This is a genomic window from Streptomyces aureus (assembly GCF_001418135.1).
Taxonomy (GTDB): Bacteria; Actinomycetota; Actinomycetes; order Streptomycetales; family Streptomycetaceae; genus Streptomyces; species Streptomyces aureus_A.
Window position 1 is genome coordinate 1 of sequence record NZ_LIPQ01000024.1, and the last position, 56503, is coordinate 56503.

Here is a 56503-nt window from a genome sequence, read left to right on the forward strand (position 1 = left end):
GGTGTATAGGAGACAGTCCTGAGGCAGGGGCCGGTACACCGCGGCGGGCCCGCGGGCGTACCGGCCCCGGGACCCGCGGCGCGCGCGGACGGGCCGCGCGCGCCCCACTATCGCGGCTGCCACCACGCCTCCGCCAGCACTTCGCCCCGCGTCGCCGCACCAATATTGGTCTCTACCACTGACGGCGGTACCTCCCTGACCTGCGACGGTCCCCCACTCCCCTACCCTGGGCCCATGAACGACCTCGATCGCGCGGCCCACGCGCTGCTCCGGCTGCCGCCCTCCTGCGGACCGGTCCGGCTGATCGCGGTCGACGGCCACGCGGGATCCGGCAAGTCCACGCTCGCCGCCCGCCTCTCCACCGCCCTGGGCGACGCCCCCGTCCTCCACCTCGACGACCTCGCCACGCACGAGGAGCTCTTCGCGTGGACCGAGCGGCTGCGGGAACAGGTCCTCGACCCCCTCGCGCGCGGCGAGAGCGCGTCGTACCGCCCGTACGACTGGAACCTCCGCCGCTTCGGCGAGGCGCGTGAGCTCCCGCCGGCCCCGGTCGTCCTCGTCGAGGGGGTCGGCGCGGGCCGGGCGGTGGTGCGGCCGTTCCTCGCGTGGCTGCTGTGGATGGAGCGCGGTGCCGAGGAGTCGTGGGCGCGGGGCCGCCATCGGGACGGCCCGGACCAGGCCGCTTTCTGGGACGGCTGGACCGTGGCGGAGACTCGCCATTTCGCCGGGGACCCCTCCCGGCCCTTCGCCGACACCCTGGTACGCGAGTGCCGCGAGGGGTACGACTGGCTCCCCGGGCCGGGCGTGACAGCGGGCGCGGACCAGATCATCACGTACCGTGACGGCTTCATGTCCGTGAACTGAGGGGCTGAAAGTCCGCTTTCGCAAGTGCCTCAACTCCGCTTGACCCAAGGGGCGTACAGGTCTTACGTTCTGAATGTGCGGCTTTTCGGAGCCGCCGCGGACGCGAAGCCCCCGGTTGTTCCCCCGTGATCGGGGGCTTCGTTCTGCCTCTGACGGCCCTCTCAAGGGCCCTTCGCGGCCCCTGATGCTCACCCAGGGTCACCGCTTCCGGATCATGCGCTTCTCCTTAAGTACGCACCCCCTGCGCAGGTACGATGCCCCCAGGTGCGGTCAAATCCCGTCCATGCGAAGACGGTTGTGGGGGACCCGATGGACATCGGCACGCAGGGCGCGCAGGCCCCGGCCGAGCTCGCCTGGCTGCGCGGAATCGACGCCTACACGATGGGCGCGTATCCGCAGGCGGAGGACGAGTTCCGGACGGCGGTAAGGATCGACCCCGGGATGGCGGACGCCTGGCTCGGGCTGCACGCGCTCCGGGTCGACACCACGACCGCGCTGCTGCGCATGTACCGCAACCGCGACCGCTTCGGCGAGCAGCGGACCCGGTACCGGCGCACCCTCAACTCCTGGTACTGGCTGGGCTGGTGGGTGCAGCCGGTCCTGGAGCGCCCGCGCGACCTGCTGCTCGCGCACGCCTCCCACTGGCTCGACGGGCGCCACGTACCGGAGCTGGACCGGGCGCTCGCGGGGCTCCCCCCGGTCGACACGGACCCCCAGGTCCGCTTTCTGCACGCCTGCCGGGCCTATCTCGTGAAGGACTGGGACCAGCTCGTCCGGCACACCGAGACCCTCGTCGACGACCCGCTGCTCGGCATCGAGGCCGGGCTCTTCGGCGGCATGGCCCGGGTGCGCCTGGAGATGTACGGGCAGGCCGAGCCGCTGCTGGCGGCCTCGCTGATGCGCTGCCGCAGCGAGCAGCCCCAGCGCAAGGAGCTGCGGTACTGGCTGGCCCGCGCCCACGAGGGGACCGGGCGCAGCGCCGCGGCGCTGCCCCTCTACCGGGCCGTGCACCGGATCGACCCCACCTTCATGGACACGGCCGCCCGGCTCGCGGCGATCGCCGAATACGACGGCTTCGAGGGGTACGACGACCCGGCCGGGCTCGCGACGGTCGCCCTCGGCAGCGCTGGCGGCGGTCTCGGCCAGGACGCCGTGGACACCGCGCCGGGCGCCGAGCCCGACGCGGCCGGCCCGCTGGGCGACGGCGTGCGGCTCGCGCCCGATCCCGTACCGCCGGTGGCACCGGTGACGCCGCCGGAGACCGTACGCCAGAAGGCCCCGCTGCCGTCCCAGCCGGCGCCACCGCGTTTCCCGGCGGGTCCCACCGATCCGGTGCTGCTCGCGGAGGCGCTCGCCGAACTGGAGGGCATGGTCGGCCTGGAACCGGTGAAGCGGCAGGTCAAGGCGTTGTCGGCGCAGCTGGAGATGGCGCGGCTCCGCGCCGGCGAGGGCCTTCCGGTCCAGCCGCCCAAACGCCACTTCGTCTTCTCCGGCCCCTCGGGCACCGGGAAGACCACCGTCGCGCGGATCCTCGGCCGGGTCTTCTACGCCCTCGGACTGCTCGGCGGCGACCATCTCGTGGAGGCCCAACGGGCCGATCTGGTGGGCGAGTTCCTCGGGCAGACCGCGGTCAAGGCCAATGAGCTGATCGACTCGGCCGTCGGCGGGGTGCTCTTCGTGGACGAGGCGTACGCCCTCTCCAACACCGGCTACAGCAAGGGCGACGCCTACGGGGACGAGGCCCTCCAGGTGCTCCTCAAGCGGGCCGAGGACAACCGCGACCATCTCGTGGTCATCCTGGCCGGCTACCCGGAGGGCATGGACCGGCTGCTCAACACCAACCCCGGTCTCTCCTCCCGGTTCACCACCCGGGTGGACTTCCCCTCGTACCAGCCGCTGGAACTCACCGCCATCGGTGAGGTCCTCGCGGCGGCCAACGGCGACGGCTGGGACGACGAGGCCCGCGAGGAGCTGCGTTCGATCAGCGGGCACGTCGTCGAGCAGGGCTGGATCGACGAGCTGGGCAACGGCCGCTTCCTGCGCACCCTGTACGAGAAGTCCTGCGCCTACCGCGATCTGCGGCTCTCCGGCTACGCCAGCACCCCGACCCGGGAGGATCTGGCGACCCTCCGGCTCGCCGACCTGATGCAGGCCTACGGCGAGGTCCTGTCGGGCCGCGGCCCGATCGACCGCGGCCCCCAGCAGGAGCCCCCGGGCTACTAGGGAGTGTCTTGTCGATCGCTCCCTGATCCGGCCTGATCGGCAAGGCGCCCCCTGGGCCCGCTGCCGGAACGAGGGGACGCGGCGACCGGCGGGGCGGGCCCCGGAAGGCCCGCCCCGCCGTGCGCCCCGCTCCTACGCGGTGGGCACCCAGTCCGACGCGACCCGGTGGGCGGGGTCGCGGACCTCGCCCACCAGCATCTCCAGGACGTCCTCCAGGGCGACCAGGCCGAGCACCCGGCCCGAGCCGTCAGCGACCTGCGCCAGATGGGTCGCGGCGCGGCGCATCACGGTGAGGGCGTCGTCGAGGGGCAGTTCGGCGCGGAGCGTGGCCATCGGCCGCCACAGCCGCTGGGGCACCGCCCGCTCCCGTTCGTCCAGGTCGAGGACGTCCTTCACGTGCACGAAGCCCAGGAAGGCCGTGCCCGTCCCGGCGCGGACCGGGAAGCGCGAGTACCCGGTGCGCACGGTCAGCTCCTCGATCTCGCGGGGGGTGACCGTCGGCGGGACCGTGACCACGGAGGTCGATGCGATGAGGACGTCCGTCACCGGGCGGGTGCCCAGTTCGAGGGCGTCCTCCAGGCGCTCCTGCTCGGCCGGGTCGAGCAGTCCGGCCTGGCCGGCGTCCTCGACGAGGCGGCCGAGCTGGGCGCTGGTGAAGACCGCCTCCACCTCGTCCTTCGGCTCGACCTTGAACGCCCGCAGGACGAGCCGGGCGCAGGCGCCGAGCGCGGCCGTCACGGGCCGGCAGAGCCGGGCGAAGCCGACCAGTCCGGGGGCGAGCCAGAGCGCGGTCCGCTCGGGCGCGGCCATCGCCAGGTTCTTCGGGACCATCTCGCCGATGACGAGGTGGAGGAAGACGACCGCGGCGAGGGCGATGACATAGCCGAGCGGATGGATGAGCCCCTCCGGGACCCCGGCCGCGTGGAAGACGGGTTCGAGGAGACGGGCCACGGTCGGCTCGGCGACGGCACCGAGCGTCAGCGAGCAGACGGTGATGCCGAACTGCGCGGCCGCCATCATCTGCGGCAGATTCTCCAGACCGTGCAGGACCTGCTTGGCACGGGCGCCGCCGAGCGGCTCGATCTGACTGCGGCGCACGGAGACGAGCGCGAACTCCGCGCCGACGAAGAAGCCGTTGGCCAGGACGAGGAGGACGGCGAAGAGAAGCGGAAGGGTACTCATCGGACCGCCTCCGCCACGACGGGAACCGGCCCGTCCAGGTGGCCGGCAGCCGGATCCGGCTCGGACGCCGGGCCGGACAGCGGTTCCGACGCCGGACCGGGCACGGGGTCGGACTCCGGGTCCGTCCGCACGATCCGTACGCGCTCGGCGCGGTAGCGGTCGACCTGGCGCACCGAGAGCCGCCAGCCGGGCAGTTCGGCCCGGTCGCCGGCGGCGGGGATGCGCCCCAGGAGATCGGCGACGAGCCCGGCGACGGTCTCGTACGGCCCGTCGGGCACGTCGAGGCCTATCCGGCGCAGGATGTGGACCCGGCAGGAGCCGTCGGCCTCCCAGGCGGGCCGGCCGTCCTCGGCGGGAGCGGCGGCCAGCTCGGGCCGTCCGTCGGCCACCGTGTCGTGCTCGTCGCGGACCTCGCCGACGAGCTCCTCGACGATGTCCTCCAGGGTGACGACGCCGGCCGTGCCGCCGTACTCGTCGACGACCACCGCGATCGGCTGCTCCCGGCGCAGCCGCTCCAGAAGGGTCTGGGCGGGCAGCGTCTCGGGCACGAGGAGCGGCGGGACCGCGATCCGGCCGACGGGGGTGCGCAGCCGGGCGTGCGGTGCGACGGCGAGCGCGTCCTTGAGGTGGACCATGCCGACGATCTCGTCGATGCGGTCGCGGTAGACGGGGAAGCGCGAGAGGCCGGTGGCCCGGGTGAGGTTGACGACGTCGGCCGCGGTGGCGTCCCACTGGAGGGCGCTCACCTTCACGCGCGGGGTCATGACCTGCTCGGCGGTGAGGCCGCCGAGGGACAGGGTCCGTACGAAGAGGTCGGCGGTGTCCTGTTCGAGGGCGCCGGCCAGGGCGGAGTGCCGGGCCAGGGAGACCAGCTCGCCGGGGGTGCGGACGGAGTCCAGCTCCTCGGTGGGCTCGACGCCCAGGAGGCGTACGAGCCGGTTCGCGACCCGGTTGAGCAGCGAGATCACCGGCCGGAAGAGGGCGGAGAAGTACCGCTGCGGGGTGGCGACGAAGCGGGCCACCTGGAGCGGCCGGGAGACCGCCCAGTTCTTCGGTACGAGCTCGCCGACCACCATCTGGACGGCGGAGGCGAGCAGCATCCCGATCACCACCGCGATCCCGGAGACGGCCCCGGCGGGCAGTCCGGTCGCGGTGAGCGGTCCGTGCAGCAGTCCGGCGAGCGCGGGCTCGGCGAGCATGCCGACGACCAGGGAGGTGATGGTGATGCCCAGCTGCGTGCCGGAGAGCTGGAAGGACAGCTCGCGCAGGGCGGTGACGACGGTGCGGGCGCGCCGGTCGCCGGCGGCCGCGGCCCGCTCGGCCTCGGCGCGTTCGACGGTCACGAGTCCGAACTCGGCGGCCACGAAGAAGCCGTTGGCGAGGATCAGGACGAAGGCCGCGACGAGCAGCAGAAGGGAGATGATCATGCCGCCGCCTCCTGGGAGGGGGCGGCGCAGGTACTACCGGACGATCCGTCCATTGCTGGAGGGAGTCACTCCTCGGGTCGAAGGGTGGCCTCGCGGGCCGCGGGAGCGCGGCCCTGCACACGCGAGGCGGTGGTGCCGCTCGGCACCACCGCCTCCAGAGTAGTCACGCGAAGGCCCCGAGGGGCAGGGGGCCGGCCCCGGATGGGGGACATCACGCGCCCGGCCGCCGGACCGCCCCGCTCAGCCCTGGCCGTCAGGCCGCCGGCTCAGCAACCCGGCCGTCGGACCGCCTGCTCAGCCACCGGCTCAGCCACCCGGCCGTCGGGCCGACCGCTCAGCCCTGGCCGTCAGGCCGTCTGCTCCGCGCCCGTGCCGCGGCTGTCGGCCAGGGCCCGCAGGGCGCGGGCGTCCCGGATGGCCGCCTCCTTGGCGATACCGGGCTGGATGCCCAGCGCCGGCAGGCTGGTGCCGTCACTCAGGTCGAGGAAGACCCAGGGGTCGCCGGGGCGCAGGTTGACCTTGAGGATCTCCGCCCAGGCCAGCCGCCGGGTCCGGGTGATGTTGACGACCGTGACGCCCTCGTCGTCGGCGACGACCCTGGGACGGCTCAGCAGCAGCAGGCCTCCGGAGATCAGCGCCGCGGTGAAGAAGAAGCTGGCGCGCTCCCCGGGGCCGAGCCGCTCCAGCATCACCGCCACGACGCTGATGACAGCGAAGATCGCGACGCTCATCGCGATCAGGACGACCCGGGTGCGCCCGGGGCGGAACGTGACCGGCAGGACGGGCGTCTGTGCTTCGGACATCGGTGGTTCCTCGGGGCCTTCGGTGCGGGCGGTCCGTGCCGTCAGAGGCGGCAGGCGTGGATGGCGGTGGTGAGGATGGCGCGGGCACCGATCTCGTACAGGTCGTCCATGATCCGCTGCGCCTCCTTGGCGGGGACCATCGCGCGGACGGCGACCCAGCCCTCGTTGTGCAGCGGGGAGACGGTCGGCGACTCCAGGCCCGGGGTGAGGGCGACGGCCTGCTCCAGGTGCTCGGCGCGGCAGTCGTAGTCCATCATCACGTACGAGCGGGCGACGAGGACGCCCTGGAGGCGGCGCAGGAACTGCTGGACCTGCGGGTTGTCGTCGGTGGCGCCGTGGCGGCGGACCACGACGGCCTCGGAGGTGAGGATCGGCTCGCCGATGACCTCCAGTCCGGCGTTGCGCAGGCTGGTGCCGGTCTCGACGACGTCCGCGATGATCTGGGCGACGCCCAGCTGGATCGCGGTCTCGACGGCGCCGTCCAGGTGCACGACGGAGGCGTCGATGCCCTGGTCGGCGAGGTGCTTGGCGACGATGCCCTCGTAGGAGGTGGCGATCGTCATGCCGCCGAAGTCCTCGGGACCGTTCGCGGTGCCCGGACGGGTGGCGTACCGGAAGGTGGAGCGGCCGAAGTTCAGCGCGAGGATCTCCTCGGCGCTGGCGCCGGAGTCCAGGAGCAGGTCACGGCCGGTGATGCCGATGTCCAGCTTCCCGGAGGCGACGTAGATCGCGATGTCCTTCGGGCGCAGGTAGAAGAACTCGACCTCGTTGTCGGGGTCGATGACGACGAGCTCCTTGGACTCCTTGCGCTGGCGGTAGCCGGCCTCATGGAGCATTGCCGACGCAGGTCCGGAGAGGGAACCCTTGTTGGGAACGGCGATGCGCAGCATGGGGTGAGCTTCCTTTGCCTGGGAGTGGTGGGGAGTCCGGGGCGGCACGCGCCCGGAGGGGTGTGCTCAGAGGTGGGCGTAGACGTCGTCGAGCGAGATCCCGCGGGCGACCATCATCACCTGGACGTGGTACAGCAGCTGCGAGATCTCCTCGGCGGCGGCTTCCTTGCCCTCGTGCTCGGCGGCCATCCAGACCTCGGCGGCCTCTTCGACGACCTTCTTGCCGATGGCATGGACGCCCTTGTCCACCAGTTCCGCGGTGCGGGAGGTGGCCGGGTCGCCGGTCTCGGCCTTGAGCTTGAGCTCGGCGAAGAGCTCTTCGAAGGTTTTACGGGTTCCGTTCGCCATGATGGTCCTAAGAGTACGGGGTAAGGGTCGCGTCATCAGCGCCAGGGTTCGCTCACCGTGCGCAGCGTGGTCGCGGTCGCGACGGCGGCGGTGACGGCCTCGTGGCCCTTGTCCTCGCTGGATCCTTCGAGGCCGGCCCGGTCGAGGGCCTGCTCTTCGGTGTCGACGGTGAGGACACCGAATCCGACGGGTACGCCGGTGTCGATCGAGACCTGGGTGAGGCCGTGGGTGACGCCCTGGCACACGTACTCGAAGTGCGGCGTTCCGCCGCGGATGACGACGCCGAGCGCCACGATGGCATCGTAGCCGCGCCCCGCGAGGACCTTCGCCACGACCGGGAGCTCGAAGCTGCCGGGGACGCGGAGGAGGGTCGGCTCCTCGATGCCCAGCTCGCTCAGGGCGCGCAGGGCGCCGTCGACGAGACCGTCCATGATCTTCTCGTGCCACTGCGCCGCGATGACCGCGACCCGCAGGTCGCCGCAGTTCTTCACGCTGAGGACGGGTGCGCCCTTGCCGCTCATGATTCTCCTTGCAGGTGGATACGTACGTGATTACTGGTTGGCGCAGGTGGAGGCCGAGGAGCCGTCGAGCCAGGGCAGGTCGTGGCCCATCCGGTCCCGCTTGGTGCGCAGGTAGCGGAGGTTGTGCTCGCCGGCCGTGACGGGCATGGGCTCGCGGCCCTCGACCGTGAGGCCGTGCCGGGTCAGGGCGTCGATCTTCTCGGGGTTGTTGGTCATCAGACGCAGGCTCCGGACGCCGAGGTCGACGAGGATCTGCGCGCCGGCCGCGTAGTCGCGGGCGTCGGCGGGCAGTCCGAGTTCCAGGTTGGCGTCGAGGGTGTCGCGGCCGCGCTCCTGGAGCTCGTACGCGCGGAGCTTGGACAGCAGGCCGATGCCGCGTCCCTCGTGGCCCCGGAGGTAGACGACGACCCCGCGGCCGGCCTCCTGGATCCGGTCCATGGACGCCTGGAGCTGGGGGCCGCAGTCGCAGCGCAGGGAGTGGAAGATGTCGCCGGTGAGGCACTCGGAGTGGACCCGGACCAGGACGTCCTCGCCGTCGCCGAGTTCGCCGTGGACGAGGGCGACGTGCTCGACGCCGTCGACGGTGGAGCGGTAGCCGTACGCGGTGAAGTCGCCGTGCGCGGTGGGGAGCCGGACCTCGGCCTCGCGGCGGACGGTCGGCTCGGCGGAGCGGCGGTAGGCGATCAGGTCCTCGATGGAGATGATCGTCAGGCCGTGCTTGCGGGCGAAGGGGACCAGCTCGGGCAGGCGCAGCATGACGCCGTCCTCGCCGGCGATCTCGACGATCGCGCCGGCCGGGCGGAGGCCCGCGAGGCGGGCGAGGTCGACGGCGGCCTCGGTGTGGCCGTTGCGGGCCAGGACGCCGCCGGGCTTGGCGCGGAGCGGGAAGACGTGGCCGGGCCGTACGAAGTCGGAGGGCTCGTGGTTGCCGCTCGCGAGCATCCGCAGGGTGGTGGCGCGGTCGGCGGCGGAGATGCCCGTGGTGACGCCGTGGGAGGGGGCCGCGTCGACGGAGACGGTGAAGGCCGTGCGCATCGACTCGGTGTTGTGCTCGACCATCTGCGGGAGCTGGAGGCGCTCCAGTTCGTCGTTCTCCATGGGCGCGCAGATCAGTCCGCGGCACTCGCTCATCATGAAGGCGACGACCTCGGGGGTGGCCTTCTCGGCGGCGATGACGAGGTCGCCCTCGTTCTCGCGGTCCTCGTCGTCGACGACGACGACGGGGCGGCCGGCGGCGATGTCGCGGATGGCCTGCTCGACCGGGTCGAGGGCGAGGTCGGTGGCGTCCCAGAGGGGAAGGGCGGCGCTCATGCGTGGGCTCCTTCCAGAGCGGTGGCGGAGGTCGTGCGCGTCCGGAGCCACCAGTCGCGCATGCCCCAGACGACGAGGGCGAAGTAGATGACGTAGACCAGGCCGGAGAAGGCGAGGCCGCTGTTGAAGGCGAGCGGGACGCCGACGAGGTCGACGAGGAGCCAGGCGAACCAGAACTCGACCAGGCCGCGGGCCTGGGCGATCATCGCGACGAGGGTGCCGACGAAGATGTACGCGTCGGCCCACGGGCTCCAGGAGAGCGACGGGTAGAGGGTGAAGAGGCCGCCGACGGCGAGGGTGCCGGCGGTCGCGCCGGCGAGGAGCAGTCCGCGCTCCTTCCAGGTGGCGAAGCGGACGGCGATGGAGCCGTCCTGGGCCTGCTGCCTGCCCCGGTTCCACTGCCACCAGCCCCAGGCGGCGACGCCGATGACGAGGAGCTGCTTGCCGACGCCGCCGGAGAGGTGGGCGGAGGCGTAGGCGCCGACGAGGATCAGGCCGGAGAGCAGCTGGGCGGGCCAGGTGAGGATGGAGCGGCGCCAGCCGAGCGCGAGGGCTATGAGTCCGATCGTGTTGCCGATCATGTCGGACCACATGATGTGCTGACCGAAGGCGCTGAAGGCTTCGGAGTTGAGCCAGCTCACTTGTCGCTCTCCTTGGCGTTCGGGCCGAGCAGCCGCTCGACGTACTTGGCGATGACGTCCACTTCGAGGTTGACCGGGTCGCCGGACCGCTTGATGCCGAGCGTGGTCAGGTCGAGGGTGGTGGGGATGAGGCTGATGGTGAACCAGTCGTCGGTGACCTCGACGACGGTGAGGCTGACGCCGTCGACCGTGATCGAGCCCTTCTCGACGACGTACCGGGAGAGGTGGGCGGGCAGGCCGACCTTGACGAGTTCCCAGTGCTCGGACGGGGTGCGCTCCAGGATGGTGCCGGTGCCGTCCACGTGGCCCTGGACGATGTGACCGCCGAGGCGGCCGCCGACGGCCATGGGCCGCTCCAGGTTGACGCGGGAGCCGACCTCCAGGGCGCCGAGACTGGACCGCTTGAGGGTCTCGGCCATGACGTCGGCGGTGAACTCGCCGTCGCCGAACTCGACGACCGTGAGACAGACACCGTTGACGGCGATGGAGTCGCCGTGCTGGGCGCCTTCCGTGACCAGGGGACCGCGCAGACGGAAGCGGGAGGCGTCCTCCAGCTGCTCGACGGCGGTGACCTCGCCCAGTTCTTCGACGATTCCGGTGAACACGGTCAGGCTCCCTTGAGGGTGGCGGTGATGCGGAGGTCGGGTCCGACGCGCACGGTCTCGGTGACGTCGAGCCGCAACGCTTCGGTGATGGTGCTGATTCCTGCGTCGGCGAGCGCGTTCGGGCCGGCGCCGAGGAGGACGGGGGCGAGGTAGCCGACGACCTGGTCGACGGCGCCCGCGGCGACGAAGGCACCCGCGAGGGTGGGGCCGCCTTCGAGGAGGACGGAGCGGACGCCGCGCGCGTGGAGGGCGTCCAGGAGGGCGGGTACGGACAGGCCGCGCTCGGCCCTGGGGAGGCGTACGGACTCGGCGCCGTCGGGGGAGGTCCCGGCGTCCTCCGCGATCGCGATCAGGGTGGGGGCGGCGTCGTCCAGGACCCGGGCGCCGGGCTTCACGGCGGTCGCCTCGGTGTCGACGACGACCCGGAGCGGCTGGACGGCGCCCTCGACGCCGCGTACGGCCAGATGGGGGTCGTCCGCGCGGGCGGTGCCGGAGCCGACCACGACGGCGTCGGCCTCGGCGCGCAGCCGGTGGACGTCGGTGCGGGACTCGGCGGAGGTGATCCAGCGGGAGGTGCCGTCGGCGGCGGCGATCCGGCCGTCGAGGGTGGCGGCGTACTTCCAGCGGACGAAGGGGCGGCCGTGGCGTACGGAGGTGAGCCAGGCGATGTTGCCCGCCTCGGCCTCGGCCTCCAGGAGGCCCTGCTCGACCTCGGCCCCGGCGGCGCGCAGGGTGTCGGCCCCGCCGGTGGCCTGCGGGTTCGGGTCGCCGACCGCGTACACGACCCGGCTGACCCCGGCCTCGATCAGAGCCTGGGCGCAGGGGCCGGTGCGGCCGGTGTGGTTGCAGGGTTCGAGGGTGACGTAGGCGGTTCCGCCGCGGGCGAGGACGCCCGCCTCGCGCAGGGCGTGGACCTCGGCGTGGGGGCCGCCGGCGCGCTGGTGGAACCCTTCGCCGACCACGTGTCCGGAGGCGTCGGTGATGACGCATCCGACGACCGGGTTGGGGCTGGTGGCGCCGAGACCGCGTGCGGCGAGCTCGACGGCGCGTCGCATGGTGGTGATGTCGGCCTGCTGGGCCACCGGGTCCTCCTGCCTCTTCGGGCACGGACTCCGGGGCCTGTCGATGACGACAGAGAGCGGAACGACGCCTCGCGCAGGGTGCACCGAGGCCGAGTCCTGCAGGTACGCCGATCGGTGTCGATACGGCGACCAGCGGACGTACGGCCGACACACCCCTGACAGGGGTCGCCCGCCGCGCACTGCCTCCCATCCGGACTTTCACCGTCGGTCCAGGAATTTCACCTGGTCAACCGGCCGCTGGCTGCGGACGGGTCGCGGACTATACCGCCGGTTCGGAATTACACCGACCCCGGAGTGCGCTGCTGCTGATACAGGGCCAGTCTGCCACGACCCGCGGGGGGCGATGCGGTCGGGTTCCTGTGGTCTGGCTCACAGACTCCCACGGGACTCTTCTTTGGTCCAGACCTATTGACGCACTGGTCTAGTCCTCTTAATCTCCGTGTCACCTCCGAGGAACGGTCCGGCGGGGTGCGCACTCCACGGGCCCAACACGACCCACCCCCTTGTTCGTTGTGTTTACCCACCTCCCCAGGAGGAATCGATCGTGTTGTCCCCCACCGCGAAAAGAGCCTCGCTGCTCTCCTCCGGCGCGGCCGTCGCCGGGCTGCTGCTCAGCTCGCTCTCCGGCGGCGTCTCGTACGCGGCCGACAACGAGTCCTGTCGCCCCGACGGGCTCTACAAGACCCCGGGCGTCGACGTCCCGTACTGCTCGGTCTACGACACCGAGGGCCGCGAGAAGATGGGCGCGGACCACCAGCGCCGGGTCATCGGCTACTTCACCGGCTGGCGCGACGGCAAGAACGGCCAGCCCGCCTACCTGGCCAAGGACATCCCGTGGGAGAAGATCACCCACATCAACTACGCCTTCGGCCACATCGGCGGGGACAACAAGCTCTCCGTCGGCACGGACGGTCCGAACAACGCGGCCACCGGGATGACCTGGCCCGGTGTCGCGGGCGCCGAGATGGACCCCGCGTACGCCTACAAGGGCCACTTCAACCTGCTGAACAAGTTCAAGAAGCAGCACCCGAACGTGAAGACGCTGATCTCCGTCGGCGGCTGGGCCGAGACCGGCGGCTACTTCGCCGACAACGGTGACCGGGTCGGCTCCGGCGGCTTCTACTCGATGGCCACCAACGCCGACGGTTCGGTCAACCAGGCCGGGATCAACACCTTCGCCGCCTCGTCCGTCGACTTCATCCGCAAGTACGGCTTCAACGGCGTCGACATCGACTACGAGTACCCGACGACCATGAAGGACGCCGGAAACCCGCTCGACTGGCAGCTCGCCAACGCGCGCCGCGCCGGACTCGTGCAGGGCTACGCGGCCCTCATGAAGACCCTGCGCGAGAAGCTCGACGCGGCCGGCGCCGCCGACGGCAAGCACTACCTGCTGACCGTCGCCGCCCCCTCCTCCGGCTACCTGCTGAGGGGCATGGAGACCTTCCAGATGCAGAAGTATCTGGACTACGTCAACATCATGTCCTACGACCTGCACGGCGCCTGGAACGAGTACGTCGGGCCCAACGCCTCCCTCTTCGACGACGGCAAGGACGGCGAGCTCGCCGCCGCCAACGTCTACGGCTCGGCGCAGTACGGCAACATCGGGTACCTCAACACCGACTGGGCGTACCACTACTTCCGCGGCTCGATGCCGGCCGGCCGGATCAACATCGGCCTGCCCTACTACACCCGCGGCCACAAGAACGTGCAGGGCGGCACCGACGGCCTGTGGGGCAAGGCCTCCGCGACCACCTGCCCGGCCGGCGCCGGTCTGACCAAGTGCGGTGACGGCGCCACCGGCATCGACAACCTGTGGCACGACAAGGACACCAACGGTGTCGAGTCGCCCGCGGGCTCCAACCCGATGTGGCACGCCAAGAACCTCGAGAAGGGGATCGTCGGCGACTACGTCACGCAGTACGGCTTCCCGGCGAACACCACCCTGACCGGCACCTACGCCCGCAAGTACGACTCGACCCTGGTCGCGCCGTGGCTGTGGAACGCGCAGAAGAAGGTCTTCCTCTCCACCGAGGACGAGCAGTCGGTGGCCGCCAAGGCCGACTACGTGGTCAGCAAGGGCATCGGCGGAACGATGGTCTGGGAGATGGCCGGCGACTACGCCTGGAACGCCGCCAAGGGCCAGTACGAGATGGGCTCGACCCTCACCTCGCTGATGTACGACAAGTTCAAGGCGGCCACCCCGTACGGCGCGAAGAAGTCCAACGCGACCCTGCCGACGCAGGCCGTGAAGATCGACGCTCAGTTCACCGAGTTCAAGCTCGGTGACTCGAACTACCCGATCACCCCGAAGATCAAGATCACCAACAACACGGCGGCCACCCTCCCGGGCGGCACGGAGTTCCAGTTCGACTACGGGACCTCGGCCCCGGCCAACGCCTCCGACCAGTCGGGCTTCGGCACGAAGGTGATCAGCAGCGACCACACGGGCGGCAACGTGGGCGGCCTGAAGGGCGACTTCCACCGCGTCTCCCTGAAGCTCCCGGCCTGGCAGTCGCTGGCCCCGGGCGCCACGGTCGACCTGGCGTTCAACTACTACCTGCCGGTGTCCACCCCGTCCAACTGGACGGTGAACATCAACGGCACGACGTACGCCCTCGCCGGTGACCTGGCGCGCGGCACGACGGTCGTGGAGCCGGGCACGACGACCCCTCCGACCACCCCGCCGACGACGCCGCCCACCACGCCGCCGACGACCCCGCCCACGACTCCCCCGACCACGCCTCCGACGACGCCGCCCACCGGCTGCGGCACGGTCCCGGCGTACGTGGCCGGCACGGTCTACAACGCGGGCAACGAGGTCTCCCACAACGGCCGCAAGTACAGGGCCCAGTGGTGGACCCAGAACGAGACGCCGGGCACGACCGGCGACTGGGGCGTCTGGAAGGACCTGGGTCCCTGCTGACGCACCCCCTCTGAACCCCCGGCGGCGGAACATCACGGCCCTTGCCGCCGCCGGGCCCCCAGCGCCGCGCCCCCCTGTCCGGGGCGCGGCGCCTCCGCGTGTGCGGAGGAGGCCCTGGGCGGTCAGTCTTGAGACATGAGCACGATCCTGGTGACCGGTGGCACGGGGACCCTCGGCCGGCCCGTCTGTGAGCGGCTGCGCGCGGACGGCCACGGCGTAAGGGTCCTCAGCAGGCACTCACCGCCCTACGCGGTCGATCTCCGGCAGGGCGGGCCGCTGCTCGACCGGGCCGTCGACGGGGTCGACGCGATCGTCCACTGCAGCAACATCCTGCGCGGCGACAAGGACGCCGCCCGCATCCTGATCGAGGCGGCCCGGCGCGCCGGAGTGCCCCATCTGCTCTACATCTCGATCATCGGCGTCGACCGGGTGCCGCTCGGCTACTACCGCACCAAGTACGCGGTGGAACGCATGGTCCAGGGCTCGGGCATCGGCTGGACGCTGCTGCGCACCACCCAGTTCCACGACCTGGTCCTCCAGCTGCTCCAGGGATTGGCCAAGCCGCCCGTGATGCTGCTGCCCAAGGAGGTACGGGACCAGCCCCTGGAGGTGACGGAGGCGGCCGCGCGACTAGCCGAACTGGCCGCCGGGCGGCCGGCGGGCCGGGTGGAGGACATGGCCGGTCCCGAGATCCGGACCTTCGTCGAGCTGGCCCGCTCCTATCTGCGGGCGAGCGGCCGGCGGCGCCGCCTCGTCGAGGTGCCGCTGCCGGGCAGGGCCTACCGGGGGCTGCGGCGCGGCGATCACCTGGCACCGGATCGCGCGGTGGGGCAGGTGACGTTCGACGAGTTCCTGGCGCGGCGGTTCGGCGCGGCGGGTGGGCCGGCGACGGGCGCCTGAAGCCCGGTGCTGCCTGAAGCCCTGATCCGCCCGAAGCCTTGGTCCGGAGTCCCGCCGTTTCCGGAGTCCCGCCCTTCTAGAGCCCCGCCGTCGGCGCCCCGAAGAGCGCGTCCTGCGCCGCGTCCCGGGCCAGGAGCAGGGCGCCGCGCAGCACCGCCGCGTCCCCCAGGGCCGTCGCGCGGACCTGCGTACGGAGCGGGGAGAGGGCGGCGAGTTCGGCCTCCACGCGCGCGGCGAGCGCGGCGCCGCCCTGGTGTCCGGTCTCCCCGGCGAGGACCACGCAGCCGGGGTCGAGGACCGAGACGACGGCGGCGGCTCCGATGGCGAGGCGGCGGGCCAGGGGGTCGAGGAAGGCGGCGTGGCCCGAGTCGAGCGCCGCCCCCGTGGCGGGGCCCGCCCCGGCCAGCGCCTCCGACGCCGCGAGGCCGTGCGCGGCGGCGAGGGACTCGACGGCCGCGGCGCAGGCCAGCTCGTGGAAGCCGCCGTCGCAGCCGGTGGCCGACGGAAGCCCCGAGGTGCCGGGCACGGGCAGGAAGCCGATCTCGCCCGCACCGCCCGAGGCCCCGCGGCGCAGCCGCCCGCCGAGGACGACGGCCGCGCCGACGCCCTGGCCGAGCCAGAGCAGGACGAAGTCGTCGCGGTCGCGGGCGGCGCCCTCGCGCAGTTCGGCGACGGCGGCGAGGTTGGTCTCGTTCTCGACGAGGACGTGTGCGGGCAGCCGTTCCTGGAGGTCGCCGACGAGCCGCCGGTGCCAGGCGGGCAGTCCCGAGGAGTCGCGGAGTTCGCCGGTGGCCGGGTCGACGAGGCCGGGGGCGCCGACGGTCACGCTGTGCAGCCGGTCGGCGCCCGCCTCCTTCACGGTCCGTTCCAGGAGTGCGACCGCCTTCTCGACGGCGGGTCCGGTGTCGCTGTCGTCACCGACGCGCACGGAGGCCTCGGCGAGGGTGGCGCCGAGCAGGTCGGCGACGGTGACGGAGACCGAGCGGGTCCGTACGTCGAGGGCGGCGAGGTGCGCGCGGTCGGCGACGAGCCCGTACAGCTTGGCGTTGGGTCCCCGGCGCTCGGCTCCGGACTCCCCGACGACGTGGACGAGCCCGGAGCCCTGGAGCCGCTCGACGAGGTCGGCGACGGTGGGCCGGGAGAGCCCGGTGAGGGTCTTGAGCTGAGTGGCCGTCAACGGGCCCTCGTCCTGGAGCAGTCGCAGGGCGAACCGGTCGTTGATGGCTCGTGCGGTGCTCGGGGATGCGGCCATGCGGCGATCCTCTCAGACGCGCCCGGGTGCGGATGCCGTACCGCGGTCTATTTATCAGGCAGGGTTCCTGATAGTTTACGGCCGCACCACCCGACAACGCCACGACACCACCCAGGGAGGGCCCATGGCGGCGGAGACCGTCACCAGCACCGAACGCCTGCGGCGGGCGCGCTTCGCCGTCGCCGCCGTCTTCTGCGTCCACGGCTCCGTCACCGGCAGTTTCGCGACCCGCATCCCCTGGATCCAGGAGCACGCGGGCGTGAGCGCGGGGCAGCTGGGGCTCGCGCTCGCCTTTCCGGCCCTCGGCGCCTCCGTCGCGATGCCGCTGGCCGGGGCCGTGTCCCACCGGTTCGGCGCCCGCACGGCGCTGCGCGGTCTGCTCACCCTCTGGACGCTCGCCCTGACGCTGCCCTCGCTCGCCCCGAACGTCTGGGGCCTGTGCGCCGCGCTGTTCGTGTTCGGCGCGACCGCCGGCATGTCCGACGTGGCGATGAACGCGCTCGGGGTCGAGACCGAGAACCGGCTCGGCAAGTCCATCATGTCGAGCCTGCACGGCATGTGGAGCGCGGGCGCCCTCATCGGCTCCGCCGCCGGTACGGTCGCCGCCCACCTCGGCGGCGACGCCCGGCTCCACCACCTGATCGCGGCCCTGGCCCTCACCGCCCTCGGCCTGGTCTTCTGCCAGGGCGTCCTGGACATGCGGAGCACGCCGGACGAGGAGCCGCCCCCGCGCTTCTCGCTGCCGCCGAAGTCCGCGCTGGTCATCGGCGCGATCGGCTTCTGCGCGGTGTTCGCGGAGGGCGCCAGCCTCGACTGGTCGGCCGTCTACCTCCGGGACGAACTGGGCAGCTCCGCCGGGCTCGCGGCCGCGTCGACGACCGCCTTCGCGCTGACGATGACCGTCGCACGCCTGGCCGGCGACCGCGTCGTGGACCGCTTCGGGGCGGTCCGTACGGTACGGGTCGGCGGCGCCGTCGCCACCCTCGGCGGGGCCCTGGTCGTCGTCGCCCCGCACGCCGCCGTCGCCATGGCGGGATTCGGCCTCATCGGGCTCGGGGTCGCGGTCGTCGTCCCGCTCGCCTTCGCCGCGGCCGGGCGCAGCGGGCCGAACCCGAGCCAGGCCATCGCGGGCGTCGCCACCATCACGTACACCTCGGGGCTCATCGCCCCCTCGGCGATCGGCGGCATCGCCGACGCGACCTCGCTGGTCTTCTCGTTCGGCCTGGTCACCCTGCTCGCCCTGGGGCTCGTCGTGGGCGCGGGCGTCCTGAGGTCCGCCGAGCGGGATGCCACACCGACGAAGCCCGCTCCGGAGAAGGCCCCGGGCCCCGTCGGGTAGCGGTCCCGGGCCCGGGCGGACAGCGGGACCCGCACCCCGGCGACCGTCCCGTGCCCCCGGCGGCGCATACCATGTGGCTGATCTTTTGCGGTTACGACACGACCGCCGGAACCGGAGAACGGGAGCCACCTCATGAACCTCGGCGTGCGCTGGACCTTGCACGGCGACGGGAAGACACCCGCTCCCGGAGCCGTCGTCCGCCCGGACGAACGGCTCTCCTGGCCCCGTACGGTCGGCCTCGGCGCCCAGCACGTGGTCGCCATGTTCGGGGCGTCTTTCGTCGCCCCGGTACTCATGGGCCTCGACCCGAACCTCGCGATCATGATGTCCGGTTTCGCGACCGCGATCTTCCTGCTCGCGACCCGCGGCACCGTGCCCTCCTACCTGGGCTGCTCGCTCTCGTTCGTCGGTGTCGCCGCCGCGATCCGGGCCTCCGGCGGCACCAGCGCCACCGTGACCGGCGCGGTCCTCGTCGTCGGCGCGGTACTCCTCCTCGCCGGTCTCGCGGTCAGGAGGTTCGGCGCGCGGATCATCCACGCGGCGATGCCGCCGATCGTGACCGGCGCCGTCGTCATGCTGATCGGCTTCAACCTGGCCCCGGTCACCGCGGCGACGTACTGGCCGCAGGACCAGTGGACGGCCCTCCTCGTGATGCTGTTCACCGGCCTCGCCGTCGTCTGTCTGCGCGGCTTCTGGTCCCGGATCGCGATCTTCCTCGGCCTGATCTTCGGCTACGGCATCTCGTGGATCTTCGACCTGGTCTTCGGCAAGATCCACTCGATGTCCGCGAGCGGCCAGGTCACCGACCACTGGCGGCTCGACCTCTCCGGGGTCTCCCAGGCCGACTGGATCGGTCTGCCCTCGTTCCACGGCCCGAGCTTCGAGACGTCCGCGATCCTGGTCGCGCTGCCCGTCGTCATCGCCCTGATCGCCGAGAACGCCGGACACGTCAAGGCGGTCGGCGAGATGACCGGCAAGCCGCTGGACGACCAGCTCGGCACCGCGATCGCCGCCGACGGCGCCGCATCGATGCTGTCGACGGCCGTGGGCGGCCCGCCGAACACCACGTACTCCGAGAACATCGGTGTCATGGCCGCCACCCGGGTCTACTCGACGGCCGCCTACTGGGCCGCCGCCGGATTCGCCCTGCTCTTCGGTCTCTGCCCGAAGTTCGGCGCGGTCGTCGCCGCCATCCCCGGTGGGGTCCTCGGCGGCATCACCGTGATCCTGTACGGCATGATCGGCCTGCTCGGCGCCCAGATCTGGATCAACGCCGAGGTCGACCTGCGCAACCCGCTCAACCTGGTCCCGGCCGCCGCGGGCATCATCATCGGCGTCGGCGGGGTGAAGCTGACCTTCACGGACACCTTCGAGCTGGGCGGCATCGCGCTCGGCACGATCGTCGTCATCACCGGCTACCACGTGCTGCGGGCCTTCGCGCCGGCCCACCTCAAGCGGCAGGAGCCGCTGCTCGACTCCGGCACCAGCTCGTACGAGAGCACGTCCGGCGACGAGAGCACGTCCGGCGACGCACCGCTGTCGAAGAACTGAGTGATTCGCCCGTTCTGGGGAAGCCGGGCCGGAGGAGTTCCCTCCCGGGCCCGGCGACTGGGAGCCTGCCCGCATGGCGCAGACCCAGCAGATCGGGCAGAGCGAACAGACACAGCGGGTCGGGCGGCAGCCCGGCCCGTTCCTCGCGGTCGACCCCGTGGTGGACCGGATGCGGGCGTTCCGCTCGGCCTGGCATCCGGCCGACGGGGTCGCCGTCTTCAACCGGGTCTATCTGACCGTCACGGAGGAGCTCGGCCATGCCATCGAGGCGGGCGGCTTCGCCGACCGGCGTGCCGCGGCCACCCTCGACGTGCGGTTCGCCGAGCGGTACCTGACCGCGGTCGACGCGGCCGCGACCGGCCGCCCCTCCCCCGCCTGCTGGCGGCCGCTGTTCCGCTACCGCCGCCATCCCGGCGTACGGCCGCTGCAGTTCGCGCTGGCCGGGATCAACGCCCACATCGGCCACGACCTGGCCCTCGCGGTGGTCGACACCTGCCGGGTCCTGGAGTGCGCGCCCGCCGACCTGGAGGACGAGTTCGACCGGGTCGGCGACGTCCTGGTCCTCCTGGAGGAGCGCATCCGGGAGGAACTGATGCCGGGCCCGGACCTCCTGGAGATCGCGGACCCGCTGACACATCTGCTCGGCTGCTGGAGCCTCGACCGGGCCCGCGACGGGGCCTGGCTGGCGGCGCGCTCGCTGTGGCAGCTGCGCGGCCTGCCCGAGCTGGCCGAGGAGTTCACGGAACGCCTCGACCGCTCGGTGGGCCTGGTGGGACGGATGCTCCTCACGCCCCTGACCAGGCCCTGATCCGTACGGGGATCAGTCCTCCGGCAGCTCGACCGGCGCGATCTCGTCGTACACGTCGCCCGGACCCGGGTTGGTGGCGTCGGTGCCGCCGCCGAAGTGGTGCATCACGCCCCACACCGCGTTGAGCGCCGTCTGCACCGCGCCCTCGGCCCAGCCGGCCGTCCAGGAGATGTCGTCGCCCGCGAGGAAGATGCCCCGCTTGTCCTCGGGCAGCCGGTCCTGCATGAAGTGGGTGAACAGGCGCCGCTGGTAGCGGTAGTGACCGGGCAGGTTCGCCTTGAACGCGCCCATGAAGTACGGCTCGTTCTCCCAGGAGACCGTCACCGGGTTGCCGATGATGTGCTTCCGGATGTCGACCTTGGGGTAGATCTCGCCGAGCGACTTCAGCATGACCTCCATCCGCTCGTTCGCGGACAGCGGCAGCCACTTCAGGCTGTCGTCGCACCAGGTGTACGACAGGCAGATGGTGGCCGGCTTGTCCGGGCCGTCGTCCAGGAGGTACGTGCCGCGGGTCATCCGGTCGGTCAGCGTCATCGACATGACGTCACGGCCGGTCTCCTCGTCCTTGTCCAGCCAGAACGGCCGGTCGACCGGGACGAAGAGCTTCGACGACTCCATGTAGTGGGTGCGCTCGATCGCCGTCCAGTGGTCGATCGGGAAGAGCGAGTCGTCACAGGCGATCTTGGAGAGCAGCATCCAGGACTGGGCGGTGAAGATCGCCGCCTGGAAGGTACGGATGTCGCCGGAGGCGTCGGTGACGGTGATCCGGTTGCCGGCGGTCCGGTTCAGCCGGGTCACGGCCGGCTTCGGGGTGCCCTCGTGCAGGGAGCTGAGCGAGGTGCCCTGCGCCCAGTGGACGATCTTCTCCGGCTCGCGCTCCCACAGGCGCAGCGGCAGCTGCTGCGAGCCGCCGACGATGCCGCGGTGGTGGTCGTCGGCCTCGGTGTAGACGACGCGGAGGATCTCCAGGATGGAGTTGGGGAAGTCGGTGTCCCAGCCGCCGGTGCCGAAGCCGACCTGGCCGAAGATCTCGCGGTGCCGGAAGGACTTGAAGGACTCCGACTCGCAGAGGAAACCGTAGAAGGTCTGGTTGTCGAGCTTCTCGACGAGCTTCGACCAGATCTCGCGGATGCGCGGGACGTCGCGCTCGCGCATGGCCTGGTTCATGTCGGAGAAGTCGGCGCCCTCGTCGAGGCAGGCGTTCCACGCGTTCATCACGTCGCGGTAGACCTGCGGGAGGTCGTCGACGGTGGTGGCGTAGTGCGACTCGCCCTTGAGGTCGACGACGGTCGAGGGGGTCGCCTCGGCCAGCGGGTTCGGGAAGGGCGTGGTCTCCAGGCCGACCAGGTCGATGTAGTGCTGGAGCGCGGTCGAGGAGGGCGGGAAGCGCATGGCGCCCATCTCGGCGGTGAGGCCCTCGGTCGCGGTGCCCTCGAAGCCGACGGTACGCAGCCGGCCGCCGATCTGGTCGGCCTCGTAGACGACGGGCTTGAGGCCCATCTTCATGAGCTCGTACGCGGCGATGATGCCGGAGAGTCCGCCGCCGATGACGGCGACCTCGGTGCCGTGCTCGGTCGCCGGTATCTGGCCGAGCCCGGCCGGGTGGGCCAGGAAGTCGTCGTAGGCGTACGGGAAGTCCGGACCGAACATGGTGATCGGCGGCTGGCCGTCGCTGTGGGGGACGGCGGTCGTGGGCACCGTGGACGTCATGGGGTACGGACTCCTTGCACGGAAAGATGAGGCAGGTCGGGAAGGCGGGGAGGGGGCCGCTCAGACGAGGGGGCCGTAGAGACCCGGGCGCCGGTCGCGGAGGTAGGGGTTCTCCGCGCGGGAGGCCGCCAGGAAGCCGGGGTCGACGTCGCCGACGACGAGGTCCTCGCCCCGCCCGGCCCGGGCGCGGGCGGTGCCGTCGGGGCCCGCGAGGGTGGAGAGCCCGACGAACTCGAACTCGGCCTCCGGGCCGGTCCGGTTGGCGTACGCGATGTAGAGCTGGTTCTCGAAGGCGCGGACCGGCACCACGGACAGGGGCACGACCTCTGCGGGGTGCATGAGCGCGGTCGGTACGAGGAGGAGGTCCGTGCCGGCCAGCGCGTGCGCCCGTACGTTCTCGGGGAACTCGACGTCGTAGCAGATCATCATGCCGACGGTCAGTCCGTCGAGCTCCGCCTGGACGACGGCCCGGTCACCGGGGGTGAACCACTTCAGCTCGAAGTCTCCGAAGAGATGGGTCTTCCGGTACCGCGCGAGCGGGACGCCGTCGGCGCCGATGAGCTGCGCGGAGTTGTACAGGACCCCGTGCTGCTCGGTGTCCCGCTCCGGGTAGCCGTAGCCGACGGCCAGGCCGTGGCGCACGGCGATCGCCGCGACGGCGCGGGCCGAGGGGCCGTCGTCCGGCTCGGCCAGGCGCGCGATGTCGGCGCCGATGGCGTATCCGGTGAGGAAGAGCTCGGGGGCGAGCAGCAGTCCCGCTCCGGCGGCGGCGGCGCGGCCGGCGGCCTCGTCGAGGATCTTGAGGTTGGCGGCCACGTCACCGAGCTCGCCGGAGCTCTGGAGCAGGGCGGTGCGCAGCGCGGGCATGCGTGATCCTCGGAGGTCGGAGTACAGGGGGAAGACGTCAAAAACGGTACGGTTTCACGCTCGGTCGGGACAAGACGGCAGCGTTGCGGACCGACCGTCGAACCGTTGCGCGATCGACCGGTGGGACGGCGATTCGTTGCGTACGGCTCCGCCCGGGGTCGCGGTCCGTCTCCGCCGCGCGGCGGAGACGGAACCGTCCTGCGGCTCGACGCCGTCCGGCGGGCGCCGCGGAAGAGTGGTGGTCGTCCGGAGGAACCCCGGACGACCTGCCGAAAGGACCGCGTAGTCATGAACCGCCGTACGAAGATCGTCGCCGTCTCCGCTGCCGTTCTGCTGACCCTGGGGGCCGGGGGCATGGCCGCCGCCTCGGCGGACGACAGCCACCGCCCCGCCGCGGCCCCGGCCGCCGTCTCGGAGGCCGCCGCGCTGACCGGTACGGCCAAGCTGTACCGCCCGGCCGGGGACGACATCACGTTCTCCTTCGACGCGCACCTGGCGGAGAAGGACCGGCAGGATCCGATGAAGGCCACCGGCACCTTCCGCTTCAGCCACTACAAGGGCGACTGGGGCGGGTACGCCAAGGTGAAGGTCGACTGCCTCACCACGGGCGGCAAGGTGGCCGTCGTGTCCGGTGTCGTCGTCGAGACGGATGTGAAGGAGTTCCGGAAGGCGCGGGTGGGCGTCACGGTGCACGACGTCCCCGGCGGCGACCGGCTCGGCTACACCTGGATGACCGCCGACCCTCAGAAGGACAAGGTGCCGCCGTGCGTCAGCGGCGCGCCGTTCGAGAAGGTCGAGAAGGGCACGGGCGACTTCGAGGTCGTGCCCTGGGAGTTCGTCTACCCGACCGAGTAGGCCGCCCCACGGGGGTGGGCGGGCGAAGGGCGGTGCGGGAACCACGGCCCGCACCGCCCCGACGGCCGACCGCCCCGCAGGGCTACGCGGGCGATCCCGAGGAGAAGCGTCGCAGCAGCGGCGACAGCACCAGGACGGACTTGGTGCGCTCCACGAAGGGCTCGCCCGCGATCCGCTCCAGGACCCGCTCGAAGTGGCGCATGTCCGAGGCGAAGACCTGGACGACGGCGTCCGCGTCACCGGTGACGGTCGACGCGGACACCACCTCGGGATACCGCTCGAGACCTCGCCGGATGTCGTCCGGCGAGGTGTTGTGGCGACAGTAGATCTCGACGAAGCCCTCGGTCTCCCAGCCGAGCGCCGCCGGGTCCACCCGTACGGTGAATCCGGTGATGGCGCCCTCGGCCCTGAGCCGGTCCACGCGCCGCTTCACGGCGGGGGCGGAGAGTCCGACGAGCGAGCCGATGTCGGCGTAGCTGCGGCGGGCGTCTTCCGCGAGGGCGTGGACGATGCGTTCGTCGAGGTCGTTGAGTCGCACTACGGGTGGATCACTTCTCTGCTGAGGTCTCTGCCACGGTCGGCGCGGAGGCCAGTCGGGAGCGGCGCATGCCGTACAGGAAGTAGAACACGAGGCCCGCGGCCATCCAGCAACCGAAGACCGTCCAGGTGATCGAGTCCAGGCTGAACATGTTGTACACGCAGAACAGGAAGCCCAGGATCGGGAAGGTCCAGCCGAGCGGCACACGGAAGGTGCGGTCCATGGTCGGCCGGGTGCGGCGCAGCACGATCACCGCGATGTTGACCAGGCCGAAGGCGAACAGGGTGCCGATGCTGGTGGCGTCGACGAGCTTGCCCAGCGGGATGACGGAGGCGAGGGCGCCGCAGAACAGCGACACGATCACGGTGTTGACGCGGGGGGTGCCGGTCTTGCCGTTGACCTTGCCGAAGACCTTGGGCACGAGGCCGTCGCGGGACATCGCGAAGAGCACGCGGGTCTGGCCGTAGAGGACGGTGAGCACGACGCTGGCGATCGAGATGACGGCGCCGGCGGCGAGCAGGGTGCCCCAGAACTTCTGACCGCTCACGTCGTTCATGATCGCCGCGAGCGAGGCCTCGGAGCCCTCGAAGTCCTTCCAGTTCCACGCGCCGACGGCGACGGCCGCGACCAGGACGTAGAGCACGGTGACGATGAGCAGCGAGAGCATGATCGCGCGGGGCAGATCACGCTTCGGGTCCTTCGCCTCCTCACCGGCGGTGGAGGCGGCGTCGAAGCCGATGTAGGAGAAGAAGAGGCTGGCTCCGGCGGCGCTGACGCCGGCCATGCCGAGCGGCATGAAGTCGGCGTAGTTGCCGGACTTGAAGCCCATGAAGCCGATGGCGCAGAAGAGCACCAGCGCGGCGATCTTCACGAAGACCATGATGGTGTTGACGACGGCGGACTCACGGGCGCCGCCGAGCAGGAAGACCATCGCGAGCAGGACGACGATCAGGCCCGGCAGGTTGATGAAACCGCCCTCGCCGGGGGCCGAGGAGAGCGCCGCGGGAAGCGTGACGCCGATCGTGCCGTCGAGCAGCTCGTTGAGGTACTCGCCCCAGCCGACGGCCACGGCGGCGACCGAGACGCCGTACTCCAGGACCAGGCACCAGCCGCAGACCCAGGCGACGAGTTCACCCATCGTTGCGTAAGCGTACGAGTAGGAGGAACCCGCGACCGGTATGGAGCCGGCCAGCTCGGCGTACGAGAGGGCGGAGAAGAGCGCCGTGAGGCCGGCGATGACGAAGGCGATGGTGACCGCCGGGCCGGCCTTCGGAACGGCGTCACCGAGGACGACGAAGATGCCGGTGCCGAGCGTGGCACCGATGCTGATCATGGTCAGCTGCCACATGGAGAGCGAGCGGCGGAGATTGCCACCCTCGCCCTGCCCACCCTCTGCGACCAGCTGTTCCACCGGCTTGCGCCGGGTCAGTGCGCCGAGAGCGGAGGTCTTGCGGGTGGTCGATTCCTCGGCCGGTGGGGCTGCGCCATGGTCCAGCACTGCGGAGGCTCCTTATCGCTGCCTGTCGTCGTGACGTGGGACCGCAGCGGTACGCGGGCATGACGAAAGAAGCCCACGGGGGAGGGGAACCGCCGAGCAGACGGTCCCCGCCACTCCTGGTACGAGGCATGAGCCTAAGGGGCGGAGGTTCGCACTCGTAATGCAGGGTTGTTGCGCACTGCCGGATGATCATTGCGCACTTGGGTCGCAGACGGGGAAACATTGCGCTCCCCCGCATGAATCCACACATTGGGGGTGTGAACCGGTCTCCTCCGAGCATTGACTCCTCATGCCCCATGACCCACGCTGCGAGGCCACGACGACCCCCCGATCGGAGGCACAGGTGGGCTGGCTCGACCCGGCGCCGTTCCTGCGCGGTACGGCCTGGCTGGACGGGAACCGGCCGGTACGCGCCGATCCCGACGACCTGGAACGGCTGCCGTGGGACATCGCCGAGCGGGCCGCGCTGCCCATCGGCGTACGGATGGAGTTCACGGCCGCCCCCGGCACGCGCGCGGTGCGGCTGCGCTACCGGGCGGCCGTCCCGCCGTCCGGCGACCCGCTCGCCGGACTCCGCCACTGCTTCAGCCTCTGGAGCGGTACGCGGTTCGTCGGCGAGGCCTGTGCCGCGCCGGCCCCCGAGGCCACCGTGACGATCCCGCTGCCCCCGGGCGGCGGCGTGTTCGCCGTCCACCTCCCGGAGGACCAGGCGCCGGTGCCGCTCGCCCTGCGGGCCCTCGGCGGGGCCCTCTCCCCCGCCCCCGCGCAGCCCCGCTGGCTGGTCCACGGCGACTCGATCACCGAGGGCTGGTGGTCGACCCGCCCGGCCCACTCCTGGCCCGCCACGGCGGGACGCCTCCTCGGCCTCGACGCGGTGAACCTCGGGTACGCGGGCGGGGCACGCGGCGAACTCCCGCTCGCCGAACACCTGGCGCGGCTCCCCGGCGAGGTCATCACCCTCGCGTTCGGCACCAACTGCTGGTCCACGGTGCCCGCGACGGCCGACTGGCTCTACGCCACCGTCAGGGCCTTCGTGGGCCTGGTCCGCCAAGGCCACCCGGACACCCCGCTGCTGATCGTCTCGCCCGTGCTGCGCCCGGCGGCCGAGCACACCCGCAACGTCCTCGGAGCGACCCTCACGGAGCTGCGCAGGGCCATGGAGCGGGCCGGCCGGGACCTGGCGGCCGAGGGCGACACACGGCTCCTGGTGCTCCCGGGACGGCCCCTGCTCGGCCCGGAGCACCTGGCGGACGGACTGCACCCGGACGACAGGGGCCACGCCAGGATCGCGGCGGCGGTCGCGGAGGCCCTCGGCGGCGTCCTGGAACCCCCGCTCAGGCGTCCGGAGCCGCGAGATCCCTGACCAGGAAGGTGCAGGGATCGGCCTCGTCGTGCGTGCGTCCGTCCGGGTCCGTCCAGCTCCAGCGGTCGGTGTAGGCGACGACGGGCCCGTAGCCGAGCCGCCGGTACAGCGCCGCCGCCCGTGGGTTGTCGTGCCCCACACCGAGCCCCAGGACGGCCCCGCCGCGCTCCCGCGCCAGCTCTTCGGCCGCGTGGATCAGGGCCGTACCGATGCCTTGTCCCCGGAGCTCCGCCCGTACGTCGAGGCCGTTGAACTCCGGGCACTCCCCGACCGCGGCCCGCACCTCGGGGGCCGCGCAGCCGTCCCAGCGGACCTGTCCGTGGCCGACGGGCACCCCGTCCCGCCAGGCGAGGAGGTACGTGCCCGTCCCGGCCTCCTGGCGCGCGAACCGGTCCGCGTGGCGCGTCGGCGCCCCGGGCGCGGGAAGGTGCCGGTCGAGCAGGGGCAGGTCGGCGGCGCGGCAGGGCCGGATCTCCGTACGGTCCACATGATCCATGCGGCGACCGTACGGGACGACGACGGGCCCCCGGGAAGGTTTTCCCGGGGGCCCGCTCACGTCACGACGTGACGGTACTAGCTCCAGCTGGCGTGCAGCGGCTTGCCCTCGGCGTAGCCCGCGGCGGACTGGATGCCGATCACGGCCTTCTCCTCGAACTCGGCGAGCGAGCCGGCACCGGCGTAGGTGCAGGAGGAGCGGACACCCGCGATGATCGAGTCGATCAGGTCCTCGACGCCCGGGCGGTCCGGGTCGAGGAACATGCGCGAGGTGGAGATGCCCTCCTCGAAGAGACCCTTGCGGGCGCGGTCGTAGGCCGACTCCTCGCTCGTGCGGTTCTGCACGGCGCGGGCCGAGGCCATGCCGAAGGACTCCTTGTACGGGCGGCCGTCGGCGGTGTGCTGGAGGTCGCCCGGGGACTCGTACGTCCCGGCGAACCAGGAGCCGATCATCACGTTGGACGCGCCGGCGGCGAGCGCCATGGCGACATCGCGCGGGTGCCGGACGCCACCGTCGGCCCAGACGTGCTTGCCGAACTTCTTGGCCTCGGCGGCGCACTCCAGGACGGCGGAGAACTGCGGGCGGCCGACGCCGGTCATCATGCGCGTGGTGCACATGGCGCCGGGGCCCACGCCGACCTTGATGATGTCCGCGCCGGCCTCGATGAGGTCGCGCACGCCCTCGGCGGCGACGATGTTGCCGGCGACGATCGGGACCTGCGGGTCGAGGGCGCGCACGGCCTTGATCGCGGCGATCATCGACTCCTGGTGGCCGTGCGCCGTGTCGATGACGAGCGTGTCGACGCCGGCGTCGAGCAGCTGCTTGGCCTTGCCCACGAAGTCGCCGTTGATGCCGACGGCGGCGGCGATGCGCAGCTTGCCGCCGGCGTCGGTGGCCGGGGTGTACAGGGTCGCGCGGAGCGCGCCCTTGCGGGTCAGGATGCCGACCAGACGGCCGTCCTTGTCCACGGCCGGCGCGTAGCGGCGGTTGGCGTGGTCGAGCGTGTTGAACGCGTCGCGCGGCTCGATGTCGGCGTCGAGGAGCAGCAGGTCCTTCGACATGACCTCGGAGAGCTGCGTGAAGCGGTCCACCCCGGACAGGTCGGCGTCGGTGACGACACCGACCGGACGACGGTCCTCGTCGACGACGACGGCGGCGTCGTGCGCCCGCTTGGGCAGCAGCGAGAGCGCGTCGGCGACGGTCTGGTGGGGGGTGAGGACGATCGGGGTGTCGAGCACGTGGTGACGGCTCTTGACCCACGAGATGACGTCGGTGACGACCTCGATCGGGATGTCCTGCGGGATGACGACCAGTCCGCCCCGGCGGGCGACGGTCTCGGCCATACGGCGGCCGGCGATGGCGGTCATGTTGGCCACGACCAGCGGGATCGTGGTCCCGGTTCCGTCCGGCGAGGAGAGGTCCACCGCCTGGCGGGAACCGACGGCCGAGCGGCTCGGCACCATGAACACATCGTCGTACGTCAGGTCGTAGGGCGGCTTGACGTCATTGAGGAAACGCACGTGCTGACATCCCAGTCGTTCGGATCGGCCCCTAGGCATTTCAGCCAGGGGAAAAAGCACGTAGTTCATTGTCCCACGCCAGTACGAATACCAGCCCCGGGCGATTCATCCGAGGCTTGCGGCAGGGGCTTCGTCGGATCCTCCGAAGGCCGCCCCCAGGGCGACGAGGACCGTGAGGTGGGTGGGGCGCTGAACGACGGCGGTGGCGAAGACGTCCTGGGCGGTCCGCCACTCGCGCGGGCGCGTCCTGGCGTACTCCTGCCAGCCGGTGACGACGAGGGTGACCGGCTCGGGCAGATCGGTGAGGCAGTCGGCGAGGGCGTCCCAGTTCCGGCCGAACCAGTCGGGCAGGTCGAGGACGGTGGCGCACCGGTCCATGAGTCCGGCCTTGTCCGTGACGCCGGCCAGATCGAGGACGACGGGATCGTCAATCCTCATCCGTGATCACCTCCCGGAAGGTCTCGTAGTGGTCGTCGGTCCAGTAGATCTCGCCGTCCCGCCCGGTCACGATCCGGCGCGCTCCGCGGTCGCGTTCGCCGGGGGTCTTCACGGTGTACTCGCGGTAGTAGCCGCGTTGTTCGCGGGGCAGGATGCGCTCGAAGTTGGAGAAGACGGCGCCGTCCCTGGCGTACGGGTACGGGCCGCCGCGCGCGATGAGGACGAGCGTCTCGCGCGCCTCGGGCGGCAGGTCGGCGGCCCGCACGGTGGGCAGTCCGGAGGTTCCGGTGGGCGCGGCGGCCTCGGTGGCGACGGCGGTCGTGCGGGCGGTGGCGACCGGTCCGGCACCGCCGCTCGACGAGGAGCACCCGGCCAGGAGGACACAGAGGACGAGCGCGAGGAACACGCGCGAGGGCCGGAGCGACATGTCCCGAACATACCGTTGCGGGATGGCTCCGGCCCTCGATCGACTCGGCCGACGGGGTCCTCGATCGACTCGGCCGACGGGATCCTCGTTCAGACGCCGTCCGGGTCCGTCCGGTCGAGCGCCGGGTGGGTACCCGGGCTGGACTCGGTGAGCAGGTAGTCCGCCGCGGCGCGGTCGGTGACCAGGCTGGTGACGAGGCCGGAGCGGAGCACCGCGCCGATCGCCGCCGCCTTGCGCTGGCCGCCCGCGATGGCCACGACCTCGGGGATCCGGCGCAGCCGGTCCGCCTCGACGGTGATGCAGCGCTCGCCCAGGTCGCGGCCGACCCGGCGCCCCTCGGCGTCGAAGAGGTGCGCGGACATCTCGGCGGCGACGCCGAGCGAGGCGTAGTGGGCGCGTTCCTCGTCCGAGAGCATGTCGTGGACGGTCGAGATGCCCGGCTCCCAGGAGCCGATGGAGACGCAGGCGACGGTCACCTTGTCGAAGTACTCGAAGGCCCGCGCGATGCCGGTCTGGCTGCGCAGCGCCGCCGCGGTCGCCGGGTCCGGCAGCAGCATGGGAGCGTAGATCGGGTGCGCCTCGCCGCCGGACACCTGGGCGGCACGGCGGACGGCCTCGACGGATCCGCGCTCGGCGGTGCCGGCGTCGTACACACCGGTGAGCTGGACGACGGTGCACGGAGGCAGCCGGTCGAGCGCCGCCGCCATGTGGATGGTGGAGCGACCCCAGGCGAGGCCCAGGACGTCGCCCTCGGTCACCAGCTCGCCGAGCAGGTCGGCCGCGACCTCGCCGAGGTTCTCGGGGTCGGGCGACTCGTCCTCGCCCTCCGCCGGGGATTCGACGACGACGGCGTGGCGGAGCCCGTAGCGGGCACGGAGCGCGTCGGAGCGCTCGGCGTCCAGCTCGGCCGGTACGCGGATCTCGATGCGTACGAGATCGCGCTCCAGGGCGGTCTCCAGGACCCTGGCCACCTTGAAGCGGCTCACGCCGAACTCCTCGGCGATCTGGATCTTGGACTTGCCCTCGAGGTAGAAGCGACGGGCCATGGCCGCCGCCTGCACCAGCTCCGCGGGGCCCATCCGCAGGGCTGACCGTCCCGCCGACATACCCGCCACCGCGATCTCCTCACCTGTTCACGTACCGCTGTTCACGTACCGACGTTCATGTACCGCTGTTCGCGTACCGCTGTCGTTCACACTCTGGACTCGCCGTCCATCCTGTCAGATACGGCGGGCCTTGATCAGTCCTGTCGGCTGCCCGACGGACCGCGTTCATCGGCCGGAGGCTCAGTGGCCACACGCCCACGGGGCGGCGGCCGTCACGGCCTCCGCGCGGGCCCGCAGCGAGGCGACGGCGGCGGCCGGGTCGGCCGCGCCGTAGACCGCGGAACCCGCCACGAAGACATCGGCGCCGGCCTCCGCGCACCGCTCGATCGTCGACTCGGCGACCCCGCCGTCGACCTGGAGCCACAGCTCCAGACCGTGCTTGGAGATCAGCTCACGGGTACGACGGATCTTGGGCAGCATGATGTCGAGGAAGGCCTGACCGCCGAAGCCGGGCTCGACGGTCATGATCAGCAGCATGTCGAGCTCGGGGAGCAGGTCCTCGTACGGCTCGATGGGCGTGGCCGGCTTGAGCGCCATCGAGGCGCGCGCGCCCTTGGCCCGGATCTCGCGCGCGAGCCGGACGGGCGCCGCCGCCGCCTCGACGTGGAAGGTCACCGAACCGGCGCCCGCCTCGACGTACTGGGGCGCCCAGCGGTCGGGGTCCTCGATCATCAGGTGGCAGTCGAGGGGAGTGTCGGTCGCGCGGGCGAGCGACTCCACGATCGGCACACCCAGGGTCAGGTTGGGCACGAAGTGGTTGTCCATCACATCGACGTGGAGCCAGTCCGCCCCGTCGACGGCCTTCGCCTCATCGGCGAGCCGGGCGAAGTCCGCGGACAGGATGCTGGGGTTGATCTGCGCCATGAGCCAAGCCTCCCACGTTCTTGGGCACTTCTTTGCCGCCGAGCGGTTTCGGATGCGGTCCAGACCACTTTCGGTGCGAAGCGACGAGCCGGGACCGGCGCAGACCGGGAGATTACGGTCAGGTGATCGAAGGGTCGGAGGACCGCGGGGTCACGCCGTGCGGCGGATGAGCGCCAGATACATGGCGTCCGTGCCGTGCAGATGCGGCCAGAGCTGGAGATCCGGACCGTCGCCGAGGGCCGGAACGCCCGGCAGCAGCGGGCGGGCGTCGATCAGCTCGCCGCCGCCGACCTTCTTCAGGACGTCGTCGACGACCACCCGGGTCTCGGCGAGGTGCGGCGAGCAGGTCGCGTACCCCACGACACCGCCGACCCGGACGGCGCCGAGCGCCTCGGTGAGCAGGGCGCGCTGGAGCGGCGCGAAGCCGTCCAGGTCCTCGGGACGACGCCGCCAGCGGGCCTCGGGGCGACGGCGCAGGGCGCCGAGGCCCGAGCAGGGCACGTCCATGAGGACCCGGTCGAAGGAGCCGGGGCGCCACGGCGGGCGGGTGCCGTCGGCGGCGATCACCTGGTACGGGCCCGGGTTGCCGGCGAGGGCGCGCTCGACGAGGCGCGCGCGGTGCGGCTGCTTCTCGGAGGCGAGCAGGGCGGCGCCCCGCTCGGAGGCGAGGGCCGCCAGGAGCGCGGCCTTGCCGCCGGGGCCCGCGCAGCCGTCGAGCCAGCGGGCGTCGGGGCCGTCGAGCGGCGCGTTGGCGAGGGCGATCGCGACGAGCTGGCTGCCCTCGTCCTGGACGCCGGCCCGGCCGTCCTTGACCGCCTCGATGGCGCCGGGCTCGCCGCCCTCGGCCATGCGCACGGCGTACGGCGACCAGCGTCCCGGCAGGGTCTCGGTGGCCTCGGCGAGCTCGTCGGTGGTGGACCGTCCTGGACGGGCGACGAGGGTGACCTCGGGGCGCTCGTTGTCGGCCTCCAGGAGGTCCTCGATCCCGGCGCGGCCGCCGCCGAGGGAGTCCCAGAGCGCCGAGACGACCCAGCGGGGGTGCGAGTGGACGACGGCGAGGTGGTCCTCGGGGTCGGCGTCGTACGGCGGGGCGACCTGCGCCACCCAGGCGTCGAGGTCCTGCTGCGAGATCTTCCGCAGCACGGCGTTCACGAACTTGGCCCGCCCGTCGCCGAGCACGACCCGCGCCAGCTCGACGCTGGCGGAGACGGCGGCGTGGGTCGGGATCCGGGTGCCGAGCAGCTGGTGGGCGCCGAGCGCGAGCACGTCGAGCACCGGCGGGTCGACCTCGCGCAGCGGCCGGTCGATGCAGGCGGCGATGATCGCGTCGTACGTGCCCTGGCGGCGCAGCGTCCCGTAGACCAGCTCGGTCGCGAGCGCCGCGTCCCGGCCGTCGAAGTCGCCGCCCTCGCGTGCCTTCTTGAGGAGCGGCGGCAGCACGAGGTTCGCGTAGGCGTCCCGCTCGTCCACCGCCCTCAGCGCCTCGAAGGCGAGCATCCGGACGGGGTCCTTCTGGGGCCGCCGGTAGGGCTTGTGGGGACGGCGACGTGCCTGCTCGCTCAAAGGTGCTCCGCGTGACGAAATGACGAGGTCGAACCCCCCAAGCCTACGTCCGCCGCGCCCCCACCCGCTCCCGGGCCCGAAGGGGGCCTCGCCTCCCGTCAATCCACGGGGCTCCGGGGGTCCTGCCCCGCGCCGGCCCCCGGCGGCTCCGAGAGCCTCGCTCCCGCCGGCCCCGAGGCTTCGGGAGCCTCGCCTCGCGTCGGTCCGCGGGTCCGCGGGGGCCTCAGACGCCGAGGACCTCGCCCGGCGCGATGCGCACGCCGCGCGCCCAGTCGGCGGCCTTCATCGGCTTCTTGCCCTGGGGCTGCACCCAGAGGAGCTCGACGGCGTACGAGCCGGTGCCCGCGTACACGTTGTTCTTGCCCGCGGCGAGCTGCCCCGGGGTCAGGTCGGTGCGGTCGGGCAGCGGGGTGACCTGGATCAGCTTGAGGCGCTCGCCCCGGAAGACCGTCCAGGCGCCGGGGGCCGGGGTGCAGCCGCGGACCACCCGGTCCACCCGCAGCGCGGGGGCGGCGAAGTCGACGTGGGCGTCCTCGACCTGGATCTTCGGGGCGAGGGTGATCCCCTCGACCGGCTGCGGAACGGCCTGGAGCGCACCGTCCTCGATGCCGTCCATGGTGGCGGCGAGCAGCCCGGCACCGGCGAACGCGAGCCGGGTGAGGAGGTCGCCGCTGGTGTCGGTGGGCCGGATGTCCTCGGTGACGACGCCGTAGACCGGGCCGGAGTCCAGGCCCTCCTCGATCAGGAAGGTGGACGCGCCCGTCACCTCGTCGCCCGCCATCAGCGAGTGCTGCACGGGTGCCGCGCCCCGCCAGGCCGGCAGGAGCGAGAAGTGCAGGTTGACCCAGCCGCGCGCGGGGATGTCGAGGGCGACCTTGGGCAGCAGCGCGCCGTAGGCGACGACGGGGCAGCAGTCCGGGGCGATCTCCCGCAGCCGGGCGAGGAAGTCCTCGTCGCGGGGCCTGGCCGGCTTCAGGACCTCGATCCCGGCCTCCTCCGCCCGCTGGGCCACCGGGCTGGCGACGAGCCGCCGACCGCGGCCGGCCGGGGCGTCCGGCCGGGTGACGACAGCGGCCACCTCGTGCCGGCCGGAGGCGAGCAGGGCGTCCAGGGCGGGAACGGCGACCTCGGGGGTGCCTGCGAAGACGAGCTTCATGAGTGTCGACTGCCTGTCTCTCCGGGGGCTTTACGGGCAGCGCACCAGTCTAGGGGCCCCTGATGGAGGGGGCGTACGGAAGGACGAGCGCCCCGCGCATATGCGTGTACGCCCCCGCAGCGTGACCCAACCCCGGGTAGCGCGTTGGTCAAGAGAGATTGACCGAATCGGGTCGCCGTTCCCCCCTGCGGCCCTTCCCCTTACATGCCGGTTCGAGAGGCTTTCACATGGCCGACCACGCAACCCACGACGCCCAGGCTCGGGCGAGTCTGCACCTGCTGGTGCGGGACATCGAGCGGGTACGGCGGCAGGTGGACGCACTGCGCACGCTCACGGCCCAGCTGGGCAATGTCTACCGCCCTCGCCGCTCCGGCCCGTCCACGGGCTTCGTCGTCTACGGGCGGGCCCCCGCCCCCACCGTTCGTCTCGCCCAGGAGCTGCGGGACAGTGTCGAGACCCTGGTGACCGCCGCGGTCGACTTCGACCGCTCGCTCGGGTTCTCCTGGGACGCGGTGGGCTCCGCGCTCGGAGTCACCAAGCAGGCCGTCCACCGCCGTTACGGTGCCCGGCGCGCACCCCAGCCGGGCGTCGGCATCGACCAGGACCCGATCGTGGAGCCGAGCGCGACCCGCACGCTCCCCTCGGTCCCCGCCGCCCGCTCGATGCCCCCGCAGCCGACCTCGGGCAGCGCCTCCCTCCGCGAGGAGCCGCGGACGTCGGCCTTCCCCAGCCCTCGCAACGGCTGACCCGCGAGCGCCCCACGGCCGCCCGCCCCCACGGGGGCGGGCGGCCGTCGCACGTGCCGGGCGCTCGACGCCGTGCCGGCGGCCGCCCCGCGCGCCGCCCGCCCGCTCCACGCCCCGCGGCCCGTCAGCCGATGTCCGGCGGGTCCACCCGGATCCGCACCGGGTCCCCGCCGCCCCGCGTCATCCGCGCCGCCCTGGCCTGTTTGAGCGCGGTCGCCAAGGCCGCGCCGCTGCCCGGCGGGACCCGGACCAGGGCGCGCTCCCACTGCTCGCCCGGCGGCGGGTCGCCCGGTCTCCGGGGCCCCCCGGGGCGGACCACCGGCAACGGCACCGGGCCGAGCACCTCGGCGTCGGCGGGCAGCCCCGCCGCCGCGAGCAGACCTTCGACCGCCTCCGGCGGACCCGTGACCGCCGCCATCCGGGAGACCGGCGGGAAGCCCAGCTCGGCCCGTTCGGCCAGCTCGCGCTGGGCGTGCCCGACCGGGTCCCAGCGGACGAGCGCCTGGACGGGCCGGAGCGTCGGCTCGGCGATCACCACCACGGTGCCGCCGTCGGGCTGGCCCCGGACCAGCGAGGCCGCGTCGATCCAGCGGCGCAGGGCCTCCTCGCCCGCCCGCAGGTCGGGCCGGCCGAGCATCGCCCAGCCGTCGAGGAGCAGCGCGGCCGCGTAGCCGCCCTCGGCGACCGGCTCGGCGCCGGGGGTGGAGACGACGAGCGCCGGGCGGCCGGGCACGGTGTCCAGGATGTGATCCCGGCCCGAGGTCCTCACCGGCACCGCGGGGAACGCCCGGCCGAGCTCCTCCGCCGTCCGGCGCGCGCCGACGACCTGGGCCCGCAGCCGGGTCGAGCCGCACTCCACGCAGTGCCAGTCGGAGGCCCCGCGCCCGCACCAGCCGCAGTGCAGCTCCTGCTGTTCGGGGGCCTCCAGTGGCCCGGCGCAGTGGCGGCAGCGGGCGGGCGTGCGGCACCGCTCGCAGGCGAGCCTCGGTACGTACCCCCGGCGGGGCACCTGGACCAGGACCGGCCCGGTCTTCAGCCCTTCGCGCACGGTCTGCCAGGCCAGCGAGGGCAGCCGGGCGGCGCGCGCGGCCTCGTCGCGGGCCAGTTCGCCGTCGCCCACGGTCCGGATCAGCGGGGCGGCCCTGCGGACCTGCTCGCGTCCGGCGAGGAGCGCCTTGGCCCAGCCGGACTCGACGAGCTGGGCCGCCTCGACGGTGCAGCCGGTGCTGCCGAGGAGGAAGGCGCAGCGGTCGTGGGCGGCGCGGAGCAGCAGGACCTCGCGCGCGTGGGGCTGCGGGGCGTGCTGCTCGCTGTGGCTGCCGTCGCCGTCGTCCCAGATGACGACGAGCCCGAGGTCCCGGACGGGGGCGAACATCGCGGCCCGGGTGCCGACGACGGCCCGTACCGCGCCGCGCCGCACGGCGAGCCACTGCGCGTACCGCTTCTCGGGGCCCGCCTCGGCGGTGAGCAGGGCGTGCCGCCCCTCCCCCAGGACGGTGGTGAGCGCCGCGTCGACCCGCCCCGCCGCACGGCCGTCGGGTACGACGACGAGGGCGCCCCGGCCGGAGGCGAGGGTGGCGCCGACGGCGCGGGCGATCTCCTCGGCCCAGTGCGGCCCCGGGAGCGCGTTCCAGACGGCCCGGGGTGCCCCACCGCGCGCGAGCGAGTCGAGGAATGCGGGCCCCCGTTCGTACCGCGTCCAGCTGCCCGGTTCCGGAGCGGCGGGCGGCGGCAGCGGCTCCGGCGAGGGGCGCCCCTCGGCGCGGGCGCTGCGCGGCGGTACGGCGAGCTGGAGCACGTCCGCGAGGCTTCCGGCGTACCGGTCGGCGACGGCACGGGCGAGCCCGAGCAGTTCGGGGCCGAGGACCGGTTCCGGGGAGACGACGTCGGCGAGGGCGGCCAGGGGTCCGGAGTAGTCGGAGCCGGCCCGGCGCTCGACGAGGAAGCCGTCGATGAGCCGTCCGCCCTCCCGGCGTCCGTTCTTGACCTGGTGCGCCCCCGCGCCGAACCGCACCCGGACCCGCACTCCGGGCTGTGCGGCCTCGTCCAGTTCCTCGGGGACCGCGTAGTCGAAGAACTGGTCGAGATGGAGCGACCCCTTGTTCACCACGACCCGGGCGACGGGCAGCTCCTTGGCCAGCGCGGCCCCGCGCCAGGTCCGCGGCTTGGCGCGCGGCACCTTCGCCTGCCGCACGGTCTCCCGAATGAGCGCGAGCTGCTCGGGTTCAGCGGTCTCGCCGGGATTCTCTTTCTCGCTGCTCACAGCCCCATACCTACCAGACGTCACCGACAGCCGGGCATGCCGAAGCCCGGCACCCCGAGGGGTGCCGGGCTTCGGTCACGTGCGTCCGGGGACCTACAGGCCGGCGGCCTGCTTCAGCGCGTCCACGCGGTCCGTGCGCTCCCAGGTGAAGTCCGGCAGCTCACGGCCGAAGTGGCCGTACGCGGCGGTCTGGGAGTAGATCGGGCGGAGCAGGTCGAGGTCGCGGATGATCGCGGCCGGGCGGAGGTCGAAGACCTCGGCGATGGCGTTCTCGATCTTCTCGTTGTCGACGGTGTTGGTGCCGAAGGTCTCGACGAAGAGACCGACGGGCTCGGCCTTGCCGATCGCGTAGGCGACCTGGACCTCGCAGCGCGCGGCGAGGCCGGCGGCGACGACGTTCTTGGCGACCCAGCGCATGGCGTAGGCGGCCGAGCGGTCGACCTTGGACGGGTCCTTGCCGGAGAAGGCGCCGCCACCGTGGCGGGCCATGCCGCCGTAGGTGTCGATGATGATCTTGCGGCCGGTGAGGCCGGCGTCGCCCATCGGGCCGCCGATCTCGAAGCGGCCGGTCGGGTTCACCAGGAGGCGGTAGCCGTCGGTGTCGAGCTTGATGCCGTCCTCGACGAGCTGCTTGAGCACGTGCTCGACGACGAACTCGCGGATGTCGGGCGCGAGCAGCGACTCCAGGTCGATGTCGGACGCGTGCTGCGAGGAGACGACGACCGTGTCGAGGCGGACGGCCTTGTCGCCGTCGTACTCGATGGTGACCTGGGTCTTGCCGTCGGGGCGCAGGTACGGGATGGTGCCGTTCTTGCGGACCTCGGTCAGCCGGCGGGAGAGCCGGTGCGCGATGTGGATCGGCAGCGGCATCAGCTCGGGGGTCTCGTCCGACGCGTAGCCGAACATCAGGCCCTGGTCGCCGGCGCCCTGCTTGTCCAGCTCGTCCTCGTCGCCCTCGACCCGCTGCTCGTACGCGGTGTCCACGCCCTGGGCGATGTCCGGGGACTGAGACCCGATGGACACCGACACGCCGCAGGAAGCGCCGTCGAAGCCCTTCTTCGAGGAGTCGTAACCGATCTCGAGGATCTTGTTCCGGACGAGGGTCGGGATGTCCGCCCACGCCTTGGTGGTCACCTCACCGGCGACGTGCACGAGACCGGTGGTGATCAGCGTCTCGACGGCGACGCGCGAGGTGGGGTCCTCTCGCAGCAGTGCGTCGAGGATGGTGTCGCTGATCTGGTCAGCGATCTTGTCGGGGTGTCCCTCGGTGACGGACTCCGAGGTGAACAGACGACGGGACACAACGCTCCCTGGGGTTGCAGCGGCTGCTGGCTCTTCTTTGACGGACCGGCAGGGGGCTGCGCCCCAAGACGTTCCGCGGACAGTCTATCGGTCGTGGTCGCGGGATGGACCAGGTGTCTCGCCTGGCGAATGCCCTGACCGGGTGAATCCGGCCGCTGCGCGGCGGGTGAACCCCCTGATGGGGCGTACATCACACGCGCCCCGCTGGATCCGTGGTCCTCCCGGGACGAGATGCGTCAGGTCGTGGCGCGCAGCCGCGGCAGCACCAGGTCCCAGACGGTCTCGGCGAGCGCTTCCTTCGGGCCGTGCGGTACGGGGGTCTCGGCGCCGTCCGAGGCGAGCACGACGGCCTCGTTCTCCTCGGAGCCGAAGGTCTTGCGCTCCCCCACCTCGTTGACGACGAGGAGGTCGCAGCCCTTGCGGCGGAGCTTCTCGCGGCCGTTGGCGAGGACGTCGTCGGTCTCGGCGGCGAATCCGACGACCACCTGACCCGGCAGGGCCCGGTCGGCGGAGATCTCGGCGAGGATGTCGGGGTTGCGGACGAGCTCGACGGTGGGCGCTCCCCCGTCGTCCTGCTTCTTGATCTTGCCGGTGGCGTAGACGGCCGGGCGGAAGTCGGCGACGGCTGCCGCCATGACCACGGCGTCGGCGTCGGCGACGGCCTTGAGCACGGCCTCGCGCAGCTGGAGGGCGGTGCCGACGTGCACGACGTCGACGCCGGCCGGGTCGGGGATGCCGGTGTTGGCTTCGACGAGGGTGACCCTGGCCCCCCGGGCGGCGGCGGCCCGCGCGAGCGCGTATCCCTGCTTCCCGGAGGAGCGGTTGCCCAGGTAGCGGACGGGGTCGAGGGGCTCCCGGGTGCCGCCGGCGCTGACGACGACGTGCCGGCCGGCGAGGTCGGGGGTCGCGGTGCCGCGGGCGGGACTGTGCCAGTTCAAGACGTGCCGGCAGATCTCGAAGATCTCCGCGGGGTCGGGCAGCCGGCCCTTGCCGGTGTCGACGCCGGTGAGGCGGCCGACGGCCGGCTCGACGACGACGGCGCCGCGGCGGCGCAGGGTCGCCACGTTCTCCTGGGTCGCCGGGTGCTCCCACATCTCGGTGTGCATGGCGGGGGCGAAGACGACGGGACAGCGCGCGGTGAGCAGCGTGTTGGTGAGCAGGTCGTCCGCGAGTCCGTGGGCGGCCTTGGCGAGCATGTCGGCGGTGGCGGGGGCGACGACGACGAGATCGGCGGCCTGGCCGATCCGGACGTGCGGCACCTCGTGGACGCTCTCCCACACCTCGGTCGAGACGGGGTTGCCGGAGAGTGCGGACCAGGTGGCGGCGCCGACGAAGTGGAGGGCGGAGTCGGTGGGGACGACGCGGACGTCGTGGCCCGACTCGGTGAGCCGCCGGAGCAGCTCGCACGCCTTGTAGGCGGCGATGCCGCCGCTGACCCCCAGAACGACCTTCGGCTTGCTCACCACTGCCACTCCCCGCACTCGGATGCCTACGACTCCATGAGACACCACAGGCCCGGCGGATGTTCCGCCGGGCCTGTGGTGAATGAACGTGACGCGCTTACGTGGCCGGGCCCTCGATGGCCTCGGACGTCAGCAGACCCGCGTTGATCTCGCGCAGGGCGATCGAGAGCGGCTTCTCGTGGACGTGGGTGTCGACCAGCGGACCCACGTACTCCAGCAGGCCCTCGCCGAGCTGGGAGTAGTACGCATTGATCTGACGCGCGCGCTTGGCCGCGTAGATCACGAGGCTGTACTTCGAGTCCGTGGCCTCGAGCAGCTCGTCGATCGGCGGGTTGATGATGCCCTCGGGCGCGGTGATGGAAGAGGACACGCTCTACCTTCCGAAGATGGAAAAAGGATCGGACAGCCGTTGGGTGTCCGGGGGAACAAGTGGATCATTCCCCAGAAGTCAACAGCATCAACGTTAGCAGCTCGCGCGCAACGTCCTCGACGGAGGTGTTGACGAGCGTGGTGTCGAACTCCGACTCGGCAGCCAGCTCGACCTTCGCGGCGGCGAGACGGCGCTCGATGACCTCGGGCGACTCGGTGCCGCGGCCTGTGAGGCGGCGGACCAGCTCCTCCCAGCTCGGCGGGGCCAGGAAGACCAGCTGGGACTCGGCCATCGAGTCCTTCACCTGGCGGGCGCCCTGGAGGTCGATCTCCAGGAGCACGGGCTCGCCGGCGTCGAGGCGGTCGAGGACCGCGCGGCGCGGGGTGCCGTACCGGTTGCCCGCGAACTCGGCCCATTCGAGGAGCTCACCGTTGGCGATCAGCTTGTCGAACTCGTCGTCCGTCACGAAGAAGTAGTGGACGCCGTGCTTCTCGCCGGGGCGGGGCTTCCGTGTCGTCGCCGACACCGAGAGCCAGACCTCGGGGTGGACCTTGCGCATATGAGCGACGACCGTGCTCTTGCCGACCCCTGAGGGGCCGGAGAGCACGGTCAGCCGCGGACGTACCTCTGCTGCCATGCAGCGATTATTCCAGCTTTACCGGGGTGCCCGAGACGCGTGTCCCGGATCGGTGGCCGGACCGGTCGCCGGATCAGGCGCCGGTGCTGCCGAACTCGCGCTCCAGGGAGGCGATCTGGTTGGAGCCGAGACCGCGCACCCGGCGGCTCTCGGAGATGCCGAGCCGCTCCATGATCTGCTTGGCGCGGACCTTGCCCACGCCGGGCAGGGACTCGAGCAGCGCGGAGACCTTCATCTTGCCGATGACGTCGTTCTCCTGGCCGGTCTTGATGACCTCGTGGAGGGAAGCGCCGGAGTGCTTGAGTCGATTCTTGACCTCGGCCCGCTCCCGGCGAGCCGCGGCGGCCTTTTCGAGCGCGGCTGCGCGCTGTTCAGGGGTAAGGGGCGGAAGAGCCACGCCTACGTCACCTCGGATGTCGATCTGTCGGATACGGACCGGTGAGGAACCTCGCGCCCCACACCAGTGGAGCAACGCTCAACGGAGTGGTCGTTGAACGCCTGCTCTGCCCCGGAGACTAGCGGCCGAGGCCGCTCCAGTCAGCGAGAACGAAGGAAAAGTCCTGGTCAGCATCGACCGACCGGGACTTTTCCGGCAAAACGACCCGGTTTTGAGCCAAGTTTTCGTCAAGTAGTGAGACGGCCCGGCGGGACGGGTCGTCCCACCGGGCCGAAACAGTGCCGAAATCCGGGTCGATCCGCTCCGACCTGCGGAGAGACCGTGACGCTCGTTACCCGCCGACGGCCGCGCGGATCTCGTCCGCGTACCGGTGCGCCGAGTCCCGCAGGGCGGCCGCGTCCGGTCCGTGCCGCAGGACCCCGCGGCTGACGTTCGGGACGACGTTGCCGACGGCCGCGCCGAAGACGGCCGGGAGGTCGGCCGGGGTCGCGCCCTGGGCGCCGATGCCGGGGGCGAGGAGCGGGCCGTTGATGTCCAGGTCGAACGAGGACAGGTCGCCGAGGGTGGCACCGACGACCGCGCCGAAGGAGCCCATCGGGGTCTCCCCCGCGTTCTCCGCGGCGAGGTGGCCCAGCATGGTGGCGCCGATCGTGCGGCCGTCCTCACGGACGGCCCGCTGGACCTCCGCGCCCTCCGGGTTGGACGTCAGCGCCAGGACGAAGAGACCGGCGCCGGACTCGCGGGCCAGGTCGACGGCCGGCTTCAGGGAGCCGTAGCCGAGGTACGGGGAGACCGTGAGCGCGTCGGAGAAGAGCGGGGAGTCCTTCCGCAGGTAGGTCTCGGCGTACGCGGCCATGGTCGAGCCGATGTCGCCGCGCTTGGCGTCCATGACGACCAGGCCGCCCGCCGCGCGCAGATCGGCGACGGCGCGCTCCAGGACGGCGACACCGCGCGAGCCGAAGCGCTCGAAGAAGGCGGACTGCGGCTTGAAGACGGCCACGGTGTCCGCGAGCGCCTCGACGACGGTGAAGGTGAACCGCTCCAGACCGGCGATGTCGTCGGTCAGGCCCCAGGAGTCGAGGAGCGCGGCGTGCGGGTCGATGCCGACGCAGAGCGGGCCGCGCTCGTCCATGGCGGAGCGCAGACGGGTGCCGAAGGAGAGGGTCACTTGGCGGCCTTTCGGGAGTCGGCGCCGACGGCCTCGGCGAGGGTGGCGTACGGGGAGGCCGCGAGGCGCGCGGCGAGGCCCTTGTGGATCGCGCGGGCGTAGAACGGGCCCTCGTAGACGAAGGCGCTGTAGCCCTGGATCAGGGTGGCGCCGGCGAGGATGCGCTGCCAGGCGTCCTCGGCGTTCTCGATGCCGCCGACGCCCACGAGGACCAGACGGTCGCCCACGCGCGCGTGGAGGCGCCTGAGGACCGCGAGGGAGCGCTCCTTGACGGGCGCGCCGGACAGACCGCCGGTCTCCTTGACCAGCGCGGGGTCGGACAGCAGGCCGAGGCCCTCGCGCGCGATGGTGGTGTTGGTGGCGATGATGCCGTCGAGGCCGAGCTCCAGGGCGAGGTCGGCGACCGCGTCGACGTCCTCGTCGGCCAGGTCGGGGGCGATCTTGACCAGGAGCGGGACCCGGCGGTCGGTGACCGTGCGGTCGGCGGCTTCCCGTACGGCCGTGAGGAGCGGCCGCAGGGACTCGGTGGCCTGGAGGTTGCGCAGGCCGGGGGTGTTCGGCGAGGAGACGTTCACGACGAGGTAGTCGGCGTGCGCGGCGAGGCGCTCGGTGGACTTCACGTAGTCGGCGGCGGCCTCGGCCTCGGGGACGACCTTCGTCTTGCCGATGTTGACGCCGACGACGGTCCTGAAGACCGGTACGCGCGCGTGGAGGCGTTCGGCGACGGCGGCGGAGCCCTCGTTGTTGAAGCCCATCCGGTTGATGAGCGCGCGGTCCGGGATCAGCCGGAAGAGGCGCTTCTTCGGGTTGCCGGGCTGGGGCTCGCCGGTGACGGTGCCGATCTCGACGTGGTCGAAGCCGAGCATCGACATGCCGTCGATGGCGACGGCGTTCTTGTCGAAGCCGGCGGCGAGCCCGAAGGGGCCGTGCATCCGCAGGCCGAGGGCCTCGGTGCGCAGCTCCTTGTAGCGGGGCGCGAGGACGGCGGCGGCGAAGGTCCGCAGGACGGGGACGCGGGCGGCGAGGCGGATCCAGCGGAAGGCCAGGTAGTGGGCCTTCTCCGGGTCCATGCGCTTGAAGACGAGGTTGAAGAAGAACTTGTACATGTGGGTGTCCTCAGCAAGAGGGGGACACCGTTTCCGGTGTCCCCCTCGTGGGTTGCTAGTCGCGGGCCGCGGTCAGGTGTTCCGCGTGTTCCTGGAGCGAGCGGACCCCGACATCGCCCCGGTTGAGCGCGTCGATGCCCTGGACGGCCGCGGCGAGCGCCTGGACCGTGGTGAGGCACGGGACGCTGCGCGCCACCGCGGCCGTACGGATCTCGTAGCCGTCGAGCCGGCCACCGGTGCCGTACGGGGTGTTGACGATCAGGTCGACCTGGCCGTCGTGGATGAGCTGGACGATCGTCTTCTCGCCGTTCGGGCCCTCGCCCTCGCTGAGCTTGCGCACGACCGTGGCGTTGAGGCCGTTGCGCTTGAGGACCTCGGCGGTGCCGGAGGTGGCGAGCAGCTCGAAGCCGTGGGCGACGAGCTCGCGCGCCGGGAAGATCATCGAGCGCTTGTCGCGGTTGGCGACCGAGATGAACGCGCGGCCCTTGGTGGGCAGCGGGCCGTAGGCGCCGGCCTGCGACTTGGCGTACGCCGTGCCGAAGACCGCGTCGATGCCCATGACCTCGCCGGTGGAGCGCATCTCCGGGCCGAGGACCGTGTCGACGCCGCGGCCGTGCACGTCGCGGAAGCGCGACCACGGCATCACGGCCTCCTTGACGGAGATCGGCGCGTCGAGCGGCAGGGTGCCGCCGTCGCCGGTCTTCGGCAGCAGGCCCTCGGTGCGCAGCTCGGCGATGGTGGCGCCGAGCGAGATGCGGGCGGCGGCCTTCGCGAGCGGGACGGCGGTCGCCTTCGAGGTGAAGGGGACGGTCCGGGAGGCCCGCGGGTTCGCCTCGAGGACGTAGAGGATGTCGCCGGCCATGGCGAACTGGATGTTGATCAGGCCGCGCACGCCGACGCCCTTGGCGATGGCCTCGGTGGAGGCGCGCAGGCGCTTGATGTCGAAGCCGCCGAGGGTGATCGGGGGCAGGGCGCAGGCCGAGTCGCCGGAGTGGATGCCGGCTTCCTCGATGTGCTCCATGACGCCGCCGAGGTAGAGCTCGTGGCCGTCGTAGAGGGCGTCGACGTCGATCTCGATGGCGTCGTCGAGGAAGCGGTCGACCAGGACCGGCCGGGTGGGGCTGATCTCGGTGGACTCGGCGATGTACGACTCCAGGCGGGCCTCGTCGTACACGATCTCCATGCCGCGGCCGCCGAGCACGTACGAGGGGCGCACGAGGACGGGGTAGCCGATCTCGTCGGCGATGGCCTTGGCGCCGGCGAAGGTGGTCGCGGTGCCGTGCTTGGGCGCGGGGAGGCCCGCGTCGGCGAGGACCTGGCCGAAGGCGCCGCGGTCCTCGGCCGCGTGGATGGCCTCCGGGGAGGTGCCGACGACCGGCACGCCGTTGTCCTTGAGCGCCTGCGAGAGGCCCAGCGGGGTCTGGCCGCCGAGCTGGACGACGACACCGGCGACGGGGCCGGCGAGCGTCTCCGCGTGGACGATCTCCAGGACGTCTTCGAGCGTGAGCGGCTCGAAGTACAGGCGGTCGGAGGTGTCGTAGTCCGTGGAGACGGTCTCCGGGTTGCAGTTGACCATCACGGTCTCGTAGCCGGCGTCGCTCAGGGCGAAGGAGGCGTGGACACAGGAGTAGTCGAACTCGATGCCCTGGCCGATGCGGTTCGGGCCGGAGCCCAGGATGATCACCGCGGGCTTGGTGCGGGGCGCGACCTCGGTCTCCTCGTCGTACGAGGAGTAGAAGTACGGGGTCTTGGCGGCGAACTCGGCGGCGCAGGTGTCGACCGTCTTGTAGACCGGTCGGACGCCGAGGGCGTGCCGGACCTCGCGGACGACGTCCTCGCGCAGACCGCGGATCTCGGCGATCTGGGCGTCGGAGAAGCCGTGGCGCTTGGCCTCGGCGAGGATCTCCGGTTCGAGCTTGTCGGCGGCGCCCAGCTCGTCGGCGATCTCCTTGATCAGGAAGAGCTGGTCGACGAACCACGGGTCGATCTTCGTGGCGTCGAAGACCTCCTCCGGGGTGGCTCCGGCGCGGATGGCCTGCATGACGGTGTTGATGCGGCCGTCGGTCGGGCGGACCGCGTCGCGGAGCAGCTCGGCCTTGTCGCCGGGCTCACCGACGAAGGTGAACTGCGAGCCCTTCTTCTCCAGGGAGCGCAGGGCCTTCTGGAGCGCCTCGGTGAAGTTGCGGCCGATCGCCATGGCCTCGCCGACCGACTTCATGGTCGTGGTCAGCGTGGAGTCGGCGGAGGGGAACTTCTCGAAGGCGAACCGCGGGGCCTTGACGACGACGTAGTCGAGGGTGGGCTCGAAGGACGCCGGGGTCTTCTCCGTGATGTCGTTCGGGATCTCGTCCAGCGTGTAGCCGACGGCGAGCCTGGCCGCGATCTTGGCGATCGGGAAGCCGGTCGCCTTGGAGGCGAGCGCCGAGGAGCGGGAGACGCGCGGGTTCATCTCGATGACGATGATCCGGCCGTCGACCGGGTCGATCGCGAACTGGATGTTGCAGCCGCCGGTGTCGACGCCGACCTCGCGGATGATCGCGATGCCGATGTCGCGGAGCCGCTGGTACTCGCGGTCGGTGAGGGTCATCGCCGGGGCGACGGTGATCGAGTCACCGGTGTGGACGCCCATCGGGTCGAAGTTCTCGATGGAGCAGACGACCACGACGTTGTCGTTCTTGTCGCGCATCAGCTCCAGCTCGTACTCCTTCCAGCCGAGGATGGACTCCTCCAGGAGCACCTCGGTGGTCGGGGAGAGCGTCAGGCCCTGGCCGGCGATGCGGCGCAGCTCGTCCTCGTCGTGGGCGAAGCCGGAGCCGGCGCCGCCCATGGTGAAGGAGGGGCGGACGACGACGGGGTAGCCGCCGAGGGTGTCGACGCCCTGGATGACGTCGTCCATCGAGTGGCAGATGACCGAGCGGGCGGACTCGCCGTAGCCGATCTTGGCCTTGACGGCCTCGACGACGCCCTTGAAGAGGTCGCGGTCCTCGCCCTTGTTGATGGCCTCGACGTTGGCGCCGATGAGCTCGACGCCGTACTTCTCCAGGACGCCCTGCTCGTGCATGGAGATCGCGGTGTTGAGCGCGGTCTGGCCGCCGAGGGTGGGCAGGAGGGCGTCGGGGCGCTCCTTGGCGATGATCTTCTCGACGAACTCGGGGGTGATCGGCTCGACGTACGTGGCGTCGGCGATCTCCGGGTCGGTCATGATCGTGGCCGGGTTGGAGTTGACCAGGATCACCCGCAGGCCCTCGGCCTTGAGGATGCGGCAGGCCTGGGTGCCGGAGTAGTCGAACTCGGCGGCCTGGCCGATGACGATCGGGCCGGAGCCGATGACCAGGACGGACTGGATATCGGTGCGCTTAGGCACGCTCGGCCTCCATCAGGGCTGTGTTCATCAAAGACGTGAAGCGGTCGAAGAGGTACGCGGCGTCGTGCGGGCCCGCGGCGGCCTCGGGGTGGTACTGGACGGAGAAGGCCGGCTGGTCGAGCAGCTGGAGGCCTTCCACGACGTTGTCGTTCAGGCAGACGTGCGAGACCTCGGCACGCCCGAAGGGGGTGTCGGAGACCTTGTCGAGGGGCGCGTCGACGGCGAAGCCGTGGTTGTGCGCGGTGATCTCGACCTTGCCGGTCGTACGGTCCTGGACCGGCTGGTTGATGCCCCGGTGGCCGTACTTCAGCTTGTAGGTGCCGAAGCCGAGCGCGCGGCCGAGGATCTGGTTGCCGAAGCAGATGCCGAACAGCGGCGTCCTGCGCTCCAGGACGGCCTGCATGAGGGCGACGGGGCCGTCCGCGGTGGCCGGGTCGCCCGGCCCGTTGGAGAAGAACACGCCGTCCGGGGAGACCGCGTACACGTCCTCGACGGTCGCGGTGGCGGGCAGTACGTGGACCTCGATGCCGCGCTCGGCCATGCGGTGCGGGGTCATGCCCTTGATGCCGAGGTCGATCGCGGCGACGGTGAACTTCTTGGGGCCGATCGCGGGGACGACGTACGTCTCCTTGGTGGCGACCTCGGCGGAGAGGTCCGCGCCCTTCATCTCGGGCTGCTGGCGGACCTCGGCGAGCATGGTGCCCTCGTCGGGCAGCGCGCTGCCGGAGAAGATGCCGACGCGCATGGCGCCGCTCTCGCGCAGGTGGCGGGTGAGGGCGCGGGTGTCGACGCCGGAGATGCCGACGACGCCCTGGTCGCGGAGCTCCTCGTCCAGCGAGCGCCGGGCGCGCCAGTTGGAGGAGACGCGGGCGGGGTCGCGGACGACGTAGCCGGAGACCCAGATGCGGCCGGACTCGGGGTCCTCGTCGTTGACGCCCGTGTTGCCGACGTGCGGGGCGGTCATGACGACGACCTGGCGGTGGTACGACGGGTCGGTGAGGGTCTCCTGGTAGCCGGTCATGCCGGTGGAGAACACGGCCTCGCCGAAGGTCTCCCCCACGGCCCCGTAGGCGCGGCCGCGGAAGATGCGGCCGTCCTCCAGGACGAGTACGGCGGGAACCCTGCTGGTTCCCCGGGTGGAGGTCGTCATCGTGCGATGCCTTCCGTCGTGGTGGTCATGGAGTTGATGGCCTCGACCCAGGCGGTGTGCTCGACCGCCCGGTCGGACCGGAAGCCTGAGTCGAGCAGCTCGCCGCCGTGCGTCCAGGTGACGATCAGCAGGCCGCCCTCGGCGAGGACCTTGCCCGCGATGCCCTTGTCGAGGCGGGCCTCGCGCAGGGCCTCGGCCGGGACGAAGAAGTCGTTCGCCCCGGGGCGTACGACCGCGAGCCCGGCGTCGGTGAGCGTGAGCTCGACGCGGCTGCGGGTGCCGAGACCGTGGGCCACGATCCGGTCGAGCCACTGACCGGCGGTCGTGGAGCCGTGGTAGCGCCCGCTGAGAGTCAGTTTCGCCGTACCGGCCGTCTCGGGCGCGGTGGGGAGCTCGGGGAGGGCCGACTGGAGGCTGCCGCGCCACTTCCAGCCCTGGCGCATCAGCCAGTACACGAAGGCGATGAAGAGCAGCAGTCCGGCGACCCAGCCGAGCCGTCCGGCCCAGTCGGTCACCTCCGCCGACTTCTGATCGGCAGCCTCTGCGGCGATTGCGATGAGTGGTGTCACGCCAGCTTCCCGTCCACGACCGTTGCCCGGCCCCGCAGGAAGGTGTGGGTGACGCGTCCCGGCAGCTCACGGCCCTCGTAGGGGGTGTTTCGGCTGCGGGAGGCGAAGTCCGCGGGGTCCACGACACCACGGTAAGCCGGATCGACCAGCGTCAGGTTCGCGGGCTCACCAGCCGAGACGGGTCGTCCGTGGCCCTTGGCCCGTCCGATGCGGGCGGGCGCGAAGGACATCCGGTCGGCGACGCCGGCCCAGTCGAGGAGGCCGGTCTCGACCATCGTCTGCTGGACGACGGAGAGCGCGGTCTCCAGGCCGACCATGCCCATGGCGGCCGCGGCCCACTCGCAGTCCTTGTCCTCGTGGGGGTGCGGGGCGTGGTCGGTGGCGACGATGTCGATCGTGCCGTCGGCCAGCGCCTCGCGGAGCGCGAGGACGTCCTTCTCGGTGCGCAGCGGCGGGTTGACCTTGTAGACCGGGTTGTAGCTCCGGACCATCTCGTCGGTGAGGAGGAGGTGGTGCGGGGTGACCTCGGCGGTGACGTCGATGCCGCGGGACTTGGCCCAGCGCACGATCTCGACGGAGCCGGCGGTGGAGAGGTGGCAGATGTGGACGCGGGAGCCGACGTGCTCGGCGAGGAGGACGTCGCGGGCGATGATCGACTCCTCGGCGACGGCCGGCCAGCCGCCGAGACCGAGCTGGGCCGAGACGATGCCCTCGTTCATCTGGGCGCCCTCGGTGAGGCGGGGCTCCTGGGCGTGCTGGGCGACGACGCCGTCGAAGGCCTTCACGTACTCCAGGGCGCGGCGCATGATCACGGCGTCGTCGACGCACTTGCCGTCGTCGGAGAAGACGGTGACGCCGGCGGCGGAGTCGTGCATGGCGCCGAGCTCGGCGAGCTTCCTGCCCTCCAGGCCGACGGTGACGGCGCCGATGGGCTGCACGTCGCAGTAGCCGGACTCCTTGCCGAGCCGGTAGACCTGCTCGACGACACCGGCGGTGTCGGCGACCGGGTGGGTGTTGGCCATGGCGAAGACGGCCGTGAAGCCGCCGGAGGCGGCGGCGCGGGTGCCGGTGAGGACGGTCTCGGAGTCCTCGCGGCCGGGCTCGCGCAGGTGGGTGTGGAGGTCGACCAGGCCGGGCAGCAGGATCTGGCCCTCGGCCTCGATCACGGTGGCGCCCTCGGCGGAGAGACCGGTACCGACCTCGACGACGGTCTCGCCGTCGATCAGCACGTCCTGGACGGCGCCGCCCAGCACCTGCGCACCGCGGATAAGAGTCTTGCTCATGGTTACTTGTTCTCCTCGGTACGGGTGTGGGTGACGGCGGAGTCGTTGCCGCCCAGAAGCAGGTAGAGGACCGCCATCCGGACGGAGACGCCGTTGGCGACCTGCTCGACGACCGTGCAGCGGTCGGAGTCGGCGACCTCGGCGGTGATCTCCATGCCGCGGACCATGGGGCCGGGGTGCATGACGACGGCGTGCTCGGGCATCCTCGCCATCCGCTCGCCGTCGAGGCCGTACCGGCGCGAGTACTCGCGCTCGGTCGGGAAGAAGGCGGCGTTCATCCGCTCGCGCTGCACACGCAGCATCATGACCGCGTCGGACTTCGGCAGCACGCGGTCGAGGTCGTACGAGATCTCGCAGGGCCAGGTCTCGACGCCGACGGGGACCAGGGTGGGCGGGGCCACCAGGGTGACCTCGGCGCCGAGGGTGTGCAGCAGGTCGACGTTGGAACGGGCGACCCGGCTGTGCAGGACGTCGCCGACGAGCGTGATCCGCTTGCCCTCGAGGTCGCGGCCGAGCCCGGTGTCCCGGCCGACCAGGCGGCGGCGCATGGTGAAGGCGTCCAGGAGGGCCTGGGTGGGGTGCTGGTGGGTGCCGTCGCCGGCGTTGATGACGGGGGCGTCGATCCAGCCGGAGGTGGCGAGGCGGTACGGGGCTCCGGAGGCGCCGTGGCGGATGACGACCGCGTCGACGCCCATGGCCTCCAGGGTCTGCGCGGTGTCCTTGAGCGACTCGCCCTTGGAGACGCTGGAGCCCTTGGCCGCGAAGTTGATCACGTCGGCGGAGAGGCGCTTCTCGGCGGCCTCGAAGGAGATCCGGGTCCGGGTGGAGTCCTCGAAGAACAGGTTGCAGATGGTCCGGCCGCGCAGGGTCGGCAGCTTCCGGATGGGCCGGTCGGCCACCCGGGCCATCTCCTCGGCGGTGTCGAGGATCAGGACGGCGTCGTCGCGGGTGAGGTCGGCGGCCGAGATGAGGTGACGCATCATCGGTGTGTCTCTCCGTGGTGGGGAGGTGTGAGGGCATGCGGGGGCGCAGGGGGGTGCCCCGGCCCCGCGGGGGAAAGCCGGTCCGGCTAGGCGGTGGGCCGGGCGCCGAGCAGGACGGTGTCGCGACCGTCCTCCTCGGCGAGCTGGACCTTGACCGTCTCCCGCAGCGACGTGGGGAGGTTCTTGCCGACGTAGTCGGCGCGGATCGGAAGCTCGCGGTGGCCGCGGTCGACGAGGACGGCGAGCTGGACCGCACGGGGGCGGCCGATGTCGCCGAGGGCGTCGAGGGCGGCGCGGATGGTGCGGCCGGAGAAGAGCACGTCGTCGACGAGGACGACCAGGCGGCCGTCGACGCCGTCACCGGGGATCTCGGTGCGGCCGAGGGCACGGGCCGGCTTCATCCGCAGGTCGTCCCGGTACATGGTGATGTCCAGGGATCCGACCGGGATCTTGGTGCCGGTGATCGATTCGAGCTTCTCGGCGAGCCGGCGGGCGAGGAAGACACCGCGGGTGGGAATGCCGAGGAGAACCACGTCGTCTGCGCCCTTGGCGCGCTCGACGATCTCGTGTGCGATGCGGGTGAGGACCCGCGCGATGTCCGGGGCCTCGAGAACGGGCCGCGCGTCGTCGCCGTACTGCTGCTGGGTGTCCATGAAGAAACGGACCTCCTTCTCCGCCTCACGGGACGGCTCTTAAAGGACGTCGGATTTGCACGTCAACGATACCAGGGGCGGACGGAGGCCTCCCTCGCACCCCTGGCGCCGCTCCGGGCGCCGTCCCCCGGGAGGGGGCGGTACGGACCATTCGGCTTGACGGGTAGGAGTAACGCTGCGTAACCTCACAGTGAGTTACCAGCCGCGCGGCGCAGCCGCATGTCGTCACAGCGTCCGGGAGCGTTATGTCCAGCGAATACGCAAAGCAGCTCGGGGCCAAACTCCGTGCCATCCGCACCCAGCAGGGTCTCTCGCTCCACGGGGTCGAGGAGAAGTCCCAGGGCCGCTGGAAGGCCGTGGTGGTCGGGTCGTACGAGCGCGGCGACCGCGCGGTGACCGTGCAGCGTCTTGCCGAGCTGGCCGACTTCTACGGGGTGCCGGTGCAGGAGCTCCTGCCGGGCACCACGCCGGGCGGGGCCGCCGAGCCGCCGCCGAAGCTCGTCCTCGACCTGGAGCGCCTGGCGCACGTCCCCCAGGAGAAGGCCGGCCCGCTGCAGCGCTACGCGGCGACGATCCAGTCGCAGCGCGGCGACTACAACGGCAAGGTGCTGTCGATCCGTCAGGACGACCTGCGTACCCTCGCCGTCATCTACGACCAGTCCCCCTCGGTCCTCACCGAGCAGCTCATCAGCTGGGGCGTCCTCGACGCGGACGCGCGCCGCGCGGTCGCCCACGAGGAGAACTGACCCCTTCAGGGGACCCAGCAGAAACGTACCGCCGGGCCCGTGGACGTCATCCGACGTCCACGGGCCCGCCGCTTTCCCACCGTCGCGGACCCCGGTCCTCCCGCGCCCGCGACCCCACCGCTCTCGCCGTCGCGAACGATGAGCCGGGGATACGCCGAAGGGGCCCGCAGCACGAGTGCTGCGGGCCCCTTCGACTGCCGGTGACGTCTTCGAACTCAGGCGTCCGTGTCCCGGCGCAGACGCGGCTTCAAGTCCTTGAAGCGCGCCAGCAGACCGTTGACGAAGGTCGGGGACTCGTCCGTGGAGAACTCCTTGGCGAGCTGCACCGCCTCGTCGATCGCGACCGCGTCCGGCGTGCCGTCCTCCCAGATCAGTTCGTACGCACCGAGGCGCACGATGTTCCGGTCGGCGACGGGCATCCGGTCGAGGTCCCAGTCCACCGCGTAGGTCGCGATGAGCTCGTCGATCCGAGCCACGTGGGACGCGTAGCCCTCGACCAGCTGCATGGTGAAGTCGTTCACCGGCGGCTGGCGGTCGTCCGACCGCGCGTGCCGGACCTGGTCCGCGAGAACCTCCTGGACGGAGGCACCACGCTGGTCCGCCTCGAAGAGGATCTGGAAGGCGCGCTTGCGGGCCTTGCTCCGAGCGGCCACGGTTACTTGTTCACCCGGCCGAGGTAGTCGCTGGTGCGGGTGTCGACCTTGATCTTCTCACCGGTGGTGATGAAGAGCGGGACCTGGATCTCGTGGCCGGTCTCCAGCGTGGCGGGCTTGGTGCCGCCGGTGGAGCGGTCGCCCTGGACGCCCGGGTCGGTGTGCTTGATCGTCAGCTCGACGGCGGCCGGGAGCTCGACGTAGAGCACCTCGCCCTCGTGCTGGGCGACCGAGGCGGTGAAGCCCTCGATGAGGAAGTTGGCGGCGTCGCCGACCGACTTGCGGTCGACCATCAGCTGGTCGTACGTCTGCTCGTCCATGAAGACGAAGTAGTCGCCGTCCATGTAGGAGAACTGCATGTCGCGGCGGTCGATGGTGGCCGTCTCGACCTTCACGCCGGCGTTGAAGGTCTTGTCGACGACCTTGCCGGACAGCACGTTCTTGAGCTTGGTGCGCACGAAGGCCGGGCCCTTGCCGGGCTTGACGTGCTGGAACTCGACGACGGACCAGAGCTGGCCCCCGTCGAGCTTGAGCACCATGCCGTTCTTGAGGTCGTTCGTGGAAGCCACGGTTGCGGAATCTCCTGGACTGACGTGGGACCGCGGAGACGTCCGCGCTCTACAGCGCGAGCAGCTCCTTGGTCGTGATGGTGAGTAGCTCGGGTCCGCCGTCCGCCTCCTGGCGCACGACGAGCGTGTCATCGATCCGGACCCCGCCCCGTCCCGGGAGGTGAACCCCCGGTTCGACGGTGACCGGCACACAAGCGTCCAGTTTACCCATGGCCGAGGGTGAGAGCTGCGGGTCCTCGTCGATTTCGAGCCCCACCCCGTGCCCGGTGAGGGGTACGGCGGCCTCTCCGTGCCCCGCCGAGTCCAGAATCTGGCGGGCCGCCCGGTCCACGTCGCGGTACTCGGCGCCCGGTGCGAGGGACTCCCGGCCGGCCCGCTGAGCGGCGAAGACGAGCTCGTACAGCTCGATCTGCCAGTCGGCCGGCGTCGTGCCGATGACGAAGGTGCGGCCGATCTCGCAGCGGTAGCCGCGGTAGTCGGCGCCGAGGCAGACGGAGAGGAAATCCCCCTCCTCGACCCGGCGGTCGGAGGGCCGGTGGCCCCGGCGGCCGGAGTGCGGACCGGTCGCCACCGAGGTCGGGAAGGCCGCCCCGTCGGCGCCGTGGTCGACGAGCCGCCGCTCCAGCTCCAGGGCGAGGTGCCGCTCGGTCCGCCCCACCAGGATCGACTCCAGGAGCTCGCCGAGCGCCTGGTCGGCGATCTCGGCGGCGATCCGCAGACAGGCGATCTCGTCCTCGTCCTTGACGATCCTCAGCTGCTCCACGGCGCACGCGAGGTCGGCGAGCCGCAGGCCGGGCGCGACGGAGCCCATCGCCCGGTGCCGGGTCACGGTCAGGTCGTGCTCCTCGACCGCCAGCGCGTCGGCGCCCGCCCGGCGGGCGAGGTCGACCGCGGCGACGGCCGGATCTCCGCCGCCCGCGGGCAGGACCTGCCGGCGGAGAAGTTCGTCGAGCCGTCCGTCGGCCGGTTCGCCGGTGGGCGCGACCGGGCAGAGCAGCACGTCCGCGTCGGGCTCGGGCCCGACGAGGAGGACCGCGCCCGGGGGCGAACCGCCCGCGAGATAGCGGACGTTGGCAGGGCGGGAGACCAGGGCCGCCGGGCTGCCCGCGGCCGCGCACCGATCGCGCAGCCGTACACGGCGGTCCGCATACACCTCTGACATGCTCCGAGCCTACGAGCAGCGGGGCGCGGTGGCCTGTTCAGGACGGCCGACCGGGCGGGAGACCCGCCAGGTCGTGGTCGTGTGCCGTGGGCCGGCCTCCGGGGCCGGCCCGGGGTCACCAGGTGGGCGGGCTGGCGATCGCGCGGGCCAGGATGTCGTCGAGGACGCGGGCGGTGGTCTCGACGTCGTACGTGGAGTTGTCGATGATCGGCAGGCCGGAGCCGTACCAGCCCGCCATCCGGCCGTGGATGGCGGCGACCTCCTCGTCCGAGAGGCGCCGGTTGCCGCTGCGCTCGGCGTTGCGCTCCAGGACGATCTCCAGACCGGGCAGGAGCACCACGGGCAGCAGTCCGGGGCCGACGTGCCGCTTCCAGCCTCCGAGGCCGACGACGGGCCGGTCGGGGAAGACGGCGTCGTCGACGATGCAGGAGATGCCGTTGGCGAGGAAGTTGCGCGCGGCGAAGCCGCAGGTGCGGCGGGCGAGCCGGTACTGCGCCTCGGAGTGCTCGTTCCAACCGGACTGCGGGTCGGCGAAGCCGGAGCAGACCCACTCGCGGACGTCGTCGAGGCTGATGTGCGCGGTGGGCACCCGTCGGCGCTGCGCCCAGTGCCGGGCGACGGTGGTCTTGCCGGCGCCCGCGGGGCCGATCAGCAGCACGGCGAGGGTCGCGGCCCCGGTACCGCCGCCGTGCTCCACGGCGGGCGCGAGCGGCGCGCTCACGGGCGGCAGGGGCGCGTGTCCGGTGAGGTCGGCGCGCGGGGGCTGTCCGCCGGGATACCGCGATCCGCCCGGGTGCTGCGGACCGCCGGAATGCTGCGGTACGGCTCCGGAGCCGCCCCAGCCG

At 72.0% G+C, this 56503-nt stretch carries 52 protein-coding genes and 1 riboswitch; of the genes, 11 read left to right on the plus strand and 41 right to left on the minus strand.

Features of this window, described 5'->3' with window-relative positions; genetic code table 11:
- Positions 1 to 234: 234 nt before the first annotated feature.
- Entirely contained in the window at positions 235 to 864 is a 630-nt protein-coding gene (locus tag AOK00_RS02665; RefSeq protein ID WP_055598709.1) for a uridine kinase family protein, read from the plus strand.
- Positions 865 to 1173: 309 nt separating this feature from the next.
- Positions 1174 to 3087: an AAA family ATPase gene (locus AOK00_RS02670; RefSeq protein ID WP_055598710.1), complete on the plus strand. Its 1914-nt coding sequence runs from the start codon at positions 1174 to 1176 to the stop codon at positions 3085 to 3087.
- A 132-nt stretch (positions 3088 to 3219) separates the two neighbouring features.
- On the opposite strand, the gene AOK00_RS02675 is transcribed toward AOK00_RS02670, so the two are convergent.
- From AOK00_RS02675 to ribD, 10 genes are all read right to left on the minus strand, one after another.
- On the minus strand, positions 3220 to 4269 hold the full coding sequence (locus tag AOK00_RS02675; RefSeq protein WP_055598711.1) for a hemolysin family protein: 1050 nt from the start codon (positions 4267 to 4269) through the stop codon (positions 3220 to 3222).
- On the minus strand, positions 4266 to 5696 hold the full coding sequence (locus AOK00_RS02680) for a hemolysin family protein (RefSeq protein WP_079041809.1): 1431 nt from the start codon (positions 5694 to 5696) through the stop codon (positions 4266 to 4268). The genes AOK00_RS02675 and AOK00_RS02680 overlap by 4 nt, the downstream gene beginning before the upstream one ends.
- A 347-nt stretch (positions 5697 to 6043) precedes the next feature.
- Entirely contained in the window at positions 6044 to 6499 is a 456-nt protein-coding gene (locus tag AOK00_RS02685; protein WP_055598712.1) for a PH domain-containing protein, read from the minus strand.
- Positions 6500 to 6540: 41 nt separating this feature from the next.
- The gene (hisG, locus tag AOK00_RS02690; protein ID WP_055598713.1) at positions 6541 to 7389 is read right to left on the minus strand and encodes an ATP phosphoribosyltransferase; all 849 of its coding nucleotides are present in this window, start codon (positions 7387 to 7389) and stop codon (positions 6541 to 6543) included.
- 66 nt (positions 7390 to 7455) lie between these two features.
- Positions 7456 to 7737 (minus strand): phosphoribosyl-ATP diphosphatase, encoded by a 282-nt coding sequence (locus AOK00_RS02695; RefSeq protein WP_055598714.1) that lies wholly within the window; start codon positions 7735 to 7737, stop codon positions 7456 to 7458.
- A 35-nt stretch (positions 7738 to 7772) separates the two neighbouring features.
- The gene (gene ribH / locus AOK00_RS02700; RefSeq protein ID WP_030316368.1) at positions 7773 to 8258 is read right to left on the minus strand and encodes a 6,7-dimethyl-8-ribityllumazine synthase; all 486 of its coding nucleotides are present in this window, start codon (positions 8256 to 8258) and stop codon (positions 7773 to 7775) included.
- Between the two features lie 30 nt (positions 8259 to 8288).
- Positions 8289 to 9569, minus strand: coding sequence for a bifunctional 3,4-dihydroxy-2-butanone-4-phosphate synthase/GTP cyclohydrolase II (locus AOK00_RS02705; protein WP_055598715.1), 1281 nt, complete (start codon positions 9567 to 9569; stop codon positions 8289 to 8291).
- Positions 9566 to 10162 carry a nicotinamide mononucleotide transporter family protein gene (locus tag AOK00_RS02710; RefSeq protein WP_055598747.1) on the minus strand — a complete coding sequence of 199 codons (597 nt, stop codon included), beginning with the start codon at positions 10160 to 10162 and terminating at the stop codon, positions 9566 to 9568. Before AOK00_RS02710 ends, AOK00_RS02705 begins: the two co-directional genes overlap by 4 nt.
- 44 nt (positions 10163 to 10206) lie before the next feature.
- A complete protein-coding gene (locus AOK00_RS02715) occupies positions 10207 to 10815 on the minus strand; it encodes a riboflavin synthase (RefSeq protein WP_055598716.1) in 609 nt (202 codons plus the stop codon).
- A gap of 2 nt (positions 10816 to 10817) precedes the next feature.
- Positions 10818 to 11897 (minus strand): bifunctional diaminohydroxyphosphoribosylaminopyrimidine deaminase/5-amino-6-(5-phosphoribosylamino)uracil reductase RibD, encoded by a 1080-nt coding sequence (ribD, locus tag AOK00_RS02720; RefSeq protein WP_055598717.1) that lies wholly within the window; start codon positions 11895 to 11897, stop codon positions 10818 to 10820.
- 172 nt (positions 11898 to 12069) lie between these two features.
- A riboswitch (FMN riboswitch) is annotated at positions 12070 to 12199 on the minus strand.
- A gap of 242 nt (positions 12200 to 12441) precedes the next feature.
- On the opposite strand from ribD, the gene AOK00_RS02725 reads away from it, so the two are divergent.
- Both AOK00_RS02725 and AOK00_RS02730 read left to right on the plus strand, forming a co-directional pair.
- Positions 12442 to 14823 carry a chitinase C-terminal domain-containing protein gene (locus AOK00_RS02725; RefSeq protein ID WP_055598718.1) on the plus strand — a complete coding sequence of 794 codons (2382 nt, stop codon included), beginning with the start codon at positions 12442 to 12444 and terminating at the stop codon, positions 14821 to 14823.
- Between the two features lie 135 nt (positions 14824 to 14958).
- Complete coding sequence (locus tag AOK00_RS02730; RefSeq protein WP_055598719.1) at positions 14959 to 15723, plus strand: SDR family oxidoreductase; 765 nt, start codon at positions 14959 to 14961, stop codon at positions 15721 to 15723.
- A 76-nt stretch (positions 15724 to 15799) separates the two neighbouring features.
- Here AOK00_RS02730 and AOK00_RS02735 read toward each other — a convergent pair whose 3' ends face one another.
- Positions 15800 to 16975 carry an ROK family transcriptional regulator gene (locus AOK00_RS02735; protein WP_055598720.1) on the minus strand — a complete coding sequence of 392 codons (1176 nt, stop codon included), beginning with the start codon at positions 16973 to 16975 and terminating at the stop codon, positions 15800 to 15802.
- Positions 16976 to 17099: 124 nt separating this feature from the next.
- On the opposite strand from AOK00_RS02735, the gene AOK00_RS02740 reads away from it, so the two are divergent.
- The 3 genes from AOK00_RS02740 to AOK00_RS02750 all read left to right on the plus strand — a co-directional run bounded on the left by AOK00_RS02740 (position 17100) and on the right by AOK00_RS02750 (position 20673).
- Positions 17100 to 18314 (plus strand): MFS transporter, encoded by a 1215-nt coding sequence (locus tag AOK00_RS02740; RefSeq protein ID WP_055598721.1) that lies wholly within the window; start codon positions 17100 to 17102, stop codon positions 18312 to 18314.
- A gap of 132 nt (positions 18315 to 18446) precedes the next feature.
- Complete coding sequence (locus tag AOK00_RS02745; protein WP_055598722.1) at positions 18447 to 19865, plus strand: uracil-xanthine permease family protein; 1419 nt, start codon at positions 18447 to 18449, stop codon at positions 19863 to 19865.
- 73 nt (positions 19866 to 19938) lie between these two features.
- On the plus strand, positions 19939 to 20673 hold the full coding sequence (locus tag AOK00_RS02750; RefSeq protein ID WP_301554181.1) for a DUF5995 family protein: 735 nt from the start codon (positions 19939 to 19941) through the stop codon (positions 20671 to 20673).
- Between the two features lie 12 nt (positions 20674 to 20685).
- Here AOK00_RS02750 and AOK00_RS02755 read toward each other — a convergent pair whose 3' ends face one another.
- Both AOK00_RS02755 and AOK00_RS02760 read right to left on the minus strand, forming a co-directional pair.
- On the minus strand, positions 20686 to 22383 hold the full coding sequence (locus AOK00_RS02755; protein WP_055598723.1) for a flavin monoamine oxidase family protein: 1698 nt from the start codon (positions 22381 to 22383) through the stop codon (positions 20686 to 20688).
- A 60-nt stretch (positions 22384 to 22443) separates the two neighbouring features.
- Positions 22444 to 23250 (minus strand): carbon-nitrogen hydrolase family protein, encoded by an 807-nt coding sequence (locus tag AOK00_RS02760; protein ID WP_055598724.1) that lies wholly within the window; start codon positions 23248 to 23250, stop codon positions 22444 to 22446.
- Positions 23251 to 23538: 288 nt separating this feature from the next.
- Between AOK00_RS02760 and AOK00_RS02765 the strand changes: the two genes are divergently transcribed.
- Positions 23539 to 24105: a hypothetical protein gene (locus tag AOK00_RS02765; RefSeq protein ID WP_055598725.1), complete on the plus strand. Its 567-nt coding sequence runs from the start codon at positions 23539 to 23541 to the stop codon at positions 24103 to 24105.
- An 82-nt stretch (positions 24106 to 24187) separates the two neighbouring features.
- Here the strand turns inward: AOK00_RS02765 and AOK00_RS02770 are convergent, their stop codons facing one another.
- Positions 24188 to 24643, minus strand: a complete 456-nt coding sequence (locus tag AOK00_RS02770; protein ID WP_015032260.1) for an Lrp/AsnC family transcriptional regulator — start codon at positions 24641 to 24643, stop codon at positions 24188 to 24190.
- A gap of 10 nt (positions 24644 to 24653) precedes the next feature.
- Positions 24654 to 26141: an amino acid permease gene (locus AOK00_RS02775; protein ID WP_055598726.1), complete on the minus strand. Its 1488-nt coding sequence runs from the start codon at positions 26139 to 26141 to the stop codon at positions 24654 to 24656.
- A 289-nt stretch (positions 26142 to 26430) separates the two neighbouring features.
- Between AOK00_RS02775 and AOK00_RS02780 the strand changes: the two genes are divergently transcribed.
- The gene (locus AOK00_RS02780) at positions 26431 to 27504 is read left to right on the plus strand and encodes a GDSL-type esterase/lipase family protein (RefSeq protein WP_079041810.1); all 1074 of its coding nucleotides are present in this window, start codon (positions 26431 to 26433) and stop codon (positions 27502 to 27504) included.
- On the opposite strand, the gene AOK00_RS02785 is transcribed toward AOK00_RS02780, so the two are convergent.
- From AOK00_RS02785 to fmt, 8 genes are all read right to left on the minus strand, one after another.
- Positions 27476 to 28000: a GNAT family N-acetyltransferase gene (locus tag AOK00_RS02785; RefSeq protein WP_055598728.1), complete on the minus strand. Its 525-nt coding sequence runs from the start codon at positions 27998 to 28000 to the stop codon at positions 27476 to 27478. The two genes, AOK00_RS02780 and AOK00_RS02785, sit on opposite strands and share 29 nt — an antisense overlap.
- A gap of 77 nt (positions 28001 to 28077) precedes the next feature.
- Entirely contained in the window at positions 28078 to 29520 is a 1443-nt protein-coding gene (locus tag AOK00_RS02790) for a GuaB1 family IMP dehydrogenase-related protein (RefSeq protein WP_055598729.1), read from the minus strand.
- Positions 29521 to 29625: 105 nt separating this feature from the next.
- Positions 29626 to 29958 (minus strand): barstar family protein, encoded by a 333-nt coding sequence (locus AOK00_RS02795; RefSeq protein WP_055598730.1) that lies wholly within the window; start codon positions 29956 to 29958, stop codon positions 29626 to 29628.
- Positions 29948 to 30385 (minus strand): ribonuclease domain-containing protein, encoded by a 438-nt coding sequence (locus tag AOK00_RS02800; protein ID WP_055598731.1) that lies wholly within the window; start codon positions 30383 to 30385, stop codon positions 29948 to 29950. Before AOK00_RS02800 ends, AOK00_RS02795 begins: the two co-directional genes overlap by 11 nt.
- A gap of 89 nt (positions 30386 to 30474) precedes the next feature.
- The gene (locus AOK00_RS02805; RefSeq protein ID WP_030316333.1) at positions 30475 to 31491 is read right to left on the minus strand and encodes a sugar-binding transcriptional regulator; all 1017 of its coding nucleotides are present in this window, start codon (positions 31489 to 31491) and stop codon (positions 30475 to 30477) included.
- A 180-nt stretch (positions 31492 to 31671) separates the two neighbouring features.
- Complete coding sequence (gene rpe / locus AOK00_RS02810) at positions 31672 to 32355, minus strand: ribulose-phosphate 3-epimerase (protein WP_055598732.1); 684 nt, start codon at positions 32353 to 32355, stop codon at positions 31672 to 31674.
- A 150-nt stretch (positions 32356 to 32505) separates the two neighbouring features.
- On the minus strand, positions 32506 to 33918 hold the full coding sequence (locus AOK00_RS02815; RefSeq protein ID WP_055598733.1) for an RsmB/NOP family class I SAM-dependent RNA methyltransferase: 1413 nt from the start codon (positions 33916 to 33918) through the stop codon (positions 32506 to 32508).
- Between the two features lie 223 nt (positions 33919 to 34141).
- Positions 34142 to 35074: a methionyl-tRNA formyltransferase gene (gene fmt, locus AOK00_RS02820; RefSeq protein WP_055598734.1), complete on the minus strand. Its 933-nt coding sequence runs from the start codon at positions 35072 to 35074 to the stop codon at positions 34142 to 34144.
- A gap of 227 nt (positions 35075 to 35301) precedes the next feature.
- Between fmt and AOK00_RS02825 the strand changes: the two genes are divergently transcribed.
- Positions 35302 to 35820 carry a hypothetical protein gene (locus AOK00_RS02825; protein WP_055598735.1) on the plus strand — a complete coding sequence of 173 codons (519 nt, stop codon included), beginning with the start codon at positions 35302 to 35304 and terminating at the stop codon, positions 35818 to 35820.
- A gap of 124 nt (positions 35821 to 35944) precedes the next feature.
- Here the strand turns inward: AOK00_RS02825 and AOK00_RS02830 are convergent, their stop codons facing one another.
- From AOK00_RS02830 to pyrR, 14 genes are all read right to left on the minus strand, one after another.
- A complete protein-coding gene (locus tag AOK00_RS02830) occupies positions 35945 to 38083 on the minus strand; it encodes a primosomal protein N' (RefSeq protein WP_055598736.1) in 2139 nt (712 codons plus the stop codon).
- Positions 38084 to 38176: 93 nt separating this feature from the next.
- Positions 38177 to 39385 (minus strand): methionine adenosyltransferase, encoded by a 1209-nt coding sequence (metK, locus tag AOK00_RS02835; RefSeq protein ID WP_030316322.1) that lies wholly within the window; start codon positions 39383 to 39385, stop codon positions 38177 to 38179.
- Between the two features lie 236 nt (positions 39386 to 39621).
- Positions 39622 to 40848 carry a bifunctional phosphopantothenoylcysteine decarboxylase/phosphopantothenate--cysteine ligase CoaBC gene (gene coaBC / locus AOK00_RS02840; RefSeq protein WP_055598749.1) on the minus strand — a complete coding sequence of 409 codons (1227 nt, stop codon included), beginning with the start codon at positions 40846 to 40848 and terminating at the stop codon, positions 39622 to 39624.
- A 97-nt stretch (positions 40849 to 40945) separates the two neighbouring features.
- The gene (gene rpoZ, locus AOK00_RS02845) at positions 40946 to 41218 is read right to left on the minus strand and encodes a DNA-directed RNA polymerase subunit omega (RefSeq protein ID WP_030316319.1); all 273 of its coding nucleotides are present in this window, start codon (positions 41216 to 41218) and stop codon (positions 40946 to 40948) included.
- A gap of 64 nt (positions 41219 to 41282) precedes the next feature.
- Positions 41283 to 41855 (minus strand): guanylate kinase, encoded by a 573-nt coding sequence (gmk, locus tag AOK00_RS02850; protein WP_079041811.1) that lies wholly within the window; start codon positions 41853 to 41855, stop codon positions 41283 to 41285.
- Positions 41856 to 41928: 73 nt separating this feature from the next.
- A complete protein-coding gene (locus AOK00_RS02855) occupies positions 41929 to 42252 on the minus strand; it encodes an integration host factor (protein WP_030204477.1) in 324 nt (107 codons plus the stop codon).
- Positions 42253 to 42583: 331 nt separating this feature from the next.
- Positions 42584 to 43420 carry an orotidine-5'-phosphate decarboxylase gene (pyrF, locus tag AOK00_RS02860; RefSeq protein WP_055598737.1) on the minus strand — a complete coding sequence of 279 codons (837 nt, stop codon included), beginning with the start codon at positions 43418 to 43420 and terminating at the stop codon, positions 42584 to 42586.
- Positions 43417 to 44526 (minus strand): quinone-dependent dihydroorotate dehydrogenase, encoded by a 1110-nt coding sequence (locus AOK00_RS02865; protein ID WP_055598738.1) that lies wholly within the window; start codon positions 44524 to 44526, stop codon positions 43417 to 43419. Before AOK00_RS02865 ends, pyrF begins: the two co-directional genes overlap by 4 nt.
- Positions 44527 to 44581: 55 nt before the next feature.
- Positions 44582 to 47890, minus strand: a complete 3309-nt coding sequence (carB, locus tag AOK00_RS02870) for a carbamoyl-phosphate synthase large subunit (RefSeq protein WP_055598739.1) — start codon at positions 47888 to 47890, stop codon at positions 44582 to 44584.
- Positions 47883 to 49040 (minus strand): glutamine-hydrolyzing carbamoyl-phosphate synthase small subunit, encoded by a 1158-nt coding sequence (gene carA, locus AOK00_RS02875; RefSeq protein ID WP_055598740.1) that lies wholly within the window; start codon positions 49038 to 49040, stop codon positions 47883 to 47885. The genes carB and carA overlap by 8 nt, the downstream gene beginning before the upstream one ends.
- Positions 49037 to 49609, minus strand: a complete 573-nt coding sequence (locus tag AOK00_RS02880; RefSeq protein WP_055598741.1) for a PH-like domain-containing protein — start codon at positions 49607 to 49609, stop codon at positions 49037 to 49039. Before AOK00_RS02880 ends, carA begins: the two co-directional genes overlap by 4 nt.
- Complete coding sequence (locus AOK00_RS02885) at positions 49606 to 50892, minus strand: dihydroorotase (protein WP_055598742.1); 1287 nt, start codon at positions 50890 to 50892, stop codon at positions 49606 to 49608. Before AOK00_RS02885 ends, AOK00_RS02880 begins: the two co-directional genes overlap by 4 nt.
- 2 nt (positions 50893 to 50894) lie before the next feature.
- Positions 50895 to 51875, minus strand: a complete 981-nt coding sequence (locus AOK00_RS02890; RefSeq protein ID WP_055598743.1) for an aspartate carbamoyltransferase catalytic subunit — start codon at positions 51873 to 51875, stop codon at positions 50895 to 50897.
- A gap of 86 nt (positions 51876 to 51961) precedes the next feature.
- Positions 51962 to 52528: a bifunctional pyr operon transcriptional regulator/uracil phosphoribosyltransferase PyrR gene (gene pyrR, locus AOK00_RS02895; RefSeq protein WP_055598744.1), complete on the minus strand. Its 567-nt coding sequence runs from the start codon at positions 52526 to 52528 to the stop codon at positions 51962 to 51964.
- 245 nt (positions 52529 to 52773) lie between these two features.
- Between pyrR and bldD the strand changes: the two genes are divergently transcribed.
- Positions 52774 to 53274 (plus strand): transcriptional regulator BldD, encoded by a 501-nt coding sequence (gene bldD, locus AOK00_RS02900; RefSeq protein WP_015032294.1) that lies wholly within the window; start codon positions 52774 to 52776, stop codon positions 53272 to 53274.
- Between the two features lie 215 nt (positions 53275 to 53489).
- Here the strand turns inward: bldD and nusB are convergent, their stop codons facing one another.
- From nusB to AOK00_RS02920, 4 genes are all read right to left on the minus strand, one after another.
- Positions 53490 to 53927, minus strand: coding sequence for a transcription antitermination factor NusB (gene nusB, locus AOK00_RS02905; protein ID WP_055598745.1), 438 nt, complete (start codon positions 53925 to 53927; stop codon positions 53490 to 53492).
- 2 nt (positions 53928 to 53929) lie between these two features.
- Positions 53930 to 54496, minus strand: a complete 567-nt coding sequence (gene efp, locus AOK00_RS02910) for an elongation factor P (protein ID WP_030316297.1) — start codon at positions 54494 to 54496, stop codon at positions 53930 to 53932.
- A 49-nt stretch (positions 54497 to 54545) separates the two neighbouring features.
- Positions 54546 to 55658, minus strand: coding sequence for an aminopeptidase P family protein (locus tag AOK00_RS02915; protein ID WP_055598746.1), 1113 nt, complete (start codon positions 55656 to 55658; stop codon positions 54546 to 54548).
- 115 nt (positions 55659 to 55773) lie between these two features.
- Positions 55774 to 56503 (minus strand): AAA family ATPase (locus AOK00_RS02920; protein ID WP_055598751.1); only part of this gene is annotated, 730 nt, incomplete at its 5' end.

What these genes read in the sequence shown, in the direction of transcription:
- AOK00_RS02670 (WP_055598710.1), top strand. Translation starts at nt 1,174, where the DNA reads ATGGACATCGGCACGCAGGGCGCGCAGGCCCCGGCCGAGCTCGCCTGG.
- AOK00_RS02695 (WP_055598714.1), bottom strand. Translation starts at nt 7,737, where the DNA reads ATGGCGAACGGAACCCGTAAAACCTTCGAAGAGCTCTTCGCCGAGCTC.
- fmt (WP_055598734.1), bottom strand. Translation starts at nt 35,074, where the DNA reads ATGAAGCTCGTCTTCGCAGGCACCCCCGAGGTCGCCGTTCCCGCCCTG.
- AOK00_RS02865 (WP_055598738.1), bottom strand. Translation starts at nt 44,526, where the DNA reads ATGTACAAGTTCTTCTTCAACCTCGTCTTCAAGCGCATGGACCCGGAG.
- AOK00_RS02675 (WP_055598711.1), bottom strand. Translation starts at nt 4,269, where the DNA reads ATGAGTACCCTTCCGCTTCTCTTCGCCGTCCTCCTCGTCCTGGCCAAC.
- AOK00_RS02800 (WP_055598731.1), bottom strand. Translation starts at nt 30,385, where the DNA reads ATGTCGCTCCGGCCCTCGCGCGTGTTCCTCGCGCTCGTCCTCTGTGTC.
- AOK00_RS02795 (WP_055598730.1), bottom strand. Translation starts at nt 29,958, where the DNA reads ATGAGGATTGACGATCCCGTCGTCCTCGATCTGGCCGGCGTCACGGAC.
- ribH (WP_030316368.1), bottom strand. Translation starts at nt 8,258, where the DNA reads ATGAGCGGCAAGGGCGCACCCGTCCTCAGCGTGAAGAACTGCGGCGAC.
- pyrR (WP_055598744.1), bottom strand. Translation starts at nt 52,528, where the DNA reads ATGGACACCCAGCAGCAGTACGGCGACGACGCGCGGCCCGTTCTCGAG.
- AOK00_RS02685 (WP_055598712.1), bottom strand. Translation starts at nt 6,499, where the DNA reads ATGTCCGAAGCACAGACGCCCGTCCTGCCGGTCACGTTCCGCCCCGGG.
- AOK00_RS02710 (WP_055598747.1), bottom strand. Translation starts at nt 10,162, where the DNA reads ATGTGGTCCGACATGATCGGCAACACGATCGGACTCATAGCCCTCGCG.
- AOK00_RS02885 (WP_055598742.1), bottom strand. Translation starts at nt 50,892, where the DNA reads ATGAGCAAGACTCTTATCCGCGGTGCGCAGGTGCTGGGCGGCGCCGTC.
- hisG (WP_055598713.1), bottom strand. Translation starts at nt 7,389, where the DNA reads ATGCTGCGCATCGCCGTTCCCAACAAGGGTTCCCTCTCCGGACCTGCG.
- AOK00_RS02665 (WP_055598709.1), top strand. Translation starts at nt 235, where the DNA reads ATGAACGACCTCGATCGCGCGGCCCACGCGCTGCTCCGGCTGCCGCCC.
- AOK00_RS02750 (WP_301554181.1), top strand. Translation starts at nt 19,939, where the DNA reads ATGGCGCAGACCCAGCAGATCGGGCAGAGCGAACAGACACAGCGGGTC.
- gmk (WP_079041811.1), bottom strand. Translation starts at nt 41,855, where the DNA reads ATGGCAGCAGAGGTACGTCCGCGGCTGACCGTGCTCTCCGGCCCCTCA.
- AOK00_RS02705 (WP_055598715.1), bottom strand. Translation starts at nt 9,569, where the DNA reads ATGAGCGCCGCCCTTCCCCTCTGGGACGCCACCGACCTCGCCCTCGAC.
- AOK00_RS02760 (WP_055598724.1), bottom strand. Translation starts at nt 23,250, where the DNA reads ATGCCCGCGCTGCGCACCGCCCTGCTCCAGAGCTCCGGCGAGCTCGGT.
- carA (WP_055598740.1), bottom strand. Translation starts at nt 49,040, where the DNA reads ATGACGACCTCCACCCGGGGAACCAGCAGGGTTCCCGCCGTACTCGTC.
- AOK00_RS02825 (WP_055598735.1), top strand. Translation starts at nt 35,302, where the DNA reads ATGGCCGACCACGCAACCCACGACGCCCAGGCTCGGGCGAGTCTGCAC.
- AOK00_RS02755 (WP_055598723.1), bottom strand. Translation starts at nt 22,383, where the DNA reads ATGACGTCCACGGTGCCCACGACCGCCGTCCCCCACAGCGACGGCCAG.
- AOK00_RS02745 (WP_055598722.1), top strand. Translation starts at nt 18,447, where the DNA reads ATGAACCTCGGCGTGCGCTGGACCTTGCACGGCGACGGGAAGACACCC.
- AOK00_RS02890 (WP_055598743.1), bottom strand. Translation starts at nt 51,875, where the DNA reads ATGATGCGTCACCTCATCTCGGCCGCCGACCTCACCCGCGACGACGCC.
- AOK00_RS02680 (WP_079041809.1), bottom strand. Translation starts at nt 5,696, where the DNA reads ATGATCATCTCCCTTCTGCTGCTCGTCGCGGCCTTCGTCCTGATCCTC.
- AOK00_RS02780 (WP_079041810.1), top strand. Translation starts at nt 26,431, where the DNA reads ATGCCCCATGACCCACGCTGCGAGGCCACGACGACCCCCCGATCGGAG.
- bldD (WP_015032294.1), top strand. Translation starts at nt 52,774, where the DNA reads ATGTCCAGCGAATACGCAAAGCAGCTCGGGGCCAAACTCCGTGCCATC.
- AOK00_RS02765 (WP_055598725.1), top strand. Translation starts at nt 23,539, where the DNA reads ATGAACCGCCGTACGAAGATCGTCGCCGTCTCCGCTGCCGTTCTGCTG.
- AOK00_RS02735 (WP_055598720.1), bottom strand. Translation starts at nt 16,975, where the DNA reads ATGGCCGCATCCCCGAGCACCGCACGAGCCATCAACGACCGGTTCGCC.
- AOK00_RS02730 (WP_055598719.1), top strand. Translation starts at nt 14,959, where the DNA reads ATGAGCACGATCCTGGTGACCGGTGGCACGGGGACCCTCGGCCGGCCC.
- AOK00_RS02785 (WP_055598728.1), bottom strand. Translation starts at nt 28,000, where the DNA reads ATGGATCATGTGGACCGTACGGAGATCCGGCCCTGCCGCGCCGCCGAC.
- AOK00_RS02740 (WP_055598721.1), top strand. Translation starts at nt 17,100, where the DNA reads ATGGCGGCGGAGACCGTCACCAGCACCGAACGCCTGCGGCGGGCGCGC.
- rpe (WP_055598732.1), bottom strand. Translation starts at nt 32,355, where the DNA reads ATGGCGCAGATCAACCCCAGCATCCTGTCCGCGGACTTCGCCCGGCTC.
- AOK00_RS02915 (WP_055598746.1), bottom strand. Translation starts at nt 55,658, where the DNA reads ATGTCAGAGGTGTATGCGGACCGCCGTGTACGGCTGCGCGATCGGTGC.
- AOK00_RS02805 (WP_030316333.1), bottom strand. Translation starts at nt 31,491, where the DNA reads ATGTCGGCGGGACGGTCAGCCCTGCGGATGGGCCCCGCGGAGCTGGTG.